The 56,177-nt window shown below is 72.3% G+C and carries 52 protein-coding genes and 1 tRNA gene (1 of these 53 only partly in view); 20 read left to right on the top strand and 33 right to left on the bottom strand.

From position 1 onward, the window contains the following. The 3 genes from ACFOYY_RS13165 to der all read left to right on the top strand — a co-directional run. A protein-coding gene (locus ACFOYY_RS13165; RefSeq protein ID WP_352009102.1) for a prephenate dehydrogenase crosses the window boundary here: on the top strand, positions 1-1,077 show its 3' portion. The gene continues 6 nt to the left of window position 1, outside the view; the window shows 1,077 of its 1,083 coding nt (coding positions 7-1,083); its start codon lies beyond the left edge, outside the window; the stop codon is at positions 1,075-1,077. Between the two features lie 135 nt (positions 1,078-1,212). Further along, positions 1,213-1,848, top strand: coding sequence for a (d)CMP kinase (cmk, locus tag ACFOYY_RS13160; RefSeq protein ID WP_352009465.1), 636 nt, complete (start codon positions 1,213-1,215; stop codon positions 1,846-1,848). Next, positions 1,845-3,269 carry a ribosome biogenesis GTPase Der gene (gene der / locus ACFOYY_RS13155; protein WP_386189938.1) on the top strand — a complete coding sequence of 475 codons (1,425 nt, stop codon included), beginning with the start codon at positions 1,845-1,847 and terminating at the stop codon, positions 3,267-3,269. Before cmk ends, der begins: the two co-directional genes overlap by 4 nt. 43 nt (positions 3,270-3,312) lie before the next feature. On the opposite strand, the gene ACFOYY_RS13150 is transcribed toward der, so the two are convergent. Both ACFOYY_RS13150 and ACFOYY_RS13145 read right to left on the bottom strand, forming a co-directional pair. Further along, entirely contained in the window at positions 3,313-3,867 is a 555-nt protein-coding gene (locus tag ACFOYY_RS13150) for a MarR family winged helix-turn-helix transcriptional regulator (RefSeq protein WP_352009104.1), read from the bottom strand. 15 nt (positions 3,868-3,882) lie between these two features. Then, entirely contained in the window at positions 3,883-4,473 is a 591-nt protein-coding gene (locus ACFOYY_RS13145) for a malonic semialdehyde reductase (RefSeq protein WP_352009105.1), read from the bottom strand. Between the two features lie 128 nt (positions 4,474-4,601). Between ACFOYY_RS13145 and ACFOYY_RS13140 the strand changes: the two genes are divergently transcribed. Continuing rightward, positions 4,602-5,567, top strand: a complete 966-nt coding sequence (locus ACFOYY_RS13140; RefSeq protein ID WP_352009106.1) for a cation diffusion facilitator family transporter — start codon at positions 4,602-4,604, stop codon at positions 5,565-5,567. Here the strand turns inward: ACFOYY_RS13140 and ACFOYY_RS13135 are convergent. Then, on the bottom strand, positions 5,484-6,161 hold the full coding sequence (locus ACFOYY_RS13135; protein ID WP_386189937.1) for a 4'-phosphopantetheinyl transferase superfamily protein: 678 nt from the start codon (positions 6,159-6,161) through the stop codon (positions 5,484-5,486). The two genes, ACFOYY_RS13140 and ACFOYY_RS13135, sit on opposite strands and share 84 nt — an antisense overlap. Positions 6,162-6,208: 47 nt before the next feature. Further along, the gene (locus tag ACFOYY_RS13130; RefSeq protein ID WP_386189936.1) at positions 6,209-7,627 is read right to left on the bottom strand and encodes an aminopeptidase P family protein; all 1,419 of its coding nucleotides are present in this window, start codon (positions 7,625-7,627) and stop codon (positions 6,209-6,211) included. A gap of 176 nt (positions 7,628-7,803) precedes the next feature. On the opposite strand from ACFOYY_RS13130, the gene ACFOYY_RS13125 reads away from it, so the two are divergent. Beyond that, a complete protein-coding gene (locus tag ACFOYY_RS13125) occupies positions 7,804-8,232 on the top strand; it encodes a CBS domain-containing protein (RefSeq protein WP_352009109.1) in 429 nt (142 codons plus the stop codon). A gap of 42 nt (positions 8,233-8,274) precedes the next feature. Here the strand turns inward: ACFOYY_RS13125 and ACFOYY_RS13120 are convergent, their stop codons facing one another. Next, positions 8,275-11,619, bottom strand: coding sequence for a S8 family serine peptidase (locus ACFOYY_RS13120; RefSeq protein WP_386189935.1), 3,345 nt, complete (start codon positions 11,617-11,619; stop codon positions 8,275-8,277). A gap of 269 nt (positions 11,620-11,888) precedes the next feature. On the opposite strand from ACFOYY_RS13120, the gene ACFOYY_RS13115 reads away from it, so the two are divergent. Next, positions 11,889-12,143: a Smr/MutS family protein gene (locus ACFOYY_RS13115; protein ID WP_184714345.1), complete on the top strand. Its 255-nt coding sequence runs from the start codon at positions 11,889-11,891 to the stop codon at positions 12,141-12,143. 322 nt (positions 12,144-12,465) lie between these two features. Here ACFOYY_RS13115 and ACFOYY_RS13110 read toward each other — a convergent pair whose 3' ends face one another. Next, a complete protein-coding gene (locus ACFOYY_RS13110; RefSeq protein ID WP_386189934.1) occupies positions 12,466-12,693 on the bottom strand; it encodes a hypothetical protein in 228 nt (75 codons plus the stop codon). Further along, positions 12,690-13,193 carry a carboxymuconolactone decarboxylase family protein gene (locus ACFOYY_RS13105; protein WP_386189933.1) on the bottom strand — a complete coding sequence of 168 codons (504 nt, stop codon included), beginning with the start codon at positions 13,191-13,193 and terminating at the stop codon, positions 12,690-12,692. The genes ACFOYY_RS13110 and ACFOYY_RS13105 overlap by 4 nt, the downstream gene beginning before the upstream one ends. A 41-nt stretch (positions 13,194-13,234) precedes the next feature. Between ACFOYY_RS13105 and pdxR the strand changes: the two genes are divergently transcribed. Further along, complete coding sequence (gene pdxR, locus ACFOYY_RS13100; protein WP_386190052.1) at positions 13,235-14,659, top strand: MocR-like pyridoxine biosynthesis transcription factor PdxR; 1,425 nt, start codon at positions 13,235-13,237, stop codon at positions 14,657-14,659. A 51-nt stretch (positions 14,660-14,710) separates the two neighbouring features. On the opposite strand, the gene ACFOYY_RS13095 is transcribed toward pdxR, so the two are convergent. From ACFOYY_RS13095 to ACFOYY_RS13020, 16 genes are all read right to left on the bottom strand, one after another. Continuing rightward, complete coding sequence (locus ACFOYY_RS13095) at positions 14,711-15,079, bottom strand: hypothetical protein (RefSeq protein ID WP_386189932.1); 369 nt, start codon at positions 15,077-15,079, stop codon at positions 14,711-14,713. 27 nt (positions 15,080-15,106) lie between these two features. Continuing rightward, positions 15,107-15,604: a cupin domain-containing protein gene (locus tag ACFOYY_RS13090; protein WP_386189931.1), complete on the bottom strand. Its 498-nt coding sequence runs from the start codon at positions 15,602-15,604 to the stop codon at positions 15,107-15,109. 541 nt (positions 15,605-16,145) lie between these two features. Beyond that, positions 16,146-17,402 carry a hypothetical protein gene (locus ACFOYY_RS13085; RefSeq protein ID WP_352009115.1) on the bottom strand — a complete coding sequence of 419 codons (1,257 nt, stop codon included), beginning with the start codon at positions 17,400-17,402 and terminating at the stop codon, positions 16,146-16,148. A 25-nt stretch (positions 17,403-17,427) separates the two neighbouring features. Beyond that, on the bottom strand, positions 17,428-18,777 hold the full coding sequence (locus ACFOYY_RS13080; protein WP_386189930.1) for an MFS transporter: 1,350 nt from the start codon (positions 18,775-18,777) through the stop codon (positions 17,428-17,430). Next, complete coding sequence (locus ACFOYY_RS13075; RefSeq protein ID WP_386189929.1) at positions 18,774-20,222, bottom strand: FAD-dependent oxidoreductase; 1,449 nt, start codon at positions 20,220-20,222, stop codon at positions 18,774-18,776. Before ACFOYY_RS13075 ends, ACFOYY_RS13080 begins: the two co-directional genes overlap by 4 nt. Then, positions 20,219-22,336, bottom strand: a complete 2,118-nt coding sequence (locus tag ACFOYY_RS13070; RefSeq protein WP_386189928.1) for a molybdopterin oxidoreductase family protein — start codon at positions 22,334-22,336, stop codon at positions 20,219-20,221. Before ACFOYY_RS13070 ends, ACFOYY_RS13075 begins: the two co-directional genes overlap by 4 nt. Next, positions 22,336-22,707, bottom strand: coding sequence for a hydroxyphenylacetyl-CoA thioesterase PaaI (gene paaI, locus ACFOYY_RS13065; protein WP_352009119.1), 372 nt, complete (start codon positions 22,705-22,707; stop codon positions 22,336-22,338). Before paaI ends, ACFOYY_RS13070 begins: the two co-directional genes overlap by 1 nt. A 50-nt stretch (positions 22,708-22,757) precedes the next feature. After that, positions 22,758-23,633: an SDR family NAD(P)-dependent oxidoreductase gene (locus ACFOYY_RS13060; protein ID WP_352009120.1), complete on the bottom strand. Its 876-nt coding sequence runs from the start codon at positions 23,631-23,633 to the stop codon at positions 22,758-22,760. Then, positions 23,630-24,904 carry an MFS transporter gene (locus ACFOYY_RS13055; protein WP_386189927.1) on the bottom strand — a complete coding sequence of 425 codons (1,275 nt, stop codon included), beginning with the start codon at positions 24,902-24,904 and terminating at the stop codon, positions 23,630-23,632. The genes ACFOYY_RS13060 and ACFOYY_RS13055 overlap by 4 nt, the downstream gene beginning before the upstream one ends. After that, positions 24,901-26,130, bottom strand: coding sequence for an AMP-binding protein (locus ACFOYY_RS13050; RefSeq protein ID WP_386189926.1), 1,230 nt, complete (start codon positions 26,128-26,130; stop codon positions 24,901-24,903). The genes ACFOYY_RS13055 and ACFOYY_RS13050 overlap by 4 nt, the downstream gene beginning before the upstream one ends. Before the next feature lie 4 nt (positions 26,131-26,134). Then, positions 26,135-27,148, bottom strand: a complete 1,014-nt coding sequence (locus ACFOYY_RS13045) for an ATP-grasp domain-containing protein (protein ID WP_386189925.1) — start codon at positions 27,146-27,148, stop codon at positions 26,135-26,137. Next, positions 27,145-28,512, bottom strand: coding sequence for a KamA family radical SAM protein (locus ACFOYY_RS13040; RefSeq protein WP_386189924.1), 1,368 nt, complete (start codon positions 28,510-28,512; stop codon positions 27,145-27,147). Before ACFOYY_RS13040 ends, ACFOYY_RS13045 begins: the two co-directional genes overlap by 4 nt. An 8-nt stretch (positions 28,513-28,520) precedes the next feature. After that, a complete protein-coding gene (locus ACFOYY_RS13035) occupies positions 28,521-30,221 on the bottom strand; it encodes a class I adenylate-forming enzyme family protein (RefSeq protein WP_386189923.1) in 1,701 nt (566 codons plus the stop codon). Beyond that, positions 30,214-31,560, bottom strand: a complete 1,347-nt coding sequence (locus ACFOYY_RS13030; protein WP_386189922.1) for a flavin monoamine oxidase family protein — start codon at positions 31,558-31,560, stop codon at positions 30,214-30,216. The genes ACFOYY_RS13035 and ACFOYY_RS13030 overlap by 8 nt, the downstream gene beginning before the upstream one ends. Continuing rightward, on the bottom strand, positions 31,557-31,775 hold the full coding sequence (locus ACFOYY_RS13025) for a phosphopantetheine-binding protein (protein WP_362916413.1): 219 nt from the start codon (positions 31,773-31,775) through the stop codon (positions 31,557-31,559). The genes ACFOYY_RS13030 and ACFOYY_RS13025 overlap by 4 nt, the downstream gene beginning before the upstream one ends. Positions 31,776-31,791: 16 nt before the next feature. Beyond that, positions 31,792-33,327 (bottom strand): amino acid adenylation domain-containing protein, encoded by a 1,536-nt coding sequence (locus ACFOYY_RS13020; RefSeq protein ID WP_386189921.1) that lies wholly within the window; start codon positions 33,325-33,327, stop codon positions 31,792-31,794. Positions 33,328-33,505: 178 nt separating this feature from the next. On the opposite strand from ACFOYY_RS13020, the gene ACFOYY_RS13015 reads away from it, so the two are divergent. After that, complete coding sequence (locus ACFOYY_RS13015) at positions 33,506-35,428, top strand: AfsR/SARP family transcriptional regulator (protein WP_386189920.1); 1,923 nt, start codon at positions 33,506-33,508, stop codon at positions 35,426-35,428. A 145-nt stretch (positions 35,429-35,573) separates the two neighbouring features. On the opposite strand, the gene ACFOYY_RS13010 is transcribed toward ACFOYY_RS13015, so the two are convergent. Beyond that, positions 35,574-36,761: an MFS transporter gene (locus ACFOYY_RS13010; protein WP_386189919.1), complete on the bottom strand. Its 1,188-nt coding sequence runs from the start codon at positions 36,759-36,761 to the stop codon at positions 35,574-35,576. Positions 36,762-36,834: 73 nt separating this feature from the next. Beyond that, the gene (locus tag ACFOYY_RS13005; protein ID WP_386189918.1) at positions 36,835-37,311 is read right to left on the bottom strand and encodes an RrF2 family transcriptional regulator; all 477 of its coding nucleotides are present in this window, start codon (positions 37,309-37,311) and stop codon (positions 36,835-36,837) included. Positions 37,312-37,418: 107 nt separating this feature from the next. Between ACFOYY_RS13005 and ACFOYY_RS13000 the strand changes: the two genes are divergently transcribed. Then, positions 37,419-37,495: transfer RNA gene (locus tag ACFOYY_RS13000), tRNA-Pro, on the top strand. A 410-nt stretch (positions 37,496-37,905) separates the two neighbouring features. Here ACFOYY_RS13000 and ACFOYY_RS12995 read toward each other — a convergent pair. Beyond that, a complete protein-coding gene (locus ACFOYY_RS12995) occupies positions 37,906-38,478 on the bottom strand; it encodes a TetR family transcriptional regulator (RefSeq protein WP_362916405.1) in 573 nt (190 codons plus the stop codon). Between the two features lie 96 nt (positions 38,479-38,574). Here ACFOYY_RS12995 and ACFOYY_RS12990 point away from each other — a divergent pair, with 96 nt between their 5' ends. From ACFOYY_RS12990 to ACFOYY_RS12975, 4 genes are all read left to right on the top strand, one after another. After that, entirely contained in the window at positions 38,575-38,817 is a 243-nt protein-coding gene (locus tag ACFOYY_RS12990) for a hypothetical protein (protein WP_362916403.1), read from the top strand. A gap of 77 nt (positions 38,818-38,894) precedes the next feature. Beyond that, on the top strand, positions 38,895-39,407 hold the full coding sequence (locus ACFOYY_RS12985; RefSeq protein WP_386189917.1) for a SigE family RNA polymerase sigma factor: 513 nt from the start codon (positions 38,895-38,897) through the stop codon (positions 39,405-39,407). Next, entirely contained in the window at positions 39,404-40,354 is a 951-nt protein-coding gene (gene mltG, locus ACFOYY_RS12980) for an endolytic transglycosylase MltG (protein ID WP_386189916.1), read from the top strand. The genes ACFOYY_RS12985 and mltG overlap by 4 nt, the downstream gene beginning before the upstream one ends. 127 nt (positions 40,355-40,481) lie before the next feature. Next, positions 40,482-40,973 (top strand): hypothetical protein, encoded by a 492-nt coding sequence (locus ACFOYY_RS12975; RefSeq protein WP_386189915.1) that lies wholly within the window; start codon positions 40,482-40,484, stop codon positions 40,971-40,973. Between the two features lie 107 nt (positions 40,974-41,080). Here ACFOYY_RS12975 and ACFOYY_RS12970 read toward each other — a convergent pair whose 3' ends face one another. The 3 genes from ACFOYY_RS12970 to dhaK are packed head-to-tail and all read right to left on the bottom strand — an operon-like array spanning position 41,081 to position 43,117. After that, a complete protein-coding gene (locus ACFOYY_RS12970; protein WP_386189914.1) occupies positions 41,081-41,452 on the bottom strand; it encodes a PTS-dependent dihydroxyacetone kinase phosphotransferase subunit DhaM in 372 nt (123 codons plus the stop codon). A 7-nt stretch (positions 41,453-41,459) separates the two neighbouring features. Beyond that, the gene (gene dhaL / locus ACFOYY_RS12965; RefSeq protein ID WP_352009138.1) at positions 41,460-42,125 is read right to left on the bottom strand and encodes a dihydroxyacetone kinase subunit DhaL; all 666 of its coding nucleotides are present in this window, start codon (positions 42,123-42,125) and stop codon (positions 41,460-41,462) included. Next, a complete protein-coding gene (dhaK, locus tag ACFOYY_RS12960) occupies positions 42,125-43,117 on the bottom strand; it encodes a dihydroxyacetone kinase subunit DhaK (RefSeq protein ID WP_352009139.1) in 993 nt (330 codons plus the stop codon). The genes dhaL and dhaK overlap by 1 nt, the downstream gene beginning before the upstream one ends. A 106-nt stretch (positions 43,118-43,223) precedes the next feature. Here dhaK and ACFOYY_RS12955 point away from each other — a divergent pair, with 106 nt between their 5' ends. The 4 genes from ACFOYY_RS12955 to ACFOYY_RS12940 all read left to right on the top strand — a co-directional run bounded on the left by ACFOYY_RS12955 (position 43,224) and on the right by ACFOYY_RS12940 (position 46,616). Beyond that, positions 43,224-43,976 (top strand): lysophospholipid acyltransferase family protein, encoded by a 753-nt coding sequence (locus tag ACFOYY_RS12955; RefSeq protein ID WP_386189913.1) that lies wholly within the window; start codon positions 43,224-43,226, stop codon positions 43,974-43,976. 69 nt (positions 43,977-44,045) lie between these two features. Next, complete coding sequence (locus ACFOYY_RS12950) at positions 44,046-44,597, top strand: hypothetical protein (protein WP_352009141.1); 552 nt, start codon at positions 44,046-44,048, stop codon at positions 44,595-44,597. Positions 44,598-45,058: 461 nt separating this feature from the next. Beyond that, the gene (locus tag ACFOYY_RS12945; RefSeq protein WP_352009142.1) at positions 45,059-45,712 is read left to right on the top strand and encodes a class I SAM-dependent methyltransferase; all 654 of its coding nucleotides are present in this window, start codon (positions 45,059-45,061) and stop codon (positions 45,710-45,712) included. 100 nt (positions 45,713-45,812) lie between these two features. Further along, a complete protein-coding gene (locus ACFOYY_RS12940) occupies positions 45,813-46,616 on the top strand; it encodes a DUF1028 domain-containing protein (RefSeq protein ID WP_386189912.1) in 804 nt (267 codons plus the stop codon). A 78-nt stretch (positions 46,617-46,694) separates the two neighbouring features. On the opposite strand, the gene ACFOYY_RS12935 is transcribed toward ACFOYY_RS12940, so the two are convergent. Genes ACFOYY_RS12935 through ACFOYY_RS12920 form a run of 4 tightly spaced genes read right to left on the bottom strand, consistent with a single transcriptional unit; the run spans position 46,695 to position 50,877 of the window. Then, a complete protein-coding gene (locus ACFOYY_RS12935; protein WP_386189911.1) occupies positions 46,695-47,354 on the bottom strand; it encodes an isochorismatase family protein in 660 nt (219 codons plus the stop codon). A 20-nt stretch (positions 47,355-47,374) separates the two neighbouring features. Beyond that, positions 47,375-48,946, bottom strand: coding sequence for a (2,3-dihydroxybenzoyl)adenylate synthase (locus ACFOYY_RS12930; RefSeq protein ID WP_386189910.1), 1,572 nt, complete (start codon positions 48,944-48,946; stop codon positions 47,375-47,377). Positions 48,947-48,957: 11 nt separating this feature from the next. After that, positions 48,958-50,106 carry an isochorismate synthase gene (locus tag ACFOYY_RS12925; RefSeq protein WP_362771656.1) on the bottom strand — a complete coding sequence of 383 codons (1,149 nt, stop codon included), beginning with the start codon at positions 50,104-50,106 and terminating at the stop codon, positions 48,958-48,960. Positions 50,107-50,127: 21 nt separating this feature from the next. Next, a complete protein-coding gene (locus ACFOYY_RS12920; protein WP_362916389.1) occupies positions 50,128-50,877 on the bottom strand; it encodes a 2,3-dihydro-2,3-dihydroxybenzoate dehydrogenase in 750 nt (249 codons plus the stop codon). Positions 50,878-51,133: 256 nt separating this feature from the next. On the opposite strand from ACFOYY_RS12920, the gene ACFOYY_RS12915 reads away from it, so the two are divergent. The 3 genes from ACFOYY_RS12915 to ACFOYY_RS12905 form a co-directional block, all read left to right on the top strand. Then, a complete protein-coding gene (locus ACFOYY_RS12915) occupies positions 51,134-52,474 on the top strand; it encodes a lysine N(6)-hydroxylase/L-ornithine N(5)-oxygenase family protein (RefSeq protein ID WP_386189909.1) in 1,341 nt (446 codons plus the stop codon). Positions 52,475-52,519: 45 nt separating this feature from the next. After that, on the top strand, positions 52,520-52,762 hold the full coding sequence (locus ACFOYY_RS12910; RefSeq protein ID WP_352009149.1) for a phosphopantetheine-binding protein: 243 nt from the start codon (positions 52,520-52,522) through the stop codon (positions 52,760-52,762). A 94-nt stretch (positions 52,763-52,856) separates the two neighbouring features. Next, the coding region (locus ACFOYY_RS12905; protein ID WP_386189908.1) for an amino acid adenylation domain-containing protein at positions 52,857-56,177 on the top strand (3,321 nt) is incomplete at its 3' end.

Raw genomic sequence — 56,177 nt, 5'->3', positions numbered from 1 at the left:
GGCCTTGAGAGCGTCCTCGTCGTCGGCACGGGCCTGATCGGTACCTCGGTCGCCCTCGCCCTGCGCGGCCACGACGTCCCCGTCCACCTGGCCGACCGCGACGCGGGAGCCGTACGGCTGGCGCGGGAACTCGGCGCGGGCGTCGAGTGGGACGGGCGGCGGGTCGGGCTCGCGGTCGTCGCGGTCCCGCCGCACCTCGTCGCCGACCAGATCGCCCGTCTGCAGCGGGAGGGCGCGGCGCGCTTCTACACCGACGTGGCCAGCGTCAAGCGGCTGCCGATCGAGGGAGCGGCGGCGCTCGGCTGCGACCTGAGCACCTACGCGCCGGGGCACCCCCTGGCGGGCAGGGAGCGCTCGGGCCCGGCGGCGGCCAGGGCCGACCTGTTCCTGGGCAGGCCGTGGGCGCTGTGCCCGACGGAGGAGACCTCGCCCGACGCGGTCGAGGCTCTGCGCGGCCTGATCAAGCTCTGCGGCGGCGAGGCCGTCGAGGTCGGCGCGGACGAGCACGACAGGGCCGTCGCGGTCGTCTCGCACGCCCCGCACGTGGCCGCCTCCGCGGTGGCCGCCAGGCTCGCCGAGGCCTCCGGGACCGCGCTCGGCCTGGCCGGTCAGGGGGTCCGTGACGTCACCCGCATCGCGGCGGGGGACCCGGCGCTGTGGACCGGCATCCTGTCGGGCAACGCGCTGCCGGTCGCCGACGTGCTCGAGGCGATCGCGGACGATCTGGCCACCGCCGCCGCCGCGCTGCGCGCCGCCGCAGCCCCGGCGGACGGGAACGCCGGCATGGACGGCGTCACCGGCCTGCTGCGCCGCGGTGTGGTGGGCACGACCAGGATTCCCGGCAAGCACGGCGGTCCCGCGCGTGCCTACGCGAGCGTCCAGGTCGTCATCGGCGACCGCCCCGGAGAGCTGGCCCGGCTGTTCCAGGTGGCCGAGGCGGCGGGTGTCAACATCGAGGACGTCCGCCTTGAGCACACCCCGGGGCTGCCCCTGGGCGCCGCCGAACTGCAGGTCCAGCCGGAGGCCGTACCGGCCCTGTCGGAGGCGTTGCGGGCGGGCGGCTGGCAGCTTCCCTAGAAGCGGTCCCCGCGGCCCGTTCACGGCGGCCGCGGGTCGTCCGATGCGCGATCGCCTCGCCGTTCCCGGTAGCCTCGTACGGACAACTGAAGCGGGCTGCAAGGGAGAGGCGTCGTGACCGGACTGGTCGTCGCGATGGACGGTCCTTCGGGGTCGGGCAAGTCGAGCGCGTCGCGCGGGGTCGCGCGGGCGCTCGGGCTGCGTTATCTCGACACCGGGGCGATGTACCGGGCGATCACATGGTGGATGCTCCAGCAGGGCGTCGATCTCTCCGACCAGGAGGCGATCGCCGCCAGGGCGCTCGGCCCGGTGCTGACGCTCGGCACCGACCCGGACGCCCCCTCGGTCGCCGTGGACGGCGCCGATGTGGCGGCTCCCATCCGCACCGCCGAGGTCACCGCGGCCGTCTCCGCGGTCAGCGCGGTGCCCGAGGTGCGGCGCAGGCTGGTGGCCGAGCAGCGTGAGATCATCGGCGAGGGTGGCATCGTCGTCGAGGGCCGCGACATCGGCACGGTCGTCGTCCCGGACGCCCCGGTCAAGATCTATCTGACCGCGAGCGCCGACGCCAGGGCGCTGCGCCGTACGGCGGAGCTGGCGGGCACCACGGTGCAGGCGCAGAAGGCCGCGATGGCCAGGCGCGACACCCTGGACTCCACACGCAAGGCGGACCCGCTCGCGATGGCGGCCGACGCCGTAGAACTCGACACAACGGCGCTCAACCTCGACGAGGTCGTCGCCGAGATCCTGCGTTTGATTAAGGAAAAGACGTGACAGGGGAATTCGAAGAAGACAGCGGCTGGATCGACGCGGGGCCGGTCGATTCAGGTACCGGGGAAGGCTCAGAGGAGGACTGGCGGGACGCCGGTCCTCAGCCGGTCGTCGCCGTGGTCGGGCGCCCCAATGTGGGCAAGTCCACGCTGGTCAACCGGATCATCGGCCGCCGTGAGGCGGTCGTTGAGGACGTACCGGGCGTGACCCGGGACCGGGTCACCTACGACGCCACCTGGCGTGGACGGCGCTTCACGGTCGTCGACACCGGAGGCTGGGACCCGGACGCGACCGGTATGGCGCTGAGGATCGCCGAGCAGGCGCAGGTGGCCGCGGAGCTGGCCGACGTGATCCTGTTCGTGGTCGACGCGACGGTCGGCGTGACCGACGCCGACGAGATCGTCGGGCACGTGCTGCGCTCCTCGGGCAAGCCGGTGATCCTCGCCGCGAACAAGGTCGACAACCAGCAGATGGAGCTTGAGGCCGCCGGGCTGTGGTCCCTCGGCCTGGGCGAGCCCCACCCGGTCTCGGCTCTGCACGGCCGGTCGAGCGGTGACCTGCTCGACGTGGTCCTCGACAGCCTGCCCGAGACGCCGCCGCAGCGCTTCGGCGAGGAGCGGGGACCGCGCAGGGTGGCCCTGCTCGGCAAGCCGAACGTGGGCAAGTCCTCGCTGCTGAACAAGCTGGCGGGGGAGGAGCGCGTCCTGGTCGACCCGATGGCGGGCACCACCCGCGATCCGGTCGACGAGCTGATCCAGCTGGGCGGCAAGACCTGGCGTTTCGTGGACACCGCGGGCATCCGCAGGCGTGACCGCGAGCTGAAGGGCGCCGACTTCTACGCCAGCATGCGCACCAGGTCGGCCCTGGAGCGCTCCGAGATCGCGGTCGTGCTCATCGACGCCAGTGAGACGCTGACCGAGCAGGACCTGCGGATCATCTCCCTGGTGATCGAGTCGGGGCGGGCCATGGTCGTGGCGTTCAACAAGTGGGACCTGCTCGACGAGGACCGCCGCTACTACCTGGAGAAGGAGATCGACCGTCAGCTCGTCCGCGTTCCGTGGGCGCTGCGGGTCAACATCTCCGCCAAGACCGGCTGGCACGTGGACAGGCTCGTCCCCGCTCTGGAGAAGGCGCTGGAGTCCTGGTCGACCCGGGTGCCGACCGCCCGCCTCAACGCCTTCCTCACCGAGCTGGTCGCGGCGACCCCGCCCCCCGTCAGGGGCGGCAAGCAGCCCAAGATCCTCTTCGCCACCCAGGCGACGACCGAGCCGCCCAGGTTCGTGCTGTTCACCTCAGGCTTCCTTGAGGAGACCTACCGCCGGTTCATCGAGCGCAGGATCCGTGAGGAGTTCGGCTTCGCGGGCTCCCCGATCGAGGTCACGATGAAGATCAGAGAGAAGCGGCAGGGCCAGAAGAAGAAGTGACCCGTTCACCGGGTACGGCGCGCGCCGTACCCGGTGAACGGACTCAGCGCAGGCTCTTGAGGTGGGTCACGACCGGGCTGTAGGCGGCTTCGAGCTCCCGCAGCTGGTCGTCGGTCAGCAGGTCGATGAAGTGCTGCCGTACGCTGGCCACGTGATGCGGGGCGACCTGCTGGATCGTGGCCCAGCCGTGCTCGGTGAGCACCGCGAAGGTGCCGCGCCTGTCGTCGACGCAGGTCTCCCTGGCGACCAGTCCGGCTGCCTCCATCCGGGAGATCTGGTGGGACAGGCGGCTGCGGGACTGGATCGTGGCGTCGGCGAGGTCGCTCATGCGCATCCGGTGGCCCGGGCTCTCCGAGAGGTTGACCAGGATCTCGTAGTCGTTCACCGAAAGCCCGAAGGTCTGCAGGTCACGATCGAGGCGGTGCTCAAGTAGTTTGTGCGCGGCCAGATGAGCACGCCAGGCCCGCTGCTCCATCGTGGAGAGCCAGCGGGGCTCCTCGTCGTTCACTGCTGCTATCACCCGTTCCTCGCTCGTCGTGCTGGAGGCCGCCACGGGTTGGCCGTTTCGCCCGCCGTGCCGTGATCGCTCCTGGCTCATAGAGCAGAACTTACCTCAGACGGTGGTTACGACCTCCTCGTAGGTCAGGCGGGGAAGGCGGTCGAACCAGGCGTCAGGGCCGGGCCTGCCGATGTTGACGACCGCCAGCACGGTGTGGGCCTCGTCGAGGAACTCCTTGTCGACGCCGGCGGCGTCGTAGCCCGCCATCGGGCCCGCGGCGAGACCCGCCGCGCGTACGCCCAGGATGAAGTAGCCGACCTGCAGCGCCGCGTTGAACGTCGCGGTGCGGGAGCGCAGCGCCTCGTCGGCGGCGAAGGCGTCCCTGGCCTGCGGCCGGTGCGGGAAGACCTTGGGCAGCTCCTCGTGGAAGTCGAGGTCGGCGGCGAGGATGGCGACCAGCGGGGCGGCCGCGGTCTTGGCCTGGTTGCCCGGCGCCATCAGGCGGACCAGGCGTTCCCGGGCCTGCGGCGAGCGCACCAGGACGACTCGCAGCGGCTGCTGGTTCATCGCGGTGGGGGCGTACTTGACCAGGTCGTAGATCGCTCGCACCTGTTCGTCGCTCACCGGTTCCGTGGTGAAGGTGTTGGCCGTACGGGCCTCACGGAAGAGCAGGTCCTGGGCCTCGGGAGAGAGCACGAGCGACATGTTTCACCCCTTGTGGGTTATATGCACGGTTTCTAGCGTTCTCTGCCGTCAACATAGGTGAAGATTCAACTATTCCACGGTGGGCAGGAGACGTGCGTCACGACCGGACGGCGGGGAGGAGGTGAAGAGTGGAGGACAAGCAGGAGAGCCTCGGCACGGTGATCGTCGCGGGGCTGGCCAACCTCGCCATCGCCGTGGCCAAGCTGGTGGCGGGACTGGTCAGCGGCTCCTCGGCGATGCTGTCCGAGGCCGCGCACTCGGCCGCGGACACGGTCACCGAGGTCCTGCTGTTCATCGCGGTGCGCAGGGCCGGACGCCCCGCGGACGCCCGCCACCCCTTCGGGTACGGCATGGCGGGCTTCTTCTGGGCGCTCATGGCCGCCTTCGCCACCCTCATCGGCGGAGCCGGGTTCTCGATCACCCATGGCGTGCACGAGATCGCCCACGGCGAGGAACTGGCCGACCTGAGGCTCTCCTACCTGGTCCTGGCGATCGCCTTCGTCGTCGAGGGGATCTCCCTCCTCAAGGCCCTGTCGCAGGTGCGCGGGCAGGCCAGGAGACTGCGGGTCAGCCCGGGGCGCTACGTCGCCAGGACCCCGGACACCGCGCTCAAGGCCGTCGTCTTCGAGGACGCCGCCGCGCTGGTCGGCCTGCTGATCGCCGCGGCCGGACTGCTCGGCTACCAGGTGACCGGATCCTCCCTGTGGGACGGCGCCGCCTCCGTGGTGATCGGCCTGCTGCTCCTGGGCGTGGCGCTCAACCTCATCCGCGCCAACGCCTCCCTGCTGATCGGCCAGTCGGCACCGGCACGGGTCGAGCGGGAGATCAGGGCCGAACTGCTCGCGATGCCCGAGGTCGAGGCGGTGGTCGAGCTGCTGACCATGATGCTGGGCCCCGATGAGATCATGGTCGCCGCCCGGGTGGACTTCGTCGACGAGAGCACGGCGGGCGCGCTCGAACGCGCCGCGGACCGGGTCGAGCGCACGCTCGCCGAACGCTTCCCGGCCATCTCACAGGTCTTCCTCGACCCGACTCCCGGGGAACAGGCCAAACGTGGCCGGGCGGTCGGTGACGACGCTGACCGTGACGCCTGAGGCGGTGCGCCACTCCAGCAGGTGCCTGCCCTCCCACTCCAGGCGCCGCCGTCCGTCCCCGGCGCCGTCGAGGGGAAGCGCGGACAGGTCGGCCGAGCGCAGGCCGTCGAGGGCGAGCTCCCCGCGCTTGATGAGGGCCTCCTTGCGGACCCACAGACGGATCAGCGACTCGTTGTCGGCGACCAGGGCCCTTTCTGCGGGGGACAGCGCCTGTGCCGCCAGGGACTCCTCAAACGGGCCCCCGGGCACCCGCTCGGCGTCGACGCCGATCCGCCCCGGGCCCGCCGCCGCGCACACGTACCCCCCGGTGTGGGAGAGGCTGACGCCGAGCTCGGGGAACTCCGCCAGGGACGGCCTGCCGTGCCCCGGGCCACAGCGGTCGCAGTGCTGCAGCAGCGTCAGCTCCTCCTCGGGCACTCCGGTCACCCGGGCGGCGCAGCGCCGTACCAGGAGGTGGGCGGCCACGAAGTCGCGGCGGTGGGCCTCCTTGAGGAAGCGCGCCGCCCGCTCCCGCTCCACCTCGGTGAGCAGGTCCAGCGCGGCGGGGGAGTAGATCTCGTCGGTCGGACCGGCCAGCACCAGGCAATCAGGCATCCGCCCAGACTAGGGCCCGTCCGGGCGGCGGGTCGTGGGTGCCTGGGTCAGGAGAGGAGCCCGGCCATCCACTCCTCGATCTCGTCCGGGCGGCGGGGCAGCCCGGAGGACATCAGGCGGGCGCCGTCGGCGGTGATGACGAGGTCGTCCTCGATGCGCACGCCGATGCCGCGCAGTTCGGGAGGAAGGGTCAGGTCGTCGGGCTGGAGGTAGAGGCCGGGTTCGACGGTGAGCACCTGCCCCTCCGCGAGCACGCCGTCCAGGTAGGTCTCGGCACGGGCCTTGGCGCAGTCGTGCAGATCGATACCGAGCATGTGGCCGCTGCTGCACAGCGTGTAGCGGCGGTACAGGCCGCTGCCGGGTTCCAGGGCCTCGTCGGCGCCGATCTTCAGCACTCCCCAGTCGTGCAGCCCCTCGGCGATGACCCGCATGGCCGCCATGTGGAAGTCACGGAACCTGGCGCCGGGGCGCAGGGTGGAGATCGCCGCGTCCTGCGCCTGCAGGACCAGCTCGTAGACCTGCCGCTGGACCGGGCTGAAGCGGCCGGAGAGCGGCAGGGTCCTGGTGATGTCGGCGGTGTAGAGGGCGTCGGTCTCGACGCCGGCGTCCAGCAGGAGCAGGTCGTCGCCGTTCAGGGCGCCGTCGTTGCGGATCCAGTGCAGGACGCACGCGTGCGCGCCGGAGGCCACGATGCTGTCGTAGCCGACGGCGTTGCCTTCGAGACGGGAGCGGAGCCCGAAGACCCCCTCCAGGTAGCGCTCGCCGCGCCGGTGCCGCATCGCCTGGGGGAGCGCCCTGACCACGTCCTCGAAGCCGCGGACGGTCGCCTCGACGGAGAACTGGAGCTCGGCGACCTCCCACTCGTCCTTGATCAGCCGCATCTCGGACAGGAACGTCTCAAGCTCCGCGTCGCCCTCGTGCGGGGAGACCAGGGCGTCGACGGAGGCATCGACCCCGCGCAGCACCCTGGCGGGCCCGGTGAGCGCTTCGCCGAGGCGATCGATCGGCGCGCAGTCGATCAGGTAGAGCGACTCGGCCTCCGCCAGGTCGGGGCGCCTGCCGACCCAGAACTCGCCGTAGCGGCGGTCGCGGTAGAACTCCTGCCCGGCCCGTCCCGGTGCCGAGCGCGGCGAACGAGGACGCAGGAACAGGGTCGCGGCCCCCGAGGGCTCGACGACCAGGACGTCGTCCGGCTCCTGGTCCCCGGTCAGGTAAGCGAAGGCGCTGTGCGCCCTGAACCGGTAGTCGGTGTCGTTGCTGCGGACCTTGAGCGTGCCGGACGGGATGACCAGCCGCTCGCCCGGAAAGCGCGCGGCCAGTGCGGCACGGCGCTTGGCGGTGTAGGCGGCCTGCGGCAGCGCGGCCAGGTCGTCCCGGTGGGTGTCGGCCCAGCCCGTGCCCATGAACGCGGCGAGGGCCTCGGAGACCGGTAGGTCGTGGCTGCCGGTGTTGAGCTTGTCGGTCATCGTTTCCCCGTGGTGAGATTGTGGTATTTCACACGTTACTAATCTGGGGCGGGACGCGCATCCCACCACCATGTGTGACATAACGGTCGCAGGGGCCGCCCTGCTCATGCTTAGGGCGCACCCGGCCAGGGCAAAACCCAGGGATACCCCAGCCACGCCGAACCGAGGTGGTTTCCATGCTGATTGGGAAGATTCTGCAGGCCAAGGGCTCCGTGGTGACGACCGTCCGCCCCGACGCGACGGTAACAGACCTGCTCGGGCTGCTCGCCGAGCACAACATCGGCGCCGCGGTGGTGTCCGAGGACGGTTTCTCGATCGTCGGCATCGTGTCCGAGCGTGACATCGTACGGCGGCTGCACGAGCACGGGCCCGGCGTGCTGGGAGCCCCGGTCTCCTCCATCATGACCACCGAGGTCCGTACCTGCTCGCCGGACGCCAACGCCGACGACCTGCGCCAGACCATGACGACACACCGCATCCGGCACGTCCCGGTGGTCACCGACGGGCGGCTCACCGGGATCGTCAGCATCGGCGACGTGGTCAAGAGCTCCATCGAGACGCTGGAGACCGAGCGGGCCCACCTCGTCGACTACCTCCACCGCTGACCCTCTCCGGGTGGGGTCCCGGTGCGGACCCCACCCGGACCGCTATCGCACGATCACCTTGCCGGTCTCGACGGTCAGGCCCTTGACCTGCGGTGTCGAGGTTCCCGTCGTCACCGTCCCGGTTCCCGGGCTGACCCCCCTGACCTTCAACGTGTAGGTCAGGCTCCCGCCCGGGGCCCCGGGCACACTGGTGACCCGCAGGTCCCCGGTGGGCGGCCCCGAGATCCGGCCGCCCGCCGTACCGTCGGCGTTCTCCGCGCCCACGGTCAGGCCCAGGTCCCCGGACGGGGCGCCGGGCGGTCTGTCCGGATCGTAGGTGTAGGTGATGTCCTCGGTGCCGTTGAGCCCGACCCACTGCTGGAACACCTTGGTGTCCGGGGTGCCGCGGACCTTGAGCCGCCATTCGATCACCAGCCACTTGCTGGGGCCGTCGGCCAGCGTGCCGACGTAGACGCCGGGCGCGTCGGTGCCGTCCAGATCGGTCCAGTAGGGGGCGATCACGTTGTTCGGCGCCGCCGGGTCGGGCAGCGACTGCGGGACGGGACTGATGTCGGCCGGATCCGAGGTGCCGCCCGCGACCGTGTAGCCGTTGGAGACGACGCCGATCCTGGTGTAGGTCCTTCCCGCGTAGGTGAACGCCGGGACGGTGAAGTTCAGCGCCTGCTCGTCGCCGATCGGCGTCGGCTTGACCCCGAAGGCGTCCAGCGGGAGGTACGGCGCGGGCCCGGTGCCGGGCGCGACGTCCGGCCTGTCGGGCTGCCTGGGGGCCAGGGTCGCCCTGGTCGTCGCCAGCTGCGAGCCGATCTTGACGGCGCCGGTCACGCCGTTCAGCCTGAGTTTGCCGTCCAGCGTGCTGACCGCCGTCACCTCGGTCTTGTCGAAGGTGTCGTTGCGCACGGTGACCGTGCAGGTCGCCTCCTCGGTGCCGCGCCGGATCACCGAGGGAGCGCAGTTCTGCTCGACCGGGACGGCCCCCTGCCTGCGGAGGAACGCCACGGGAAGGTGCAGGTCACGGCTACCGCCGATCTCCTTGAGGTCCACCCGGCCGAAGTACTGCCCGTCCGGCAGCTCGGGCGCGGCGATCACGACGCTGACCTTCGCGCTCCTGCCCGGCCCGACGCTGAGGATCGGCGGCAGCACCGTGACGCTCGCCCCGCTCACCGTCGTGCCGGTGGCCCGGTAGAGGAGGGTCCTGTTCGTGACGTTGGTGACCGTCCGCCTGACCGTGAGGACACCCGGCATGACCGGGGCGTTCACCGAGGGCAGGTTCAGGTCGACGCGGTTCAGCTCGTCGGCCGCCGAGGCGGCGAAGTTCCGCGCGCTCTCACTCAGGGTCAGGCCGGGATCGCCCGCCCTGGTCAGGTCGACACGGCCGCCGCCGACGTCGAAGGGGTCGGCCGGGGTGAGGCGGTCCTGCTTGGTGACCGTGGTCTTCGCCGTGGTCACCAGCGCCGACTTGACCTGCCCCGGCGTCCAGTCCGGGTGCAGCGCGAACAGCAGGGCCGCCGCGCCCGCCACGTGCGGCGCCGCCATCGAGGAGCCCGACATGACCTGGTACAGGTTGCCGGGCGGGCCGCCGGACGGGCTTTCCAGGACCGGCGTCTGCCCGGCCAGGATGTGCAGGCCGGGCGCGCCGACGTCGGGCTTGAGGAAGTCGCCGGCGGGGCCGCGCGAGGAGAAGAAGGTCATCACGTCGCCCTGCGCGGCGGCCTTGGCACCCTGGGTGAACGTCGCGGTCGCCCCCGGGTTCGCGGACAGGAAGGCCAGCATCGCGTCGGCCTCCGGCTTGCCGAGGTGGATCGCCGGGAGCCAGTGGTTGTCGGCCATCGGGTCAAGCGGCCTGGCGTCGTAGACGATCAGGCCCGCGGCGCCGCCCTGCCGTACGTTGTGGCCCTTGAGAATCCGGTCGCCCGCGCTGTCACAGGCGACGATCTTCCCGGTGAACAGGCCCGCGGGCGCGGGCGCCGAGCAGGAGGCGTTCGAGTACGGCGCCGCGGAGGCGAGCACCACCGGCAGCGGGGAGGCGACACCCGTCGTGACGGACAGGCCCTTCAGCGTCGCGCTCGCCCCGTCCGCGCCCGCCAGCGTGATCGCCGACTGGAACGTACGGCTCTGCGTCGAGGCCGCGACCGTGGTCACCCACGGGCCTGTGTGGTTGACGGTTCCCGCCTTCGGCCCCGTGTTGCCCGCGGAGGCCGCGACGAACACTCCCGCCGCGTAGGCGTCGAGGAAGGCCAGTTCGACCGGGTCGCTGTAGGGGGAGGCGCCGCCCGAGACGGAGTAGTTGATCACCTGGACGCCGTCGAGGATCGCCCGGCCGACGGCCTGCGCGGCGTCGGAGGGGAAGCAGCCCTGCTGCCCGCAGACCTTGTAGACCGACACGTGCGCGGCGGGGGCGACGCCGTGCAGCGGGCCCCGGTCGACACCGAGCAGGGTGGCGCCGGAGACCGGGCCGCCCGCGGCGGTGGTCGCGGTGTGCGTGCCGTGGCCGTTCGAGTCACGGGCACTGTCCGGGTACGTCTCCCCCGGATAGGCGGAGTTGTAGGTCTCCAGGAAGGGCGCACCGCCGATCAGCTTGCGGTTGCAGGTGAACGGGTCGGTCCGCGGGGTCAGCGGGTTGTCGCCGAAGGCGCAGGCACGCGGAGTCCCGTCCTTGGTAGGGGGCACCGCGGGCAGCGTGCCGGGGTCGGCGAACTGGGGGTGTTCCGGCCAGGCGCCGGAGTCGAGGACGCCGACGACGACGCCCTTGCCCGAGGAGGAGGCGCCGCCGAGCCTGCCGTAGACCGTGGGCGCCCCGATGAAGGAGGCGCTCGAGTCGGTCAGGAGTTGCTCCGGTTTGTCCTCCTGCACGGCGGCGACCCCGGGGAGCCGGGCGACCAGGGCCGCCTTACTGGCCGGGATGCGCAGCGCGATCCCGCCGTAGACGGTCCGCAGCCGCTGTCCGGCCTTGGCACCGGGGACCTCCCTGGCCAGCGCGGTCAGGAAGTCGTCCTCGACCCGCTCGATGTGCCCGGTGTACCTCCTGGCCTCGGCGCCGCGGACGTCGAGGGCCCTTCCCGTCTCGGCGGGGCTCGTCGCGGGCAGGCCGTCGAGCCCGCCCCGGTAGGCGGCGTAGGAGTCGTAGTCGAGTTTGACCATCACGTTGACGGTCGCGTCGGAGGTGGAGCGCAGCAGCGCCTGGTCGCTCCTGGCGATCCTGCCGGTCTCGGACCTGGCGCCCTGCATCGGCTCGCCGCCGGTCAGCGGGGTCACCGTCCACTTCCCCCGGCCGGGAGGAGAGGGAGCCGGGTCCGCGTGAGCCGGCGGGATCATGATCGCGACGAGCCCGGCGCCCGCGACGGCCGCGACCAGGCGCCGGGTCCGTGGCGAGGGGGACGTGCTTGACAACTGGGGACCTCCTTGGGGGACGCGTGAGCGTGTCACACCGCAAGGAGGCGCCCGGTCACCCGCCGCGTCCGGGCGCGGTTGAGGAGGCCTCGGCTCTCCCCGCTGGGTGACGAGGGAACGGCCGCCCGATATGGGCGGCTGATCATGAATGGGAGCCTAGCTAGAGCCCCTTTGTTTGCCTAGATACGGAAATTTCGGCAATCATCGAGATAGCTGGCCCGGTCCCGGGTGGGCTCGTCCGCGAGCACGTGCGATGAGAGGCTGGAACCGTGAAACTGAAGCTGGACCTCCACCCGATCTTCAACCGCGGCGGTGAGATCGACCGGGCACTGCGGGACATCATCGACGAGGCCATCAGGAAGCGGGCGACCGAGGTCGAGATCATCCCCGGCAAGGGGTCAGGTCAGCTCAAGAAGAAGGTCCTGCGTTTCCTCGAACAGAAGGAGATCAAGGCCCTCTACCACCGCATCGACAAGGACTCCAAGAACCACGGCCGCCTGTTCGTCTACTTCAGGCACAAGTAGACCCGCCGGCTGTGACGCCGCCTTCGGCGCGCTCACCCAAGCCTGGCCGGGCGCTGCGCCGGGCCAGGCAGGACGGCCTGCGCCACCCCGGGCTGGACGGCACCTGACCACATCGGCCGGATCACCGCCGACCGGCCGTACTTCTCCGGCAGGCGTCGCCGTGCCCGCCTACGCGGACTCGGCGAACACGCGGACGCCCGGCTGAAGAGCTGGAGGATTCTCAAGCTACGCCGCGGCCCCGGCAAGACCGGTCACCTCTGCGAGGCCGTCGCCGTCCTCCAGGGTCACGAAGGCGCGCGGACCACCCGAGGACGAAAAGGGTTCACCGTTGTGAGACCGTGCCGGGGCTCCAGGAGCGGGTGCTGAGGACGAGGCGGCAGCCGTCAGGGTCGGTGAGGGTGGCGCCGTGGGCGTCCCAGTAGGGGTTGTGGGCGGGAACGCGGACGCCTCCCGCGGACAGGAGCCGGTCGAGCAGGGCCTGGTCGACGGGGGCGGCCAGGTCGAGGAAGGGGCGCGCGACGCGGATCCGGATGGAGGCGTCGATCGTCATCGGCGCTCGTCCGTTCCGGCGATCTTGGCGGTGGTGACGGCGACGCGGTTCCAGGTGTTGACGGTGAGGATGACGGCGAGCACGTGGGCCAACTCGGCCTCTTCGAACCGGGCGGCGGCTTCGGCGTAGACCTCGTCGGGGACGTCGGCGTCGGCGATCAGGGTGACCGCTTCGGTCAGGGCCAGCGCGGCCTGTTCCCTGGAGGAGAAGAAGTGCTTCGCCTCGCGCCAGACCCCGATCATGTGGAGACGAAGGTCGTCCTCACCGGCCTTGCGGGCGTCGGTGACGTGCATGTGCAGGCAGTAGGCGCAGCCGTTGAGCTGGGAGGAACGGATGTGCAGGCAGTAGGCGCAGCCGTTGAGCTGGGAGGAACGGATCTGGATCAGCTCGGCCAGGGCGGGGTCGAGGCCGTCGCGGGCGGCGGCGTCGAAGCCGATCAGGGATCTGAACGCCTTCGGGGCGGCGGCGGCGAAGTTGAGGCGGGGCGCGGTGTCCGTCATGCGCACTAACCTAGGGAGTTGATAGACCGCTCAGGAGGTGCATTCCACTGTCGGAATCTTGGGTCAATTCGGCGGAGCGCATCGGTTCTGACCTGCATCTTGAGCTGGACGGAACCGGATCACGGCGAGCCGCTCTCGGGCGGGCGCTGCGGGCGGCGATCCAGGACGGGCGGCTCGCCCCGGGGGTGCGGCTGCCTCCTTATCGATCGCTCGCGGTCGACCTCGGAATCGCCAGGAACACGGTCGCCGACACCTACGCCGAACTGGTCGCCGAGGGCTGGCTGACCGCGAGGCAGGGCTCGGGAACCCGGGTCGCCGAACGCGCGGCTCCCGCGAAGACGGCGCGGGTGCCGAGGAGGCCGCGGGCCGTGCCCGCCGCCCCGGCGCACAACCTGTCGCAGGGGCAGCCGGACGCGTCGTCGTTCCCCAGGAACGCCTGGTCCGCCTCGACCCGCCGTGCTCTCGCCGCCGCGCCGAACGACGCGTTCGGGCCGGGTGATCCCCAGGGGCGGATCGAGTTGCGCACCGCGCTCGTCGACTATCTGGCCCGTGTCCGTGGGGTGCGGGCCGTTCCGGAACGCATCGTGATCTGCGCCGGTTTCGCCGACGCGCTACGCCTGCTGTTCGGCGGCGGCGTGCTGCGCGGCCCGCTGGCCGTCGAAGCGTACGGCCTGGCGTTCCACCGTTCCCTGCTGGCCGCCGACGGGGTCAGGACGGTGGCGCTCGGCCTGGACGACCACGGCACCAGAACCGAGGACCTGGCCGGGCGACGGGGTGTCCGCTCGGTGCTGCTCACCCCCGCCCACCAGTTCCCCATCGGCGGTCCGCTCACCCCGGCACGCCGCAACATCGCCGTCGACTGGGCACGCGAGCGCGGCGGCGTCGTGATCGAGGACGACTACGACGGCGAGTTCCGGTACGACCGGGAACCGGTGGGCGCGGTCCAGGCGCTCGATCCCGAGCACGTCCTGTACGTCGGTTCGACGAGCAAGAGCATCTCGCCCGCCCTCCGGCTCGGCTGGATGGTGCTCCCCGAACGTCTGGTCGACCCGGTCCTGGCAGTGAAGGGCCAGCGCGAACGCTGGACCGGCGTCGTGGACCAGCTCACCTTCGCCGACCTGATCGTCTCCGGCGCCTACGACCGGCACATCCGCCACATGCGCCAGCGCTACCGCGAACGCCGCAACCGGCTGGTGGAGGCCCTCGCCGGCCAGGCTCCGCATATCGAGGTGGCCGGCATCGCCGCGGGCCTGCACGCCGTCCTGCGCCTGCCGTACGGCACCGAGGCCGCCACCTTGAGGGCCGCCGCCTGGCGCGGTGTGTCCCTGGACGGCCTGGCCGGATTCCGGCACCCCGACACCCCCGCCGACCTTGAGGGCCTCGTCGTCGGCTACGCGACCCCGTCCGACCACTCCTACGCCGCCGCCCTCGCCGCCCTCTGCGAGATCCTTCCACCCGCCCCGTGAACCGCAGGGACGGCGAAAGCCCCGTCCGGGGACGGGGCGGTGACCGGGCTCTCAGCGAGGGCCGCGGAGCCGGAGGGCGACGAGGGCGGTGAGGGCGATGCCCGCGACGGCGATGGTGGTCTGGAGGCCGCCGGTGACGGCGGTGGGGGAGGGGGCGGCGGAAAGGCCCGAGTTGGCGACGGCGACGATCGCGGCGCCCCCGCCGGCGAGCAGGAGGAAGCCGCCGAAGGCCACCGCGTAGGCGCTGATCACCCACTGCAGGCTCTGGGCGGAGAAGCCGAGATCCGAGCCGATCTCGGGCGGCGCCACGTACACGATGTTGTAGTCGATCGAGACGATCAGCTGTGCGAACGCCAGCAGCGCCAGGGTGAGGCCCGGCCGTCGGCGGGCCGCGATACCGGGTGCGGTCAGAGCGGTCATGATGGAGTCCCTCTTCGCGGAGGGGCTTCAGCGCCGGGCGAGTTCCCGCTGCCAGACGGGGCTGTCGAAGTAGTGGTTGTCGAAGCGCTCGGAGCTGTCGCGGATCTCCTGGACGGAGGCTTCGCCGTGGTGGACGCGCTCAAGCAGCCGGTAGTAGTCGAACCGGTCCATCCCGGGCGTGAAGACGACGAGCATCTCGGCCTCGGACCCCGCCGACGGGGCGAACGCGTGCGGAACGGTCGGCGGAACGGTGAGGAAGTCGCCCTGGCCGAGGGTCACGACCGTGTCGTTCAGCAGGATCCGCATCGAACCGCGCAGGACGTAGAACATCTCCGTGGCCCGGGTGTGGAAATGCGCGGGCGCACCCGGCGACCCCTTCAGGAACGCCGCCTTGTTGGCGGTCAGCGCACCGCCGGTTTCCCCGGAGTCGGCGAGCAGGGTGATCAGGCTGCTCGCGCCGTCCCGCAGGGCCTCGGCTTCGAGGGACCGGACGAGAACGGGCTGGTCAGCGGTGGCGAAGTTCATGATCTCTCCATGTTCGGTGATACCGCAGGAACGTTTCTCCGTGGCGGCACAACCGAATCTAGGGCCCGAAAAGACCCACCACATGGTTCATTTTGGCTATGAGAACATGGGTCAATCTACGTCCGGTCCCCTCTGTGCGGACCCTGCGGAGGGGGAGCGCGGCGGAGCCGTCCCGGGCGCAGGCCGAGCACGAACACGCCGGGACCGCCCCCGTACGGGGACGGTCCTTCTCGGACGCCGGGCCGTTTGCGGGCCGTTCGGGGCGGGCCGGTGATGACGGTCGAACAGCGGGTCCGGCGTGCGTGGGTAGAGATGGTCGAAGAGGGGTGCCACCTCGGGCACAAGCGGGCCCGGCCCGCCTCGCGGGGGTGCCGTGTGGCGGGGGCCGAGGCGTCCACGGCCAGGGCCGGGAAGGTTCCGTGCCGGATGCTCGTACGGTGGTCCTTTCCCGGCCTGTGCGGTCCACGGGTCCTTGATTTTGATCTACATTGTAAAGGGGAGGGCCCCGGCGCCGGAGACACCGGGGCTCGATCAAAGATCGTCAGGCGTGGGGGCGTTCGTCGACCAGGGGGATCAGTTTGCCGGTTCTGGGGTTGGTGGCCAGGTCCGCGGGCCGTACCCACTCGATGCTCAGGGGGTGGACGAACCCCTTGGCCGCGTACTCGGGGTACATCGGGCGGGCCTCGTGCACGGCCTCGATGAAGTGCCTGGTCAGGGCCTCGGACGGTTCCTCGGTGTAGGCGAGACGGAGCACCAGGCCGTCCTTGTTGTCCCAGCGGCGCTGTACCAGCTGCATCCCGGCCAGCACCCGGTCGGTGTCGGCCGCGACGATCACCTCGCGGACGTCCTCGGTGCGCATCGTCACCATCGCCACCCTGGCGCCCTCCGTCGTCCTGCCGACCAGACGGAACCGGCGGCACTCGTCGTCGATCCACTCGGCCCGGTCGCCGACCGGGTAGCGGATGATCGGCATCAGGGTCCGGAACAGGTTGGTGACGAGCACCCGGCCGGGCACGCCGGGGGTGGTGATCGGTTCGCCGGTCACCTCGTCGACCAGCTCGACCAGCGTCCTGTTGGGAAAGGCCTCGTGCACCCGCACGTCGTCACCGACGACCGGGGCGCCGACCAGCCCGGCGTCGACGGAGGCGTACCCGAGCGAGGCGATCACCGCCCGGGGGAAGGCCTTGGCCAGGTGCGGGCGCAGGTCGTCGAAGAGGAGGTCGCCGCCGAACAGCAGCAGTTCGACCGACTCGGCCGTCAGCCCCCTGGCGTTCATCGCGTCGGCGACCCCGCTGAGCTTCATCGGCGGTCCCGCCAGCACCTCGACGTCGAAGGCCGCGATCAGGTCGGCGATGTAGTCGTCCGGCGCGGAGCCCGCGACGGGCAGCCGGACGTTCTCGACAGGGGCGTGGTAGAGGGCGTTGTCGATGTAGAGGAACCCTCCGTACAGTTCGCCGGCGAAGAACAGGTTCGCCACCCGGTGACCGGGTCTCAGGCCCGACCTGACCATGCCCGCCCCGAAGGCGCTGACCGAGTCGGTGTGCTCGGTACGGGTCCACGGGGAGAACTTCGGCGCGCCGGTCGTGCCGCCGGAGGTGTAGACCCCGGCGTCGGTCAGCGGCCCGGTCAGCAGCCGGTTGTCCGGCCAGGTGTTCGCGGCCCAGAAGGCCGTCTGGTCGATGATCGGCAGCAGGGTGAGGTCCTCGGTGCCGTGCGGTACGTCACGGTAGAGGTCGGCGTAGAAGGGGGAGTTGCGCCGGGCGAAGTCGATCAGGTCGCGCAGCGGTTTGGCGGGCATGTGCCGCTCCTTCCGGGAGAGGGGTTCAGATCAGGGCGTGGGCCAGGCTGGGGATTCGGGCCAGCACCCGGCGGCGGTAGAACCACCAGTTCGTGGCCAGGAACACGCCGTAGGCGGCCAGGAACAGGTAGAGCGCGACGTCCACGGAGCCGGTCCGCGAGAGGGAGACGGCGAAACCGCGCGGGATGAGGAAGCCGCCGAAGGCGCCGACCGCGGAGGCGATGCCGATGGCGGCCGCGGCCTCCCGCCTGGCGCGCAGCAGGGCCTGCTCGCGTTCCACGCCGTCGGCGACGTCACGTTCCGCCTGGGCGGTGAAGATCGCCGGGATCATGCGGTAGGTGGAACCGTTGCCCGTCCCCGAGGCGACGAACAGCACCATGAACGCGCCGAGGAAGAGCGGGAAGCTGCGCGTGCCGAGTCCGGCGAGGGCACCGGCGGCGCCGGCGGCCATGGCGGTGAAGGACCACGCGGTGACCCTGGCCCCGCCGTGACGGTCGGCCAGCCAGCCGCCGAGGGGGCGGGCCAGTGAGCCGACCAGGGCGCCGAGGAAGGCGGAGTAGGTGGTCGCGGCCTCGGGGAAGGTCGCCTTGACCAGCAGCGGGAACGCCGCCGAGTAGCCGATGAAGGAGCCGAAGGTGCCGATGTAGAGGAAGGACATGACCCATGTGTGTCCACGGCGGAAGGCACTGCTCTGTGAGGCGAAGTCGGCCCTCACCACGGCCAGGTTGTCCATGAACAGGTAGGCGCACAGGGCCGCCGCCAGGATCGGCACCACCCACACCGCACCGGCGTTGGCCAGGCCGAAGGCCGCGACGAGCGGGACCGTCAGCTGCACCACGGACACTCCGAGGTTGCCGCCCGCCGCGTTCACGCCCAGCGCGAAGCCCTTACTCCGTTCCGGGTAGAAGTAGGAGATGTTGGCCATGGAGGAGGCGAAGTTCCCGCCGCCGAGCCCGGCCGTGGCCGCGGCCACGAGGAACATCCAGTACGGCGTGCGCGGGTCGGAGACCATCCAGGTCAGCAGCCCGGCGGGGACGAGCAGCAGGAGCGCGCTGGCCACGTTCCAGTTGCGCCCGCCGAAGGCCGAGACCGCGAAGGTGTACGGCAGCCGCAGTGCGGCGCCCACCAGGTTGGGCACCGCGACCAGCCAGAAGAGCTGGTCGACGTCGAAGGGGAAGCCCGCGGCGGGCAGCAGGACGACGACGGCGCTCCACAGCAGCCACACCGTGAAGCCGAGGTGCTCGACGACGATGGAGAACAGGAGGTTCCTGGTGGCGACGCGGCGTCCGGTCGCCGCCCAGAAGCCGGGGTCCTCCGGTTCCCAGTGGTCGATCCAGCGTCCGGTTCTGCGGGACTTGGGGCGTCTGTCGTTCATGTCGGGGTTCCTGTCGTCTCGTGTGGATCGGCGAGGCGTCGTACTTTTGGCAGGCAGTCACCGCACCCCGTGCTCGCCCTGGTCGCGCGGACCAGCGCGGTCACGCCGCCGCCTGTGGCGCGGGCCGCGCGGGTCAGGTCGTCCTTGGTCACCGAGTTGCACCGGCAGATCACCGTGGAGCCGGGCAGGCGGGCGGGGTCGTCGTCGACGGCCGGTGGCGGCGTTCGTCCGAGCAGCAGGGCGAGCCGGTCGGCGGGTGCGGGCCACCCGGTGTCGTACAGCTGGGTCAGCGTCGCCCCGACGCCGGGCAGCCCGAGCACGATCGCCCCGGTCACCCGGTCGCCGTCGAGCGTCAGCTTGGCGTAGGTCCCCCTGGCGGGGTCGGCGTAGCCGAGCACCTCGGCCTCCCGGCTGTCCAGCCCGAGGTGCGAGGCGCCGAACACGGTGAGGTCGACGTCCCCGGCGCGCAGCCGGGTGACCGGAGGGCTCGCGCGGTAGCGTGCCGTGGGGCCGGCGCCGGTGAGCAGGTCGGCCAGCACCGCCGCCTGATCCCAGGCGGGCCGCAGCAGGCCGGACGGCGCGTCACCGGTCCGGGCGCAGTCGCCGACGGCGTGGACGTACGGGTCGGCGGTGCGCAGCCGGTCGTCGACCGGAACGCCCTCCGCCGAGCCCAGCCCGGCGGCGACGGCCAGGTCCGTCTCGGGGCGCACCCCGGTGGTCACCACCGTCAGCGCGGCCGGGACGAACGCGCCGTCCTCCAGCTTGACGCCCTCGTCCGGGTAGTGCCTGACCGCGGTCAGGCCGGTCACGACCCGTACTCCCGCCGTATGGCACAGCCGGGCCAGGATCATCCCGGCTGTCGGGTCCAGGTGGCGTTCCATCAGGTGGGGCGCGGGATGGATCAGCGTGACCCCGGCGCCGCGCCTGCCCAGCGCGAGCGCGGTCTCCACGCCGAGCACCCCGCCGCCGAGCACGGCGACCGGGACTCCGGGGCCGGTCACGGCCGCGATCCGCGCGCAGTCGTCCAGGCCGCGCAGGGTGGCCACGCCCCGCGCGGGCTCACCTCGCTCGCCGGTCAGCCCGCCGACCGGCGGCAGCCACGGCCTGCTGCCGGTCGCCAGCACCAGGGCGTCGTAGCCGATCGGAGGGCCGTCCGCGAGGTGGACCACGCGCGCCGCCCGGTCCAGCCGTACGGCGACGGCCCCGAGCAGCAGCCGGACCCGGTTGTCCCGTGCCCACTCCCGTCCGTGCAGGGCGATGCCGTCGGCGGTCATCGTGCCGTCCAGCACGCCGGGCAGCAGCACCCGGTTGTAGGCGGGACGGGACTCGGCACCCACGACGGTCAGCTCGACCAGCTCGCCCCGTGGGTCGCGTTCCCTGACCAGCTCGGCCAGGCGGGCTCCGGCCATGCCGTAACCGACGACCACCACCCTGCGGGGACTCACGACCCCTCCTCGTGGGCGGGGATCTCACGGGCGGAGGATTCACGGGCGGGGGTGAGCCGTACCGCGCACGCCTTGAACTCCGGCATCCCGCTGACGGGGTCGAGCGCCGGGTTGCTGATCAGGTTGGCCCGGCCCGCACCGGGGAAGTGGAACGGCACGAACACCGTGTCCGGCCTGATCCCCGGCGCGCAGCGCACCTCGGCCTCGACCGCGCCCCGCCGTGAGACGACACGGGCCAGGTCGCCGTCGGCCAGCCCGGCCCGCCGGGCCGTGTCGGGATGCACCTCCACGTACGGCGCGGGCGCCGCTCTGACCAGTTCGGCGACCCGGCGGGTCTGCGCGCCGGACTGGTAGTGCGCGAGCGTCCGCCCGGTCGTGGCGACCAGCGGGTAGACGGCGTCGGGGGACTCGGCGGGTCCCCGGTGCTCGACGGGTGTGAAGCGCGCCCGGCGGTCGGGGTGGGCGAAGCCGTCCAGGAACAGGCGGGGCGTTCCCGGATGGCCGGGTTCCGGGCAGGGCCAGTGCGGTGTCTCGCCGGCTCGCAGCCGCCGGTGGCTGAGCCCCGAGTAGTCCGCCGCGCCGCCGCGGGAGGCCAGGGCGAGTTCCGCGAACACCTCCTCGGGATCGTCGGGGAAGCGCTCGGCGGGCTGCCCGAGCCGTACGGCGAGCTCCCGCAGGACGGTCAGGTCTCCGCGGACCCCCTCGGGGGGAGGTACGGCCCTGCGCCGCAGCAGCACCCTCCCCTCCAGGTTCGTCATCGTGCCCTCCTCCTCGGCCCACTGGGTGACCGGCAGCACCACGTCGGCCAGCAGCGCGGTCTCCGACGGGACGACGTCGGCGACGACCAGCAGGTCGAGGGCGGCGAGCCTGCGTGTCACGTGCGCGGCGTGGGGCGCCGAGACCACGGGGTTGCTGCCGAACAGCAGCAGAGCCCTCGGCCCGGTCGAGGTGCCCAGCGCGTCCAGCAGCTCGTAGGCGGAGCGGCCGGGACCGGGAAGCTCCTCGGGGGCGACGCCCCACACGGAGGCCACGTGCCGGCGCGCCGCCTCGTCGTCGAGGCGCCGGTAACCCGGCAGCTGGTCGGCCTTCTGCCCGTGCTCACGGCCACCCTGCCCGTTGCCCTGCCCGGTCAGGCAGCCGTAGCCGGAGCCCGTACGCCCCGGCAGCCCGAGGGCGAGTGCCAGGTTGATCCAGCCGGAGACGGTGTCCACGCCGTTGGAGTGCTGTTCGGTTCCCCGGCCGGTCAGGACGTAGGCGTTACGCGCCCCGGCGAGCAGTTCGACGGCGGCCCGCTGGCCGGCGCCCGCGACCCCGGTGACCCGTTCGGCCTCCTCGGGACGCCAGCGCGCGGCGACGCGCCACGCCTCGGCGAACCCGCCGGTCCGCGCGCCGACGTAGTCGTGCCGCAGGTGCCCCCCGGCGACCGCCGCGTGCAGCATGCCGAGCGCCAGCGCCAGGTCCGTGCCCGGCCTGGGCGCCAGGTGCAGCGAGGCCAGTTCGGCCGTCGCGGTGCGCCGGGGGTCGACCACGACGAGACCGCCGTGGTCCCTGGCCCGGCGCAGATGCCGGACGAACGGCGGCATCGTCTCGGCGACGTTGGCCCCGACCAGCATGACCGTCTCCGCCTCCCGCAGGTCGGTGACCGGGAACGGCAGCCCCCGGTCGAGGCCGAAGGCCCGGATGCCCGCCGCCGCGGCCGACGACATGCAGAACCGGCCGTTGTAGTCGATCTGCGAGGTGCGCAGGGCGACCCTGGCGAACTTGCCGAGCAGGTAGGCCTTCTCGTTGGTGAGGCCGCCACCGCCGAAGACGGCGACCGCGTCCGGCCCGTGCCGTTCACGCAGTTCCCGCAGCCGCCCGGCGATCAGGTCGAGGGCCTCCGGCCAGGTCGCGGGCCGGAGCGGCTCGTCCCTGCGGCGGCGGACGAGCGGGTGGGTGAGCCGGTCGGGGGTGTCGAGCAGCGCCGCCGCCGTCCACCCCTTCTGGCACAGGGCGCCCTCGTTCACCGGGAAGTCCCTGGGGCCGACCCGCGCGCCCGCCGGTGGGAGCGGAGTCAGGGTCATCCCGCACTGCAACGCGCAGTAGGGGCAGTGCGTCCCGGTGCTCGTGCTCATCACGACACTCCACCGGGCCTGCCGGAGACCGTCACGCTCTGGCCGCGGAACTCCGCGACGATCTCGCCGCAGGGGCGCCGCACGGTCACGTCGTAGACGCCCTGCCTGCCGTACCTGGTGCGTTCGACGGCCTCGGCGAGCAGTTCCTCACCGGCCTCGGCCGGGCGCAGGAACGTGATCTGCGCGCTCTGCGCCAGCGTGACCGGGCCGCGGGCGTTGCCGGCGTAGGCGAAGGCGGCGTCGGCCAGCAGGAACAGGTAGCCGCCGTGGGCCAGGCCGTGTCCGTTCAGCATGTCCTCGGAGATCCGCATCCGCAGCCGGGCCCTTCCCACGGAGACCTCCTCGACGGTGATGCCCAGGGAGCGGCACACGGCGTCTCCGGCGCCGCCCCCACAGCTGCCCCCACCGTTGGCCGCGCCGTTCACCGGGCCGCCCCGTCGGAGCCGGAGACCCAGGTCCCGGCCAGTTTCTGCACGGCGGAGCCGTCCGGGTCGGCGAGTTTGTGCGACAGGTAGGCGGTGACCCAGTCGCTGGTGGGGATGCGGAACGGCGGCGCCTCGGCGGTCAGCGCACGCACCACGACCTCGGCCACCTCCCAGCGGGACTGGCCCGCCCCCTCCCACCCCTGGCCGGTCACCCAGGCCAGGTAGTCGGAGAAGGTCTCCGCGTACGGTCCCGAGGCGGCGCGGACGGTCTCCCTGTTGACGCCGGGGAAGATCCCGAACCGGGTGCCGGGCACGAAGCCGGGCACGACCACGCCGACGCGGACCCCGTGCCGGGCGGCGACCGGGGCCAGGCTCTCCATGAAGCCCTCGACGGCCGCCTTGGCCGCCGCGTAGGCCTCGTTGAAGGGCTGTCCGACGACGCCGTGCACGCTGCCGACGGTCAGCAGGCGGCCCCGGCTGGCGCGCAGCAGCGGCATCGCGACCCGGCTGACGGCGACGACGCCGAAGAAGTTCACCTCCAGGTTGGCCCGCAGGGCCTCCAGGGTGGACATCTCCATGGTGGGGTCGAAGTTGGAGATCCCGGCGTTGTTGACCAGGGCGTCGAGGCGTCCGTGGGTCAGCCGTACCTCCCGCAGGCAGGTGTCGACGGAGCCGGCGTCGGTGACGTCGAGGCGTCGCACGTCCAGGGTGACCCCGGCCTGGCCGGCCGCCTCGCGCAACTCGTCCGCCCGGCCTGGGTCGCGCATCGTGGCGACCACGGTGAACCCGGCCCGCGCCGCGCTCACCGCGGTCGCGAGGCCGATGCCTGAGGAGGTTCCCGTGACCAGCAGGACTCCGCGCCGGGGCGTCACGACGCGCTCCCGGACAGCTGAGGCTCCTCCTGCTGTTCGGCGGCGGCCCGGTCGAGCAGCGCCTGGACGCCGGAGGCGGGCACGAAGGAGAGCGCGGCCAGCAGCGTGCCGCCGACCATGACGGTCTTGGCGGCGTTGAGCACGCCCAGGTCGCCGGTGAGCAGGGTGACCGCCAGTCCGCCCACGAGCGCGGCCAGCGGGATGACCCCCCACGTCGCGGTGCGGAAGGCCGCGTGTGTGACGCCCTGGTTGTCGGCCGTCATCCGCGACTGGCGGATCGGGGCGCTGCAGACGTTGATGCACGACATGAAGAAGCCGTAGCAGCCGAACGTCACCCCGATGACGGGCGCGGCGGGCAGCGCGGGTGCGGCGAGGATGCCCAGGCCGACCAGGCAGTGCAGCAGGAGCGCCCAGGCCAGCGTACGGCCGAGGCCGAGCCGGGCGCCGATCCTGGGCGCGACGAGCGCGCCGAGGACCGCGCCCACCGCCGCGGCCGACATCGCCGCCCCGAACACGCCGACCGGGACGCCGAGGCCCTGGTAGGCCAGCACCGGCAGCACCGTGACGAAGATGGGGCCGCCCGAGTTCAGCGTCACCGCGGCGATCACCACCCGGCGCAGCACCGGGTCGGTCCAGTTGAGCCGGAATCCCAGGACCAGCCGTGACCAGATGGAGCCGTGCTGGACGGTTCCGGCCCCCCAGGGCCGCATGGTGCGGAAGCAGGCGGCCGAGACCAGGTAGCTGGCGGCGTCCACGAGCAACGCGGCCACCCCGAGCGCGTGGTACAGGCCGGCGGCGATCGACGGGCCCGCGACCTCGGAGACGGTCCTGCTGCCCTCAAGCCGGGAGTAGGCCCTGACCAGCTTGTCCTCGGGGACGGTGGTGGGCACCGCGACGAGGTAGCCGACGTTGAAGAAGATCGTCGCCCCGCTGACCAGCGCCACGCAGACGAACAGCACCGGGGTGGACAGCACGCCGAGCCAGTACGTGACGGGCATGGCCGCCACGGCGGCCAGCCGTACGAGGTCACAGGCGACCAGGGTCCTGCGCCGGTCCCAGCGGTCGACGAGCACGCCCGCGACCGGCCCGAGCAGGGGGATGCCGAGGTACTGCGCCATGGCGACCACGCCGACCTCGAACGGCGAGGCGTGCAACGCGAAGATCATCAGGGTGGGCACGACGAACACCGTGATGCGGTCACCGACGAGGCTGATCGTCTGGCCGCCCCAGAACAGGTTGAACTCCCGGCCGAGGGAGGTCCTCGGCCTCACGGCTCCTCCCGCACCACGAAGGAGGCGGTCTTGCCGGTGCGTTCGTTGCCGACCAGCGCGTCGGCGACCGTGACCCGGAAGGACCCCGGGTCGTGCTGGAAGGCGGTGCTGATGGTGAAGGTCGAGGACATGAGGTCCTCTCGCAGCCGTACGGCCAGGCCCTCGGAAGCGTTCGGGGCGGTGAGCAGCAGCACCTCGACGGAGGAGACCCGGCCCCGCCGCTCGTTGACCAGGACCTGCGCCCGCAGGACGCCGGGCTCCCGTTCCGCCCGCGCGACGATGTCGTCCACGTGGAGCCCGAGTCCGCGCACCTGGACCACCGAGTCACGGCGGCCCAGGACACGCAGCGCCCGGTCGGGCCTGCCGCACTCGCACGTCGTGAACCGTCCGGCGTCGCCGGTCCGGTAGCGAAGCACCGGGTTGAGCATGTCCGGGTTGAGGGTGGTGAAGTCCAGCAGTTCGTCCTGGTCCACGTGGACGAGCTGTTCGGGCAGCAGGTGGAAGACGTCCGCCGGGCAGTCGGGGGTGTTGGTGCCCGCGACCCAGGTCTCGGTGCTGCCGAACATGCCCCAGCGGCGCGCGTCCGGCGCGACCTCGGCGAGGTCCTCGTCGAGCTGCGGGTGCCAGGCCTCGCCGAGCCAGAGCACCTTGCGCAGCGCGGGCAGGCGGATTCCGGCCTGCCTGGCGTGCGCGAACCACAGCCGCAGCACGCTCGGGGTGCCGCCGAACGCGCTCACGCCCCTGGTGGCGAAGAACGACAGCCAGTCGCCGTACTCCGGCGCGGAGACCGAGCCGAGCGCGATGACCTCGCAGCCGGACAGGTCGGCGAAGGCGGCGGCCAGGAAGTGGGCGCCCCACATCCGGCCCGCGCCCCAGCCGTTGACGAAGACGTCGTCGCGCCCGAGCGGTCGCCACTGCTCGTGGACGCCGCGCATGTAGAACCCGGTCGGAGCGTGGCCGACCTTGGGCTCTCCGGTGCTGCCGCCGCTCTGGAAGAGCCAGGTCGCGCCGTGCTCCGCCCGGGGCCTCAGGTGCGCCAGGGCCACGTTGAGGTCGTCCTTGACCAGCGGGGGCAGCGCGGCGAGGTCGTCGAGGGTGAGCACCTTGCCGTGGCCGGCGTAGCGCGGCGCCAGCGCGGGCACGTCCCTGAGCCGTTCCAGGGAGCGCCGTGCGACGTCGAGGCGGGGCTCGGCGGCCTCCGGCGGCAGGGAGAACGATTCGGTCATGTCGTCACCGGCTTTCGTGGGTCGTCGAGGAGTCCCGCGTCATCCAGCGGGCGTGGGCGTCCCGGTAGGCCGTCCAGCGCGCCCGGGTGACGTCCCGCTGCACCGCCCGGCCCGGGTCGCCGAAGTCGGGGGCGATCACCCCGTCGGGTTCGAGCTCGGAGAACCAGAACCGTTCGCCGTCGTGGAGGAAGTCGACGCAGAAGAACGGGATGGGCAGTTTGCGGTGGAAGTAGGCCGTCGCCTCCGCCAGTTCGGGCGGGACGGGCGCGAACTCCATCGCGCCGCCCCGGCTGGCGTTGGCGACCGGCGACCCGGCCTCCGGGGTCCGCTTCAACACCGCGTACGGCCTGCCGTCCACGACGTAGACCCGGTAGTCGACCGTGCCGTCGCCGAGGTAGGGCTGGAGCACGAGGGTGGTGTCGCCGCCCTGCGCCAGGCTGGCCAGGCCTCTGACGTCCTCGGGGCCGCGGGCCAGGTTGACCCCGCCGCCGCCGCACCACCCGGCGGGCTTGACGATGGCCGGGTAGGTGAGGCCGTCCAGCGCCACCTCGTACAGGTGTTTGCCCACGTCCCGTCCGCTGCCGACGCGGATCGTGGGGATCGGCGGGATGGGGGAGTCGTGCAGGTGCAGGACGGTGGCGAGCTTGTCGTTGGCGATCGGGGACAGCCACGGCGGGAACGGCAGGTAGAAGCCGGCCTGTTCGAGCACGGCGTACAGGCCGTACTGGTTGAACACGTCCATGTCCTGGTAGGGCAGCGAGTACAGCGCGGTGATGAAGAGCGTGTCCTGCGGGGTGACGAGCTCGTCGTCCACGTAGACGCGTGGCTTGCCGGGTTCGAGGCCGTCCACGGTCACCGCCTCGGGGGCGTGCCTGGTCCAGGTCAGGCCGAGCTCCTCGGCCACCTCGGCGTACATGTCCCAGAAGTAGTGGCGCCACATGGCGCCGGTCCTGGACGACTCCCGGTCGGGGAAGATCCAGCACATACGACGCAGTGTGCTCTCGGGGGGCAGGGTCATCGTCGTCCCTCTCCTCGGGTCCACCAGAGGCGGCCCGGCTCGGGCAAGGTGTCGATCGGGTCGTAGAAGGGGAAGCGGTCTCCCGGGGCGGAGGGCCCGTCCCGGCCGGGGCCGACCCCGTGGTTGCCGGTCCAGTGGGAGACGCCGCGTTCCCGGTCGTACTCGGCGACCTGATGCACCCAGCGTTTGCCGACGTACGGCACGTCGCACACGATCCGTGGCGTCGCGTAGCCGGGCAGGTAGCCCATGAGGGCCTCCTGGAGGCGCTGCGCCTGGTGCAGCGGCGTCCGCCAGTGCTCGGCGTTGGGGATCATGTCGCAGAGGTAGAAGTAGTACGGCAGGATGCCCGCCTCGCCCTGCAGGGCGAAGCACAGGTCGAGCAGGTCGGCCTGGGTGGCGTTCACCCCGCGCAGCAGCACGCCCTGGTTGCGCACGTCCCGCACACCCGCGTCGAGCAGGGCACGGGCCGCCTCGGCCACCAGCGGTGTCACCGAGCGCACGTGGTTGGCGTGGGTGTGCACGGCCAGGTTCACCCCGCGGGCACGGGCGACGGCGGACACCCGGCCGACTCCCTCGACCACGTCCGGCCGCAGCCAGTGCTGTGGCAGGCCGACCAGCGCCTTGGTCGCCAGCCGGATGTCCCGTACGGACTCCAGTTCGAGCAGCCGCAGCAGGAACGCCTCAAGCCGGGGCCAGGGCACGTTGGCCACGTCACCGCCGGAGACCACCACGTCCCGCACGCCGGGGGTGCGCTTGAGGTAGTCCAGCATCAGCTCCTGCCGGTCGACCGGCCTGAGGGCGAGGCCGGCCTTGACGACCTGCGGGGTCGAGGTGCCGACCAGGTCCATCCGGGTGCAGTGCCCGCAGTACTGCGGGCAGGTGGACAGCAGCTCGGCCAGCACCTTGGTCGGGTAGCGGTGGGTCAGGCCCTCCACGGCCCACATCTCCGCCTCGTGCAGTGAGTCGCGCCGCGCGAGCGGGTGGCTCGGCCACTCGGGGTGGCGGTCGGAGCAGACCGGCAGCATGTAGCGGCGGACCGGGTCGGCCAGGAACGCCTCGGTGAAGGAGGCGGGGCCGGTCACGGCGTCCGGCGCCATCACGTTGAGCAGCTGCGGGGTGAGCAGCGTCGGCATGGTCGCGAACCGTTGCGCGTCGGCGGCCAGGTCGGCGTAGAAGGACTCCTGGAGCAGGTCGCCGACGACCGCGCGCAGCTGCGCGGCGTTCTTCACGCAGTGGGCACGCTGCCACTGGGCGTCGCGCCACAGGTCGTCGCCGACGCCGCGCCAGCCGGGCAGCCGCCGCCAGTCGGGTTCCACGAGGGGCCGCCGCGTGTAGACGTACGGCCGGGAGGCCTCGCCGTTCATGCGGAGGATCACCCGGCCAGCAGCGTCGCGTGCCGGGTGCGCAGTTCGCGCTTGAGCACCTTGCCGGTCGGGCCGAGCGGTACGTCCGCCTCGTCCCGCGCGACGACCACCGCGGCGAGCGTGGCCAGGCCCGCCTCCGCGAGGGCCTTGTTGGCGCGTTCCCGCACCTCGTCGGCGGTGACGTCGCCTGCCTCCGCCTGGGGGACGACCACGGCGATCGGGCGCTGTCCCTCGCCGGGCCGTCCCGGCACGCCGATGACCGAGCAGTCCTGGACGAGGTCGGCGCAGTCGGCGATGAGGACCTCCTCGACCGGCAGGCTGTAGACGGGGCCGTCCACGGTGTCGATGACGTCCATGGTCCGGTCGAGGTGGTAGAAGTTGCCCTCGCCGTCCCTGCGGGCCACGTCCCCGGTCAGCCAGTAGCCGTTGAGCTCGAAGCTTCCGGTCAGCTTCGGGTCGTTCCAGTAGCCGGGGGTCCTGGAGGGGGTGATGACCGCCAGCAGGCCGACGGTGCCGTCGGGCACCTCCTCACCGTCCTCGTCCAGCACCGCCGCGCGGGTCACGGCCTCCTGCGCCTTGCCGACGCAGCGGTCGTTCCTCGGCGTCTCCGGCGTGGTGACCTGGCCGAACAGCGCCATCCCCATCTCCGAGGAGCCGAGGCCGTCGACGAACTGGGAGCCGGGCAGCGGCCCGTCGGAGGCGGCCCCGCCGGGCAGCAGCCACGGCTTGATCAGGCCCGCGGGCCGTTCGCCGAGCCGTACCAGGCGCCTGATGTGCCCGTGGTGCGCGCTGTCGCCGGTGTTGAACCAGGAGTGCACCTTGGCGGCGCCCTTGACGGGCAGGTCGCCGGTGGCCAGTTCGACGAACGTCCTGGGGAAGGAGGCCAGCATCGTCGGCTGGAAGGCCTCCATGACCGGTTCGACGGCCACGCGCCGCCAGTCCGACATGACGACGGTCGGCAGCCCGAGCAACACCGCGGTGAGGAAGTAGCTCAGCCCGCCCGCGTGGGTGTGCGGCATGAGCGACATCAGCCTGTCGTACGGCTCGGCGGGGAAACGCACCATCCTCGGCTGTTTGCCGTCCCAGAACTGCAGGTGGCCCAGGATCGTCGACTTGGGGACGCCGGTGGTGCCGGAGGAGTGGATCAGCCCGACGACGTCGTCGGGGGCGTGCCGGTAGGGCTCGCCGTCAGGCGTGCCGGAGCCCGTGTCGTGGGCCCGCACCTCGGAGGACGGCGCGACGAACCGGGGCCGCTCCCGCGGGTTGTTCCGGTAGGCGGCCTGCAGCCGGGTCGTGTCGTCGGCGACGACGCCGACGGCCCCCACGTGAGCGAGGTAGCCGGCCATGATGTCGGGCCGCATGGCGTCGTTGACCATCGCCGGGACGGCGCCGAGGGAGGTGAGCGCCAGGAAGTGGATGAGGGGTTGGAGCCCCTCGCCGACCACGACGCCGACCGGCTCGCCGGGCCGTACGCCGTTGGCCCGGTACCACCCGGCGTAGCGGTCCCGCAGCGCCGCCAGGTCGGTCAGGCTGTGGCCGCGTAACACGACCCGGCCGAGGTGGTCGTCGTGGTGGCTGTAGACGAAGGGGACGTCCCGGTTGGGGTTGGCGGCCAGGGCGTGGTCCAGGAAGTTGCCCGCGCCGAGTCCCGGCTCGGTCATCAGCCTCCGCCGGACCTCCAGGGGGGCGATCGAGGTGGTCTCAGACATGCTCGTCTCTCCTGTCGTAAGTCGTGATCACTTCTGCGGCGACGCGGTGACCCGACCGGATGGCACCCTCCATCAGGCCGAAGAACTCCGTGCTCGTCTCGGTGCCGGCCCAGTGCACCCGTCCGTGCGGGGTGACCAGGTGCGGGCCGAGCCGTGTCCAGTCCCCGGGGCCGAACAGGGCCGCGTAGCACCCCCGGCTGTAGTCCTCGTTGACCCAGTCGGTCACGTGGAAGCCGGTCGGCTCCGGCAGCCCGGGGAACAGCCGCGCGGCCTGCTCGAACGCCCGCGCGCGTTGCTCGCCGGGGGACAGCCGGGCGAAGTCGTGCGCCTGCCTGCCGGTCACGAAACCGGTCAGCACGCCGATCGCGCCGTCGGGCGGCGAGTCGTCGACCGTGGACAGCAGCGGCCCGCGCGCGTTGACCGACCAGCCGGACAGGCCCCGTTCGCGCCAGGCCGGGCTCGGATAGACCAGGTGCACCTTGACCGCGCAGCCGGGCGCCGTACGCCCGCCGGAGCGGGGGACCGGCAGCGCGGGGTGGTGGTCGACGGCGTCGGCGAGCGACGGCGGCACCGCGACCACCACGGCGCGGGCCCGCAGCGAACCGGCCGTGGTCGTCACCGTCACGCCCTCGTCGTCCTGGTGGACGGCGCGCACCGGCTCGCCGAGCCGTACCCGGTCGCCGAGCCGTCCGGCCAGCAGTTCGCACAGCCGGTGCGCGCCACCGGCGACGCGGTCCTCCTGCGCGCCGCCGGCGAAGGCGTTGAGATAGCGGACCCCGCCGCCCGAGCGCAGGTAGAACCCCATGTGCAGGACCGAGACGTCCCGGGGGTCGGCGGCCATCATCTCCCCGAGGAACAGCGGGAAGAACAGCCGCGCGTCGGGGTGGCGCAGGTGCTCACGCGCCCACTCGTCCGCGGTCGTCGCGTCCAGCCGTACGGCGTCCGCCGACAGCCAGGGCGCGTCGGCGCGCACCGCGCGGGTCAGCTCGTCCAGCGCGTCGAACAGCTCGCCGAGCGCGACCGCCGACAACGGAGGGAACCGTCCGGGCCTGGTACGGCCGTCGCCGTCGTCGCCGAGCGCGAAACGGCTGTCGCCGGTCATGGCGGTCGGCGTGGTCCGCAGGCCCACCTGCGCCATCAGGGCGGTCAGCGCGGTGTGCCGTTCCCCCAGGTAGGCGGCGCCCGCGTCGACCCAGCTGCCGGGGGCGGCCTCGACGCCGTGGACACGGCCGCCGACCCGTTCGCGTGCCTCGACGACGGTGACCTCGACGCCCCGCGCGGCCAGGTCGGTCGCGGCGGTGAGCCCGGCCAGGCCCGCCCCGACCACGACGACGCTCATGCCATGCTCGCGATCTTCTTGGCCAGGGCGTCCGGCGTCGGGGCGGTCATGAAGTCGTCGAAGTCCAGCTCGACCCCCCAGGACCGGGCGACCGCGCTCAGCACACGGGTGGCGAGTAGCGAGTCTCCACCCATGACGAAAAAGTCAGAATCGGCCCTTACATCGTCATTTTCCAGCACACGCCGGAATATGTCGGAGATGGCGTCTACGTTCATGGAATGCATTGCTCCTTCAATTGGCTGAGGACGCGTATCGCCGGTGCGAACCCGCCCGATCGACCTTTCCGCTGGCCGTATAGGCGAGTTCGGGAACGACGGTGATCCGGCTGGGCACCAGATGACCGGGCACCCGGTCGCGCAGATAGTCCAGGACGTCTCCGGCGAGCGTCGGGGCGTCGGCGGGCGAGCGGGGCACGACGTAGGCGGCGAGCGTCGTGTGGTCGGCGACGGTCGCGCCCGCGACCGCCACCGCGCCCACCCTCGGGTGGCCGGAGATCTGGGCCTCCACCTCGCCCGGATCGACCCGGACACCACGGACCTTGAGCTCGTGGTCGAGTCGTCCCTCGTGGACGAGCGTCCCGTCTTCGGTCCGGCTCACCCGGTCGCCGGTGTGGAAGCAGCGCTCGGGACCCTCGCCCAGGTCCGCCTCGGCGAACCGTTCCGCGGTCGCCTCGGGCAGGTCGCGGTAGCCGAGCGCCAGCGAGGGGCCGCCGACGAGCAGTTCGCCGTCCCCGGTGACGTGCTGGCGGACATGGGGCAGGGGGCGCCCGATCGGGACCCGTTCCCCCGCCGTCCACGGCCGGTCCCTGCGGGGCGCGAGCGGGCCGTGCAGGTCGACGGCGTGGGTGATGAGCGTGGTCTCCGTGCACCCGTAGGTGTTGACCAGCCGGATCCCGTCGGTGCCGAGCGCGCACCAGTCGGCGAGCCGTACGGGGCTGACGGCCTCCCCGCCGATGACGACCGTCCGCACGCAGGCCGGCAGCACGGCCCCCTCCTCGGTCAGGTGGCGCACCAGCTCGTGCCAGAACGCCGAGGGGAGGTCGAGCAGGGTGATCCGCTCGGTCTCGATCATCCGTAGCAGCCGGGGGAAGGAGCCCGAGTGGGCCCGCTCGTCGAAGACCAGCGCCGCCCCCGTGGTGAGCGCGGGCAGGATCTCCTCCAGGCAGGTGTCCCAGTTCGGCGACGCGAACTGCAGCACCCGGTCCTCGGGGGTCAGCCCGAACAGGGTCCGCAGCTCACCGGTCACGGTGGAGACGGCCCCGCGCGGGGTCACCACGGGCTTCGGCGCCCCCGTTGAGCCGGAGGTGAACAGGACGTACGCCGGGTCGTCGGCGTCCGCGGTGCCCCCCGTCCCGGGCACGGCCCCCGGTAGGGCCTCCCCCGGTACGGCCTCCCCGGGGGAGGGAAGGGCGAGCGCGCGCACTCCCGGCGGTGCGGGCGCGTCCGGGTCGGGGGTGAGCAGCAGGCGGCACCCGCTCGCCGCCAGCAGCGCCCGCCGCCTGGGCTCCGGGTGCGCCGGGTCGACGGGGCAGTACGTGCCGCCCGCGGCCAGGACGCCGAGCAGGGCGGCCACGGTCGCCGCCGAGTGCGAGGCGACCACCCCGACCGTCCCGGGGCGGGGGCCGAGCCGCCCGGCCGTCGCGCGGACCCACGCGGCGAGCTCGGCGTAGGTGAGGGGGTGACCGTTGTCCGCCGTCGCGAGCCGTTCCGGATACCGTTCGGCCGCGTCCGCGAACGCCCTTATCACGTCGGGATGCGAATAAGGCACTCTTGCCTCTTTCTGAGTTAACACGCCAAATGGTGTTTTGCAGTGAATTCGGGGGATCGCGTTCATGCTGTCGAGGAGCGCTGGATGTGGACTTGGTGCGGCCTGGATTTCGGCTGGACTACATCTCGTGTTTCTCGCATGGCTGCCTGTGACAACGATGTGACAGACGGAGAGCGAAATGTCAGAAAGGTGCCTGGGGCACGTTCTGAAAATCGGGCTGCTCGGAGCGGTCCAGGCGCGTTGCGAATGCCGGGAGGTCCCCCTCGGCCCGCCGCGGCAGCGAGCGGTGCTGGCCCTGCTCGCGCTGGAGGCGGGTCGTACGGTCCCGATGGAACGGCTGATCAGAGGTTTATGGGGGGAGCGGGCACCGGCGGGGGCGCGGGGCCTGGTCCAGGGATACGTCTCGCGGCTGCGGCCGGCCCTCGCCGGGATGGGCGTCACGATCGCCTACGCGCCGCAGGGCTACCTCCTCGAACTCGCGGCCGAACAGGTGGACGTCCACGAGTTCCGGATTTCGGTCACCAGGGCACGCTCTCTCGACACCGACGAGGCGCAGGCCGTCGCCCTGCGGCGCGCCATCGCGCTGTGGCGGGGGGAACCCCTGACCGGAGTCTCCGGAGGTGAGCTGCTCGACGGGCTGCGCGAGACCCTCACCGAGGAACGGCTGGCCGCCACCGAGGAGTGCCTGAACGCCGAGGCGCGCGCGGGCCACGCCACGGTGCTGATCCCCGAACTGATCGCGCTCGTGGCCGAGCACCCCTTCAGGGAGGGACTGGTCGGCCTGCTCATGCTGGCCCTGTGCCGGGCGGGCCGCAGGGCCGACGCCTTGGAGCGATACGAACGCACCCGGCGCCGTCTCGTCGAGGAACTCGGCCTCGACCCCGGCCCTGAGCTGCGGCAACTGCACCAGACGATCCTGCGCGGCACCGTCCGCGGGACCGGGACCGTTCTTCTGCCGTCCGCCGAGGCGGACGCGGTCCCCGCCCAGCTGCCCGCGGAACCCGGCCAGTTCACCGGCCGCGCCGCCGAACTGACCCTGCTGGACTCGGTCGTGACCGGTGACGACACGGTGGCGATCTCGCTGGTGACCGGCACGAGCGGCGTCGGCAAGACCGCCCTGGCCGTCCACTGGGCGCACCGGACCCGCTCCCGCTTCCCCGACGGGCAGCTCTACGTCGACCTGCACGGTCACTCACCGCGACGGCCACTGCGCCCGATCGAGGTCCTCGGACGGTTCCTGCGCGCGCTGGGCGTCCCCGCCGAGCGCGTGCCCGGCACCGTGGAGGAGGCGGGCGCGGTCTACCGCAGCCTGCTCGCCGACCGCAGGGTGCTGGTCGTGCTGGACAACGCGGGCAGTGTGGAGCAGGTCCGTCCCCTCCTGCCCGGCGGCAGGCGCTGCGCCACGGTGGTCACCAGCAGGGAACACCTGGCGGGCCTCGTCGCCAGGGACGGCGCGGTCCCGGTCCCGCTCGGCGTGCTCGCCTCGGACGAGGCGGTCACCCTGTTCGGCAAACTCCCGGGCGGCGAACGGTTGTCGGCGGAGCCCGAGGCGGCCGGGGAACTGGCCAGGGCCTGCGGTTACCTGCCGCTGGCGCTGCGCGTCGCCGCGGCCGACGTCGCGGGCGGGCCCGTGGGGGAGACGGCGGGCCGGGCCCGCAGGCTCGCCGGCGCCAGGCTTTCCGTGCCCGCCGCCGGGGAGGCGCGTGAGATCGCGCGCGGCGCGCTCGACAGCTCCTACCGCCACCTCGACCCGCCCGCCCGGCGCCTGTTCCGGCTGCTCGGCATGGTCCCGGGGCCCGTCTTCACCGCCGAGGCGGCCGCCGCGCTCGCGGGCACGCCCCCGGGCGAGGCCGACCGCCTGCTGTACGGTCTCGCCGCCGCGGGGCTCGTCGAGGAGACCGAACCGGGCCGCTACGCCCTCCACGACCTGGTCCGCGAGTACGCCCTCGAATGCGCCTGGGCCGAGGACCCAGAACCCGAGCGCGCCCGAGCCCTGGACGCCCTGCTGGCCTGGTACCTGCGCGCCGTCCGTGAGGCGGGCGAGGAGGCCTGTCTCGCGGAGGCCGCCACCGTACCGGCGCACATGACCGCCGTCCTCTGAGCGGGCGTTTGCTCTCGTGGGCTCTGTCCGGTTCATGTTCGGGTGCCGCGCCAGGCCGGGGGTGCTCGACGGCGAGGCGGCGGGACACGGACCGAGGTGAGGAGCGGGCGCCCGAAGCCGGCAGATCCGGATCGGCTCGCGTTCCTCACCGACGGGTGACCCCGGCGGTCACGGACAGCCAGGCGAGCGCGGCCAGCGCCAGCGCCGTCGCGACGGCGAACGTCGTCCCCGTCCCGGCCGACATCGTCAGCCCGCCGACCGCCGTGCCCGTGCTGATGCCGAGATAGATCGCCGATGAGTTCAGCGCCACCAGCAGCGGCGCCTGAGCCGTCGCGGCCTCGATCAGCCGGTACTGCTGCGGCGGGGTCTGGCACCAGCTCGCCGCGCCCCACGTGACGGCCAGCAGGGCGACCGCGGCGGGCGCCCGCACGCCCGTCACGGCCAGCAGCGCGAAGGCGGCCATGGTCACGGCCATCAGCGTGTAGCCGGTGGCCAGCGTCCTGACCGGGCCGATCCGGTCGGCGGCGAAACCGGCGGCCAGGTTCCCCGCGACGGCGCCGAGGCCGTAGGCGGACAGTGCCCACACGGCGCCGGAGCCGGTGACGCCCAGGGCGCCCAGTGCCGGGACGGCGAAGGCGTAGACGGTGTAGGCGGCGGCCATGCCCAGGGCCGTCAGCGGCAGCACCACGGCGACCCCGGGCCGACGCAGCACCGCCAGCCTGGTCCGCAGTGGCACCGGGACGCCTCCGGGAAGGGGCGGTGTCAACGCGCCCGCGGCCAGCGCGGTCACCAGGCACAACGCCGCCACCAGGCCCAGGGCGGCCCGCCAGCCCATCACCGCGCCGATCGCGCCGCCGAGCGGCACGCCCAGCGCGGTCGCCACCGTCAGGCCGCCGACGACCACGGCCAGCGCCCTGGCCCGCAGCTCGGGACGGACCAACGCCGCCGAGACCGCCCCGGCGGTCGGGGTGTAGGCCGCCGCGCCGACCGCCGCGAGCACCCGGGTGACCAGCAGCGACGGCAGATCCGGCGCCAGTGCGGAGCCCGCGTTCGCCACCGCCAGCAGCACCAGCGCCGCCACCAGCAGCGCCCGGCGCGGCAGCCGCGCGGTCACGGTCGCGACCACCGGCGCCGAGAGCGCGTAGGCCGCGGCGAACACCGTCACCGCCTGCCCCGCGCCCGCCGTCGAGGAGCGCAGCGAGGCGGCGACGTCCGGCAGGAACCCGGCCAGGACGAACGCGTCCGTGCCCACCGCGAACGTTCCCAGAGCCAGCACCCACGTCCGGCCCAGGCCGCCGAGGGCGGCCGGTCGCGATATCGAGACATTTGACATCCCGATTTACCTTTCAATGAGGCCCGGCCGACCGGCCGGGCGCGATGGATCTCCTCGTGCCGGAGGACCGGGGTCAGGAAAGGGTCCGGCAGAACCGGCGCACCCGCGCCGGGGCCGCCGCGGGACTCACCGCGATGAGATCCGCCAGGGTCTGCGCGGCCAGTTCCCGCCGCCACGCGAGCTCCGCCCTGCGCATCGCCTGCGCGACCCCGCACGGACGGGCGAACTCGGAGCCCGCGGCCTCGGCTCCGGCGCCGCGCTGCCGGATCTCGGTGCAGCGGAACGCGTCCTGCCGTCCCTCGATCGCGGCCACCACGTCCATGAGGCTGATCTCCTCAGGCGTCCGCGCCAGCGAGTAGCCGCCGCGCGGCCCCGGCGAGGAGGACAGGATTCCCGCACGCACCAGTGGCTGGAGACGCTTCTTCAGGTACTCGGGCGGCAGCTCGAACACCTCGGCCAGCCGTCCCGTCGACACCGGCGCCTGATCTCCCAGCCACGCCAGGGCCAGACAGCAGTGCAGACCCCACTCGACGCCCTCACCCATCAACATAACCGGGATATTACACATCCCGGTTATCCCGTCGACGTCGGCCACCGGCTCGCTCGTGTGCACACGCTGCTGATCTACGCTAAGGTTCACGGTGTCCGAAGGACAACCGGGACGTAGCGCAGCTTGGTAGCGCACTTGACTGGGGGTCAAGGGGTCGCAGGTTCAAATCCTGTCGTCCCGACCAGGTTTTCGCTGGTCAGCGAGGGTGTCTCTCACATGAGAGGCACCTTTTTCGCATTCTGAGGCACCAACTGAGGCACCGGCGTCCCACAAGAGGGCCGTACTCCCGCGCACGCAGGGCGCGGCTCCCTGAGAGGGGTGCCGAAGAACGGACTCCTCGTCGCGCGGCGGGTCACGCACATCCCTGCCGTCCTCATCGGCTTCGAACCAGGGCCGCCCCTGCTTGAGCGCCACGGTCGCCCCGCCGCGCCGGGTGCCCTCGGCGCGGCGTCGAGATTCGGGATGTCCGGTGAATCGGCTCTCTGTGGGTGGCAGGCCTCTCGCCTGAGGAGACCGACGGGGCAGATCCACGGCGGGCCGCCAAGCGCGGCGAGACCCGCGAACGACTCGGAGATCGGGAGGACGACGTCCGCCTCAGCCGGCCAGCCTGGCGACCAGGCGGACGAGGGTGTCCCGGGCGGTCTCCGTGCCCTCCGCCATGATCATGCGGGCGAGCTGCGGGGTGGCGTACCACCATCCGGCCAGGGCGACCACAGCGTAGAGCAGTTCCCTGGCCGCGAGGTCCGGGTTCAGGGTGCCCGCCTTCTGGGCGGCGGTCAGCGTGGCCAGCTTCGCGGCGTAGTGGGCACCGCGCCGCTCCTCGGCCGCGATGGGCCCGTCGCCGCGGTGCAGGCCCTCCCAGTGCAGCAGGCGGATGAGCTGTGGATGCTCACGGTGGTAGTCGTAGACGCGCCCGGCGTACTCCGGCAGGTCGCCGGCCAGGTGCTCGTCCAGTGGCACGGCCTCGGCCAGCCGTTCCAGCGCCGAGGTCAGCACGGCGGCGAACAGCTGCTCCTTGTTGCCGAAGTACTGGTAGATGCGTTCCTTGTTGACGCCCGCGGCGGCGGCGACTCGATCCAGCCGGGCGGCCTCGGGGCCGTGCTGGGCGAACTCCTGTACGGCCGCGTCCAGCAGGAGCTGCCGTGTCCTCTCCGTGTTCCACGCCATGGCGGCCAGCATAGCCGAAATTCCAACTGGACAGTTGGAGTCTGTCGTGACAATATCCAACCAGCGAGTTGGAAATGTGTAGCGAAAGGCACTGACATGTCCGCTGTCCCCTCCGTGCACCACCGCGCCGTGATCACCTGGCTGTCGGTCTACGTGATGATCATGCTGGTCCAGGTCGTGATCGGGCCCGTCCTCGCGCCGCTGCCGCTGCCGTTGCGCACCCTGGCGCTCACCGCGATCGTGGTCCCCGCCGTGGTGTACGCCCTCGTCCCCAGCCTCCTGCGCGTCCACGCCCACCTTCGCCGGAGCCGCCGCCTGACCACCTCGGACGACGCCTAGACCGGGCGATCCGGTCCCACCGGCATAGATCGGCGCCCCGTCCGCGTCCTTGTCCGGTGACATCGAGAGGAGGACGGGTGGATCCAGGATTTGAGGCGGACCTCAGGGAGTTCGTCATCGATCGATCGGGGGCGCTGTTCCGCACCGCCTACCTGCTGACCGGCGACCGGCACGCCGCTGAGGACCTGGTGCAGTCGGCGCTGGCGAAAACGGCGGCGAAATGGCGGGGTCTGCGGGACACCGCGGCCATCGAGGGTTATGTCCGCCGCGTCATGTACCACGAGCAGGTGAGCCGGTGGCGGCGCCGTTCCCGCATCGCGGAGGTGCCCATCGGATGGCTGCCCGAACGGATCGGCGACGGGCACGCCGAGGCGGCGGATCTCCGCCTGGTGATGCGCGAGGCCCTCGCCCGGCTGACCCCCCGGCAGCGGACCATCCTCGTGCTGCGCTACTTCGAGGACCTGTCCGAGACCGAGATCGCACGACTGCTCGGCGTCAGGGTGGGGTCGGTGCGCAGCCAGATCCACCGGTCGCTGGAACGTCTGAGGGCGGCCGCGCCCGAACTGAGCACGGTGAGGGAGTTCGGATGAACATCGAGGATCTGCTGCGCGAGACCCTTTCCGACATGGCCCACGAGGAGCAGCCGCCCCCACCGGACCGGTTCGTCCAGGTCAGGCGGGGGCGCCCCCGCGGGCGCGGACTCGCCCTGGTCGCGGCGGCGGCCGTGACCGCGATGGCGGTCGGGTCCACGCTCGTGTCCCAGGGCCTGTCCTCATCCCGGGACGTCGCCGGGCAGGGTCCGGGCACGGCGTCTGTGGAGACCGGGCGGGGACGGATCACCCTGACCGTGCGGGAGGGGCTACGGCTCTCACAGGTCCTGGAGCGGCTGTCGGCCGCCACCGGAAGACCGCAGGCGGAGTTCTGGCGGGCCGCCAAGGACGGCGGGGCGCTCGGCCTGCCGTCCTACGCCAGGGGCGCGCTGGAGGGATTCGCCTTCCCCGGAACCTACGAGGTCCCGTCCACGTCGAGCCCCGGCGAGATCCTCGCCGCGATGGTGACGCGCTTCAACCGCGTGGCCGGGGACGGCGATCTGGTGGCCGGCGCCAGGCGCGCCGGCCGTACGCCGCTGGAGATCCTGATCATCGCCAGCATCGTCCAGGCCGAGTCGGCCGACAAACGCGACATGCCGAAGATCGCGCGGGTCGTCCACAACCGGCTGGACCACACGCCCGGACTGAGACTGCAACTGGACAGCACCGTCCTGTACGGCCTGGGCAAGTACGGCGCCAAGGCCTCGCAGGAGGATCTCAGGAGCCGCTCGCCGTACAACACCTACGCGCGCCGGGGCCTGCCGCCCGGGCCCATCTGCAACCCGGGCGCCGACGCCATCGCGGCCGCCCTGAAGCCGGCCGTCGGGCCCTGGCTCCACTTCGTGACGACCGACCCGAAGAGGGGTGTCACGAAGTTCGCCGCCTCCGAAGCCGAGTTCCTCGAACTGACCAAGGAGTACCGCAGGAACCTCGGGAAGGCCGGGTGAGCCACGAGCCGGGGGAGCGCTCTCCCGGACGGCCCCGGGACGGGGCTCTCTCCCGCGGAAGGACACGGTATGGAACCGATGATGTCGTTCGTGTAATGAGGAGAGCGCTCCAAACGAAGAAAGGGGTATGTTCAAAACCCCCCAGAAGCGACGAACGGGCACGGCGGTTGCCGCCGGGTTGCTGATCTTCACCCTCGCGGGTTGCGCGAGCGCTCCGACCACCACCATGAACGCCACCCAGATGGTCGAGGCGCTGGCCAAACAGGGACTGCCCGTGTCCCTCACGGTGACCTACACCGCCTCCAACGACCCGAACAAGTTGCTCGGGAAGCCGAACGGTTACACCTCCAAGGCCTCCTTCACCGACCAGCGGGTCGACGCCGCCAAGGTCCCCGGGGCCAAGCAGGGTGACGTGGGCCTCGGCGGCAGCGTCGAGGTCTTCGCCACGGCCGGAGACGCGGAGGTGCGCGCCAACCTCCTGAAGGAGAGCGCGCAGAAGGTCCCGACACTCGCCGAGTACAGCTACGTGAAGGGCCCGGTCGTGGTGCGGGTCTCGAAGGAGCTGATGCCGATGGACGCCCAGGAGTACGAAGGGGCACTCGGCAAGCTCGTCAAGTAGTCCGGCGGACCCGCGAGGCGCGTCCGGTGAGGTCCCGACCCCCCACCTGGGTCCTCACCGGACGGCCGGGCCCGACGCCTCGGCCGGCCGCCGCCCGGAGCCCGGCCTCAGAGTTTGCGGAAGGTCCTGGACTCCTCCGCCGAGGCCAGTACGGCCCGCAGGGACGCCCCCGTGCTCGCTGAGACGACCGCCGCGACGGCGCCCTCGACGAACGGCACGTCGGCGACCACGACCCCGGGGGCCTCGAAGAGGCGGGCCGTCAGGACCGAGCCGCCGAGGTCGGGGATCAGGATCACCCCGTCCCCCTGGTCGACCCGGGAGATCGCCGCGGCCACCAGGTCGGCGCTGTTGCCCAGGCCGCCGTCGGACGCGCCCCCCGCGGGAGCCAGGGGTACGGCGACGCCGCAGATCTGGGCGGCCAGCGTCGCGACCTCCGAGGCGAGCGGCCCGCTGTGGGAGATGAGGACGATGCCGACCATCGGCGCCCTACCCCTGCCCGGGATCGTTCACGGCCGAGAGCAGGGCGGCGAACACGAGCGCGCAGGAGGCGGCGCCGGGGTCCTCGTGACCCGCGCTGCGAGGGCCGAGATAGCTGGCCCTGCCCTTACGGGCCACCATCGGGATCGTGGCCTCCGCTCCCGCGAGGGCGGCCGAGGCCGCCGCCTCGAACGCCTCCCGCTCTTCGGCGACGGCTCGGGCGGCGGCGGGTGACGCGGTGGCCGACTCAAGCGCCCTGACGGCCGGGGCGAGCGCGTCCACCATGGTCTTGTCACCCTCCGCCGCCGACCCCAGCCGCGTGACGCCGTCGAGGCCGGCCCTGAGCGCGCGGGCCAGTTCGGCGGGGGACACCTCGGGAGAGTCGCCGAGAGAGCCGAGGTGCCTGCCCGCCTCCCGGAACGCCGTGCCGTACAGGGGGCCGGAGGCGCCGCCGACCCTGCGGATCAGCGTGCCGCCCACCAGACGGAGCAGGGCGCCGGGGCTGACCGGTGGCTCCTCGGCCAGCGCCTGTACGGCGGCGCCGAAGCCCCGGTCGAGGTTGACGCCGTGGTCGGCGTCGCCGATCGCGGCGTCCAGTTCGGTGAGCCGTTCCCGGTTCGCGCGCACCGTCTCGGCGATCCCGGTGATCCACCGGGTGAGGAGGGCGGTGTCCATCAGCGGCCCCAGCGCAGGGCGGGGGTCTGGACCGGGGCGTCCCACAGGCGGGCGAGGTCCTCGCTCAGCAGACAGGCCGTGACGGAGAAGCCCCGCATGTCGAGGCTGGTGACGTAGTCGCCGACCAGGCTGCGCGCCACCCGCGCGCCCCTGCCGGACAACCGCTCGGCGATCTCGGCGAAGACGATGTGGAGTTCGATGAGCGGCGTGCCGCCCAGGCCGTTCACCATGACCAGGACGTCGCCGGAGAGCGGCATGTCCTCATTGACGGCGTCGAGCGCGACGGCGGCCAGTTCCCGGGCGTCGCGCATGGCGGCGCGTGACCGTCCGGGCTCGCCGTGGATGCCGACGCCCAGCTCGATCTCGGTCTCGCCCAGTTCGAAGGTCGGCCTGCCCGAGACGGGAGTCGTGCAGGCCTCCAGCGCGATGCCGAAGGAGCGGCTCCTGGCGTTGACCTCCCGGGCCACCCGCGCGACCTCGGCCAGCGGCGCGCCGCCCTCCGCGGCGGCTCCGGCGATCTTCTCCACGAAGACGGTCGCGCCGGTGCCCCTGCGGCCCGCGGTGTCCGGGGAGTCGCGCACGGCCACGTCGTCGTCGACGAGCACACGGGCGATCTCGACGCCCTCCTCGGCGCACAGGTCGGCGGCCAGTTCGAAGTTCAGGACGTCGCCGGTGTAGTTCTTCACGACGTGGAGCACGCCCGCGCCGCCGTTCGCGGCGGCGGTCGCGGTGACCATCTGGTCGGGCACCGGGGAGGTGAAGATCTCGCCGGGACAGGCCGCGTCGAGCATGCCGTACCCGACGAAGCCCGCGTGCAGCGGCTCGTGGCCGGAGCCGCCGCCGGAGACCAGCCCGACCTTGCCCGGGGTGGGACCGCAGGCACGGGAGACGATCCGGCCGCCGGGGTCGACCCTCAGGTCGGGGTGGGCGGCCGCCAGCCCGCGCAGCGCGTCCGTGACGACCGTTTCGGCGCTGTTGATGAGCTTCTTCACATTCCTTAGCTCTTCCCGTTCCCGTGTCGTGGCAAGCACGGCGGTGCGGAACTCTCGGCGGGGCGGGGGTACCGGGGGAGGGGGAGGACTGAGGTACGGTTCAGCCATGGCTGAGATCGTGTACCCCCCGGTCATCGCGCTGGCGAAGACCCTGTTCCGCGCGCTGGACCTCAAGATCCATGTCGAGGGCGCGGAGCGGATTCCGCGGACCGGCGGCGCGGTGCTCGCCAGCAACCACATCAGCTATCTGGACTTCATCTTCGCGGGCCTGGCGGCCCTGCCCGCCGAGCGTCTGGTCCGCTTCATGGCGAAGAAGGATGTCTTCGACCACCGGATCTCGGGTCCGCTGATGCGCGGCATGCACCACATCCCGGTGGACAGGGCCGCGGGTGCCGCCGCGTTCGGCGCGTCGCTGAAGGCGCTCAAGTCGGGTGAGGTCGTCGGGGTGTTCGCCGAGGCCACGATCAGCCGGTCCTTCACGGTCAAGGAGATCAAGAACGGCGCGGTCAGGATGGCCGTCGGCGCGAAGGTGCCGCTGATCCCGATGGCCCTGTGGGGCACCCAGCGGCTGTGGACCAAGGGGCGGCCCAGGAGGCTGCTGCAGCGGCACGTGCCGATCACGGTCCTGGTCGGCGAACCGCTGGAGCCCAAGCGCGGTGACGACTACGACGCGGTCACCGCCGAGTTGCGCAGGAGGATGGCCGAGCTGCTCGACCGGGCGCAGCGGACCTATCCGGAGATCCCGCCGGGCGCGTGGTGGCAGCCCAGCCACTTCGGTGGCGGCGCCCCGACTCCGGAGGAGGCCGCCAAGCTGGACGCCGCGGAGGCGCAGGCGAGACAGGGCGACGACCTGTCCTGAAGGCCCGCCCCGGGAGGTCCGCAAGCCGGTGTCAGGTGGGCCACAAGCGGTGTGGTCCACGCTGATCCCATGAATGACGTGTTCGACAACCTCGCCGAGGCCTTCCAGCCCGCCCCGTCGCCGGGGCCGGGGCGTACTCCCGGGCCGGTGGGGATGGCCGTGCTGATGATCCTCTGGGCGGCGCTCGGCCTGGCGCCCTTCGTCTTCGCGGTCGAGGATCTCAAGCTCGCCACGGGGAGGACCGGCTCCCCGGGAACCCTGACGGTCGTCTCGTGCGCGCCTCTGGGGCAGGGGCGTTACGACTGCCGGGGCAGCTTCGTCCTGGACCGCACCGGTGAGACGGTGCAGGTCGCCGCCTCACCCGACTCGACGGTCGGCGACGTCAGGCGCGCCCGGCTCACCCCGGAGGGCGACCGCGCGGTCCCGGCCGGCACCTCGGGTGTGCTGGCCGCCCTCACCCTGCCCTTCCTCGGGGTCGGGGTGCTGGGCTTCCTGCCGTACGCGCTGCTGTACGTCCTGCGGGTACGGCGTGGCCGGCGCCCGGCCGTGGCCGTCGGATGCCTGCTCACGGCCGTCTCTCTGGCCGGTCTCGTCGTCGGCGTGGTCGCTGCCTATTCGTGATGCTTAGAGGTATTAAGAGGGGCGTGATCCGTATGGCATTGGTCATGGTTTTTGGACCGTTCCTGGTTTCTCATTAAGAACCGGCCGAATAGTCGTAAATTTTGCGAATTGAGAGAGGGGGTGGCGCCCGGAAGGAAGTTTCTGTTCGGGATGGCAAGGAGGGGACGATTGGTATTTTTGGGCGAGATGTCCAGCAGGTAAATCCGGTCAAATGTGATATTTCGCTATATGCCTCATGAGTCGCGCGTGTCACCTGATCGCGCACTATAACGATGCACTAACGACGGATATCCCCTCTATGGAAAACTTCCTGAAGTTCATGAGAATCAAGGGGTATCTCCCTGCTGTCTCGCGAACGGGGAATCGGGGGCCGTCGGCTGACGACGGTGAGGCATCGCGAACGTTCAGGAAATCTGACCCTGCTGTCCGGTGTATTGCTCGACTCCGAGAATGGATGCCCGATGAGCCGTTTGACCGCCCTGCGTAGCAGGTTCGTGGACGCTCCTGACTCCCTGGGTGCCAAGGCCCGCGCGCGCCGCTGGCAGTGGCTGGCGCGGGTCTTCCCCGACGTGGGCGACATGACGGTCATCGACCTGGGCGGTACGGCCAGCGCCTGGCTCCGTTCGCCGGTCAAGCCCGCGCGTGTGCACATCGTCAACCTCTCCACCCCGCCCGCCGAGCTGCCCCCGTGGGTGACCGTGGAGAACGGCGACGCCTGTGATCTGCGCGCCGCCACCCACGGCCGCTACGACCTGGTCTTCTCGAACGCGGTCATCGAGCACGTCGGCGGCCACGCCAGACGGGAGAGCTTCGCCGAGGCCGTCTACGACCTGGCCGACCGGCACTGGGTGCAGACGCCCTACCGCTACTTCCCCGTCGAGCCGCACTACGTCTTCCCCGGGTTGCAGTTCATGCCGATGGCGGTGCGGGCGGCGACCGTGCGGCGCTGGCCCCTGGTGCACACCCGCCCGGCGGACCGGGCGAGCGCGGTGCGCTCGGTGGCCGAGATCGAACTGCTCAGCAAGACCGAGATGCGGCACTACTTCCCGGACTCGGAGCTCCACTACGAGTGGATGGCCGGTCTGGTGAAGGCCCTGATCGCGATCAAGCGTTGAGTTCGCGGATGGACCGTGCCAGGACGACGGCCCTCCAGCGGAGACGGGGCCGTGCAGGGGTGATATGGACCTCGCCGTTTTGTCCGGGTACGGTCGGCGCGTGACGTTTTCGATCGTGGCAAGGGCCGGTGACGCCTACGGGGTCGCCGTGGCGAGCAAGTTCCTGGCGGCCGGGGCGATCGTGCCCGCCGCGGAGGCGGGCGCCGGAGCGCTGGCGACCCAGGCGTGGGCCAACGTCGCCTTCCGGCCGCAGGGACTGGCGCTGCTGCGTACCGGGACGCGGGCCGAGGACGCGGTGGCCGGGCTGATCGCCTCCGACCCCGGGCGGGACCAGCGTCAGCTCGGCGTGGTCGGAGCCGACGGCGCGGGCGCCACCTTCACCGGGCAGGAGTGCCCCGCCTGGGCGGGCGGGGTCAGCGGTGACGGCTACGCCATCCAGGGCAACATCCTCACCGGCCCCGAGGTGGTCCGGGAGATGGAGGCGGCCTGGCTGGCCGCCGCGGAACTGCCCCTCGCCGAACGGCTGGTGGCCGCGCTGGCCGCGGGCGACGCCGCCGGCGGCGACAGCAGGGGCAGGCAGAGCGCGGCGGTCTACGTGGTCGAGGCGGGCGCGGGCTACGCGGGCGCGGGCGACGTCGCCTGTGACCTGCGCGTCGACGACCACCCCGACCCGGTGACCGAACTGCGCAGGCTGCTGGACGTCCACGAGCTGCTGTTCGGCAGGCCCGACCCGGAGAGCCTGCTGGAGATCCGGGGAGAGCTGGCCGAGGAGATCGAGGCCCGCCTGAAGGAGCTGGGACACGACACACTCGACCAGTGGGCCGGGGTCGAGAACCTGGAGGGCAGGCTGGTCGAGGGCAGGATCGACCCGATCGTCCTGGCCCGCCTCAGGGGAGACGCCTGAGGCGGCCGGGTCCCGGCGAGGACGGGGTCACCAGGGCGTCCCCACGCCGGGACACCCTGGTGACGACGCCGTACGGGATCAGCGGGCCACCACGGTGGCCGCGGTGGTGAGCCGCTCGTTCAGACGCCGGGTGGTCAGGACCATCGCGCACCGCTCGGCGGCGTAGGTCAGGGCCATCCCGTGGTGCTCGGCGGAGAAGTCGGCGACGGCGTCGGCGACGAAGAAGACCTGCGTGTCACTCATGAACGCGTCGCAGGCGGTCATCAGGCAGCCGATGTGGGCGTAGATCCCGGTGACGACCAGCTGGTCCCTGCCGGTCTCCGTCATCAGCTCGCGCAGGCGGGTGCGGTGGAAGGCGCTGTAGCGCCACTTCACGAGGTGGACGTCGCCGGGACCCGGGGCCAGGGCCGGGATGATCTCCTGGGCGCCGGGCTCGGGGCCGATCCCCGCCCCCCAGAAGTCCTGCAGCAGGCCGCGCTGCGTGCGGGTCTGCCCGCCGGGCTGGGCCGAGTAGACGACGGGGACACCGAGCCGCCCGGCGGTCTCGCGGAGCGCGGAGACGTTCGCCACCAGGTCGGACATCGGCGACGCCCCCTGGGTGAACGCGCTGACGAAGTAGTTCTGCATGTCGTGCACGAGCAGCAGCGCACGCCGTGGGTCCGGCGTCCACTCCACCCGGTTCTCGGGCAGCCCCTCCTCTCCCGGCATGGGATAGGGGGCGATGGCGGGAATGGCCACGTCGTTCCTTTCTTCGGTCGTCAACGGGTTCTGAGCCTGACCTTGCTGACCTTGCCGACGGCGGTCGTCGGCAGCGTCTCGGTGAACTCGATCCGGTCGGGGATCTTGTAGTCGGCGAGGCCCCGCTCCCGCAGGAAGGCCTTCAGCTCGGGCACGCCGACGGGGGATCGGGTCACGACGTGGGCGCAGGACCGTTCGCCGAGATAGGCGTCGGGGATCGCCACGACCGACACGTCGTGCACGGCCGGGTGGGCGAGCAGGTGGTTCTCGACCTCCTCGGCCGCGATCTTCTCGCCGCCCCGGTTGATCTGGTCCTTCGCCCGTCCCTCGACGACGAGGTGGCCGGTCGGCGTCCGCCGTACGATGTCGCCGGTCCGGTAGAAGCCGTCGGGGGTGAAGGCGGTCGCGTTGTGCTCCTCGGCGCGGTAGTAGCCGCGGATCGTGTACGGCCCGCGGGTGAGCAGGTGACCGGTCTCCCCGGGGGCGACCGGGGAGCCGGAGTCGTCAACGATCAGGATCTCGTCGTCGGGTGAGATCGGCCTGCCCTGCGTGGTGACGACGATCTCCTCGGGGTCGTCGAAGCGGGTGTAGTTGACCAGTCCCTCGGCCATCCCGAAGACCTGCTGCAGGGCGCAGCCGAGGGCGGGGCTCACCCTGCGCGCCGCCTCCTCGCTCAGCTTCGCCCCGCCGACCTGCAGCACGCGCAGGCTCGACAGGTCGTGCTCGGCGCGGCGGGCGGCCTCGACCCACAGCAGCGCCAGCGGCGGCACCAGCCCGGTGATCGTCACACCCTCCGCCTCGATCAGCGGGAAGCAGGTGTCCGGCCCAGGGTGGGGGGCCAGCACCGCGCGTCCCCCGGCGTACAGGGTGCCGAAGACCCCGGGGGAGCTCATCGGGAAGTTGTGCCCGGCGGGCAGCGCGCACAGGTAGACGCTCGTCTCGTCGAGCCCGCAGATCTCGGCGCTGGCGCGGAAGCTGTAGATGTAGTCGTCGTGGGTGCGGGGAATGAGCTTGGGCAGCCCGGTGCTGCCGCCGGACAGCTGCAGGAAGGCCACGTCGGAGGGGACCGGGCCGGGGATGTCCGTGGGGCCCGCGCCGTCCGCGCGCAGGGAGTCCAGGGCGACGTGCCCACCGGGGTCGCCGTCCACGATCACGTGCGGCACCTTCAGCCCCTCGGCGAGCCGCCGGTGGTCGAAGCCGTCGTGGACGTCGGGGATGACGTACGCCGCGGCCTCGGTGAACTCACAGAAGTAGGAGATCTCCGAGGACCGGTGGGCAGGGAGCGCGAACACCGGCAGCGCCCCGATCCGGAACAACGCGAAGCAGACCTCGTAGAAGGAGATCCGGTTGGGGAGCTGGACGACGACCCGGTCACCGGGGCCGATCCCGAGCCCGAGCATGCCGGTCGCCAGCCCGTCGGCGCGTTCGTCCAGCTCGCGGTAGGTCACCCGCTCGCCGCCGCCGACCAGGGCGACGCGGTCGCCGTGCGCCGCGGCCCGTTCGCGGAGCAGACCGCCGAATGTCTCGCCGCGCCAGTATCCGGCGGCGCGGTACCGCTCGGCGAACTCCGGCGGGTACGGCACAACGCTCATCGTGGTTCCCGTCAATCGTGGGTTGAGGCCTGCGCGCCGAGACCGAGGGCGTGCAGGAGGGTGCGGAACTTCGCGGAGGTCTCGTCGAGTTCGGCCTCGGGGACCGAGCCCGCGACGATGCCGCCGCCCGCGAACAGGCGGACCCCGGTCCGCGACACCTCGGCGCAGCGGATGGTGACGGCCCACTCGCCGTCGCCCGAGGCGTCGCACCAGCCGACCATGCCGGTGTAGAAGCCGCGGTCGAACGGCTCGATGTCGGCGATGGCGGCGCGGGCCGCCCCGGTGGGCGTGCCGCAGACGGCCGGGGTCGGGTGCAGCGCGACGGCCAGGTCGAGTGAGGTCGTCGCCGGGTCGTTCAGGCGGCCGGTGACCCTGGTCGACAGGTGCCACATGGTGGCCGTGCAGACGAGTGAGGGCTCGGCGGGCACGCTGAGCGCGCGGCAGTGCGGGGCGAGCGCGTCGGCGACCGCCTCGACGACGACGGCGTGCTCCCGCTGGTCCTTGGCGGAGCAGAGCAGGGCCGCCGCGCGGCGGCGGTCCTCCTGCGGGTCGGCGCTGCGCGGCGCCGACCCCGCCAGGGGGTTGGCCACCACGGCCGGTCCGGTACGGGAGACCAGCAGCTCGGGACTCGCGCCGACCAGGGTCCTGTCACCGGGCAGCGGCACCGCGAAGATGTGGCCGTGCGGGTCGCGGCCCGCCAGGCGGCGCACCATCGTCACGACGTCCACCGGTTCGGGTCGGGTCAGCTCCAGGGACCGGGCCAGGACGATCTTGTCCAGGGCGCCCCGTTCCAGCAGGTCCAGGGCGCGCCGTACCCCCTTGCGGTGGTCGGCCGGGCTGGGGACCGCGACGATCCGCCACGGCTGCCCCGGTTCGGCCTCCGGCGGGTCGCAGGGGACGAAGGGGTCGGCCCACCGGGCCCGCTCCGGCGCGACGAGGTGCGCCGCACCCGGCTCGTCGAACGGGATGGCGCCCATGACGAGACCCGCCCGCTCCCGCACGCGGCCCGCCAGCTCGCGCAGCGTCGCCGCGGGGGGCACCACGTCGGCGCACCCCTGGCCCAGCAGCGTGTGCTGGGGGGAGGAGAAGAGGGAGGAGAGCCCGGGACGGTACCCGTGCAGCAGCTCGGAGGCGGTGACCGCCTCGTATGCGATGCTCAAAACTAGCCTTTCCTACAGAAGTCAGGCTCGCAGCGTGGCGCCGCCGTCCACGTACAGGTCCTGCATGGTGATGTGCCGCGCACGGTCGGAGGCGAGGAAGGTCACGGCGTCCGCGATGTCGGCGGGGTCGGCGACCCGGCCGAGCGGGATGCCGACCCTGAAGGTCGCGGGATCGCCCTCAAGCACGGAGCGCCGGTCGAGCCCGGCCTGCATCACGGTCTCCGTGGAACCGGGGGAGACCACGTTGCAGCGGATGCCGTGCTCGGCGAGTTCGAGCCCGAGGCAGCGGGTGAACATGGCGGAGGCGGCCTTGGAGGCGGCGTAGGCCGCCATCCCCATCCGGGGCACGCCGCCCGCGTTCGACGCCACGGTGATGATCGTCCCGGAACGGCGGGGAACCATCCTGCGCGCGACGGCCCTTGAGACGTGGAAGACGCCCGAGGCGTTCACCGCGAACACCCGGTTCCAGTCGTCCTCGCCGAAGTCCGTCACCGCGCCGGTGCGCAGGATGCCCGCCACGTTGACCAGGACGCCGATCGGGCCGAGGAGGTCCTCGACCTCCGCGACGACCGTCTCCATCCGTGCGGGGTCGGTGACGTCGGCGACCAGCCGGGTCACCTTCTCGTCCCGGTCCTCCCAGGGTTCGGGAAGGAGGTCGACCCCGGCGACGGCGGCTCCCGCGCGGGCGAGCGCGGTCGTCACGGCCGCTCCGATACCTCGTGCGGCACCCGTCACGAGTGCCACGGCACCCGAGAGGCCGGGCTCGTTCATCGCTCTGCCCTCACTGGTCAACTTAGGTAAGCCTAAACTTAGGTAAGCCTAAATTTACCTTCCACGTCTCGACAAGGTCTGTCAAGAGATCGACTGTTGTGATCTGGTTCACACTGGATTGCCCCTTGACGTCCGTCTTGACGGGATAGATCTTAGGTAAGACTTACCTAAGTGCTTTAGGTGGATTTTGGGCCCTTCCATTACGCATGCCCTTTTTCTGAGGGGGGCTCAGCCATGCCCAGACACGAGGAGCGGAATGTCGGAACCCCCCGCGGAGAGACCACGGTCTCGGCGGCCACTCGACCTGGTCGGCGTCGGATTCGGTCCGGCCAACCTCGCCCTGGCCGTGGCGTTGCGAGAGCACGGCACGACGGGAACGGCTCTGGAGGCGGCGTTCTTCGAGCGCCGTGAGCGATTCGGCTGGCACCCGGGAATGCTCATCGAAGGGGCGACGCTGCAGGTCTCCTTCCTCAAGGACCTCGCGACCCTCCGCAACCCCGCCAGCGAGTACGGCTTCCTGTTCTACCTGCACGCCAAGGGCAGGCTCGCCGACTTCGTCAACCACAAGACGCTGTTCCCGACCCGCGTCGAGTTCAACGACTACCTGGAGTGGGTCGCCGCGCTGTTCGCCCACCAGGTCACCTACGGCACCACGGTGCGCGGCGCCCGGCCCGTGTGGGACGCCCACGGCGACGCCGGGCGGATCGAGGTCCTCGGCGACGACGGCCAGGTCCTCGGCCGCACCCGCAACCTGGTGCTCGCCCCCGGCCTGCGGCCCCGGCTGCCCAAGGGCGTGCGCCTGTCCGAGCGCGTCTGGCACAACGCCGACCTGCTGACCCGGCTGGCCGGGCTGCCCCCGCTCACCCGGCGGCGCTTCGCCGTCGTCGGCGCGGGACAGAGCGCCGCGGAGGTCACCGACCACCTGCACCGGACCTACCCGGAGGCCGAGGTCTGCTCGATCTTCACCCGGTACGGCTACAGCCCCGCGGACGACAGCCCGTTCGCCAACCGGATCTTCGACGCCGAGGCCGTGGACGAGTTCCACGCCGCCCCCGAGGACGTCCGGCGATCCCTGCTGGACTACCACGCCAACACCAACTACTCGGTCGTCGACCTCGAACTCATCGAGGAGCTCTACCGGCGCGCCTACCAGGAGAAGGTCGTCGGCCGGGAACGGCTGCGCATCCTCAACGTCTCCCGCGTCGCGGGCCTGGACGAGGTCACCGACGGCGTGCGCGTGCACGTCGACCACCTGGCGACCGGCACGAGCACCGTCCTCGACTGCGACGCCGTGGTCTTCGCCACCGGCTACCGCCCCGTCGACCCGGCCGAACTGCTCGGTGACCTGGCCGGGCACTGCCGCCTCGACGACGAGGGACGGCTGCTGGTCGGCGCCGACTACCGCGTGCTCACCGACCCGTCCGTCAAGGCCGGGATCTACCTGCAGGGCGGCACCGAGTACGCCCACGGCCTGTCGTCCTCCCTGCTGTCCAACGTGGCCGTCAGGGCGGGGGACATCGTCCGCTCGATCGCGGGCGGCCCCCGCGCGAGCGGCCTGCCCGGCGTGGACTCCGCGTCCGTGGCCGCCCTCGGCTAGACAGCCCGCCCCCCGACCACCCGACGAGAAAGCAACGGTCACCCCATGTCGCTGAGCCACGAGCGCGTCCGGGAGGACGTCGCCGACGTCCTGTCCGAGCAGCCGGCCGAGATCTCCGACGACGAGAACCTCCTCGACCGCGGACTCGACTCGATCCGCGTGATGAGCCTCGTCGAACGCTGGCGCGCGGCGGGCGTCAGCACCACCTTCATCGAACTGGCCGAGCAGCCGACCGTCGCCGCCTGGTGGCGGCTCATCAGCGACCGCATGGAGGACGGCGGCCGGTGAGCCGGGCCGACGGCGCCTGAACCACGTTCGGCGGGCCGGGCCGCAGGCGCCCGGGATCCGCCATGGAAGACGAGATCCGAGAAAGAGGTTCCCCTTGCCCGCGGACGTGCTCGCGCTGACCGGCGCGCAGCTGGGCGTCTGGTACGCCCAGCGCCTCGACCCCGCCGACCCGAGCTTCAACGTCGGCCAGTACGTCGAGCTGTGCGGACCCCTCGACCTGGACCTGTTCGGCGAGGCCGTACGGATCGGGGTCGGTGAGACGCAGGCCCTGAACGTGCGGATCGTGGACGGCCCCGACGGGCCGTGGCAGGTGATCGGCGAGGCCGCGGACTGGGACTTCGGCGTCGTCCGCTGCGACCCCGAGGAGGCGCTGCGCGCCATGCGGGCCGACCTCGCGACCCCGGTCGACATCCTGACCGGGCCGCTGGTCGCCGAGACCCTCTACGAGGTCGGCCCCCAGCGCTATCTCTGGTACCAGCGTTTCCACCACATCCTCATGGACGGCTACAGCTTCGCCCTGCTGGCCGGGCGGGTCGCGCAGATCTACACGGCGCTGGCCGCGGGCAGGCCGTACGGGGACAGCCCGTTCGGGCGGCTGGGGGCGGTCGTCGGCCAGGAGGTCGACTACCGGACCTCCGGCGGGCGCGAGCAGGACCGCGACTGGTGGCGCGAGCACCTCGCCGACCGGCCGGAGGTCGCGGAGATCACCTCGGGGACCTCCACGTACGGCTTCCTGCGCGAGCGGGCCGAGTTCCCCGGCCAAGCACTGCTCGCCGTCGCCAAGGAGGCGGGCGGGACCTGGGCCGACGCGGTGACCGCCGTCACCGCCGCCTACACCTGGCGGATGACCGGCGCCGCGGACGTCGTCCTGGGCATGCCGTTCGCCGGACGGTTCGGCGTGGCGTCGATGCGCGTGCCGGGCATGACGGTCAACGTCCTGCCGGTCAGGCTCCTCCACGAGGCGGAGACGACGCTCACCGGCCTCGTCCGCCAGGCCGCCGCCGAGATCGTCGCCGTCCGGGCCCACCAGCACTACCGGGGCGAGGACCTGCAGCGCGACCTCGACCTGGTCGGCTCGGGACGCAGGCTGTACGGCCCCTCGGTCAACGTCAAGGCCTTCGACTACGAGCTCTCCTTCGCCGGGGTCGACGGCGTCACCCGCAACCTCGCCGCGGGCCCCGTCGACGACCTGGAGTTCTCCTTCTACAAGACCCCCGACGACGTCCTGGTCGTCGAACTCGACGGCAACCCCGGCAGGTGCACGCCCGAGACCCTCAGGGCGCACCTGCGGCGCTTCCTCGCCTTCGCCGACGCCATGACCGCGGCGCCGGGAACGCCGGTCGCGGAACTGCCGCTGATCACCCCGGCGGAACGCGACCTCGTCGTCGACGGCTGGAACGCCACCGGGACGCCCGTCACCGGCGCGACCCTCGCCGAGGCGTTCCGCGCCCAGGCCCGCAGGACGCCGGAGGCGGTCGCGGTCCGCGACCTGTCCGGCACCGGGAGCGGTCTCAGCTTCGCCGAGCTCGACGCCCGCTCCGACCGGCTGGCCGCGCTGCTGCTCGGCAGGGGAGCGGCCCCCGAGCGGACCGTCGCCCTCGAACTGCCCCGCGGCACCGGCATGATCGTCGCCCAGCTCGCCGCCCTCAAGTCCGGCGCCGCCCACCTGGTGCTCCCCACCGACCTGCCGGAGGAACGGCGCGCCTTCCTGCTGGCCGACGCCGGCCCGGTGCTCGTGGTCACCCCGGAGACGCTCGCCGAAGCCGAAGCGGGGGCGGAGACCCTCCCCGAGGTGACCGTACGGCCCGCCTCGCTGGCGTACGTGCTCTACACCTCCGGCTCGACCGGCCTGCCCAAGGCCGTCGCCGTCACCCACGCCACCCTCGCCAACCTGTGGGAGCACCACCGCGTCACCCTGCACGCCGGACCCCGCAGGAAGGTCGCGCACTCCTACGCATTCTCCTTCGACTCGGCGTGGGGGCCGTTCCTGTGGATGGTCTCCGGGCACGAACTGGTCGTCCTCGACGAGCACGAACGGCGTGACCCCGCCTCCTTCACCGGGCTCGACGTCATCGACGTCTCCCCGTCGTTCTGCCTGCAACTGGCCGACGCCGACATGCTCGACCGGCCGGGACACCCCGGGCTCGTGCTGCTCGGCGGGGAGGCCGTGCCGCCCGCGCTGTGGCGGCGGCTGCGCGAGACCCCCGGTGTGCGCGCACACAACCTGTACGGCCCGACCGAGTTCACCGTGGACGCCCTGTGGGCCTGGCTCGACGACAGTGAGGAACCGGTCGTCGGCCGTCCCGTCGGCGGGGCCAGGGCCTACGTGCTCGACGCCCGCCTGGCCCCGGTGCCGCCCGGCGTGACCGGGGAGCTGTACGTCGCGGGCGGCGGCCTGGCCCGCGGCTACCTGAACCGGCCCGGCCTGACCGCGGAACGGTTCGTCGCCGACCCCTTCCAGCCGGGCGGGCGGATGTACCGCACCGGCGACATGGCCCGCTGGCGCCCCGACGGGACCCTGGAGTTCCACGGCCGCACCGACGACCAGATCAAGATCCGCGGCCACCGGGTCGAGCTGGGCGAGGTCGAGGCCGCGCTGACGGCCGTGCCCGGCGTCACCCAGGCCGCGGCCGCCGTGCGCGGCGGGCTGCTGACCGGCTACGTCGTCGGCGACGGCCTGGAGGCCGCCCGGGTGCGGGGCACGCTGGCCGCCCGGCTGCCCGGCTACATGGTGCCCGCCGCCGTCGTCGTGCTCGCCGCCCTGCCGCTGACCGGGCACGGCAAGCTCGACCGGCGCGCCCTGCCCGCCCCCGAGTTCACCGCCACGGGCCGCCCGCCGCGCGACGCGACGGAGGAGACGCTCTGCGGGATCTTCGCCGAGGTCCTCGGTCTGCCCGAGATCGGCATCGACGACAACTTCTTCGAGCTGGGCGGCGACAGCATCACCTCCATCCAGGTCTGCGGGCGCGCCCGCAAGGCCGGGCTCGCGGTGACGCCCCGCCAGGTCTTCGAACTGAGGACCGTCGCCGGTCTGGCCGCCGTCGCGGGAGCCGTACGGCAGGCCCGCCCCGACGACGGCGTGGGGACCGTCCCGCTCACGCCCATCGTCGCCTGGCTGCGCGACCTCGGCGGCTCGGTCACGGCGTTCCGGCACACCGCCTCCGTGGACCTTCCCGAGGGGGTCACCGGCGAGCGGGTGCTTCAGGCGGTGCAGACCCTGCTCGACCACCACGACGCGCTGCGCGCCCGCCTCAACCCCGACTGGACCCTCGACGTCCGGCCCCCCGGCGCGGTCGCCGCCGCCGACGTCGTCGGTACGACCGCCGGCCCCGGGGAGGACCTCGACCCGGCGGCGGGCCGCATGGTCGCCTTCACCCACGAACCGGGACGGCTCACCGTCGCCGTCCACCACCTC

This window comes from Streptosporangium jomthongense (assembly GCF_042650425.1).
In the GTDB taxonomy this organism is placed as follows: domain Bacteria; phylum Actinomycetota; class Actinomycetes; order Streptosporangiales; family Streptosporangiaceae; genus Streptosporangium.
Note: the sequence above shows the minus strand (reverse complement) of the source record. Positions and strands in the feature narration are given on the sequence as shown.

Coding starts and splice junctions, on each gene's coding strand:
- ACFOYY_RS13005 (WP_386189918.1), bottom strand. CDS start 37,311: ATGTTGATGGGTGAGGGCGTCGAGTGGGGTCTGCACTGCTGTCTGGCC.
- ACFOYY_RS13050 (WP_386189926.1), bottom strand. CDS start 26,130: ATGACCGAATCGTTCTCCCTGCCGCCGGAGGCCGCCGAGCCCCGCCTC.
- dhaL (WP_352009138.1), bottom strand. CDS start 42,125: ATGGACACCGCCCTCCTCACCCGGTGGATCACCGGGATCGCCGAGACG.
- ACFOYY_RS13125 (WP_352009109.1), top strand. CDS start 7,804: ATGCTGATTGGGAAGATTCTGCAGGCCAAGGGCTCCGTGGTGACGACC.
- ACFOYY_RS12950 (WP_352009141.1), top strand. CDS start 44,046: ATGAATGACGTGTTCGACAACCTCGCCGAGGCCTTCCAGCCCGCCCCG.
- ACFOYY_RS13035 (WP_386189923.1), bottom strand. CDS start 30,221: ATGTCTGAGACCACCTCGATCGCCCCCCTGGAGGTCCGGCGGAGGCTG.
- ACFOYY_RS13040 (WP_386189924.1), bottom strand. CDS start 28,512: ATGAACGGCGAGGCCTCCCGGCCGTACGTCTACACGCGGCGGCCCCTC.
- ACFOYY_RS13070 (WP_386189928.1), bottom strand. CDS start 22,336: ATGAGCACGAGCACCGGGACGCACTGCCCCTACTGCGCGTTGCAGTGC.
- ACFOYY_RS13110 (WP_386189934.1), bottom strand. CDS start 12,693: ATGACGATCGACGCCTCCATCCGGATCCGCGTCGCGCGCCCCTTCCTC.
- cmk (WP_352009465.1), top strand. CDS start 1,213: ATGGACGGTCCTTCGGGGTCGGGCAAGTCGAGCGCGTCGCGCGGGGTC.
- ACFOYY_RS12990 (WP_362916403.1), top strand. CDS start 38,575: ATGTCCGCTGTCCCCTCCGTGCACCACCGCGCCGTGATCACCTGGCTG.
- ACFOYY_RS13095 (WP_386189932.1), bottom strand. CDS start 15,079: ATGACCGCTCTGACCGCACCCGGTATCGCGGCCCGCCGACGGCCGGGC.
- ACFOYY_RS12920 (WP_362916389.1), bottom strand. CDS start 50,877: ATGAACGAGCCCGGCCTCTCGGGTGCCGTGGCACTCGTGACGGGTGCC.
- ACFOYY_RS12995 (WP_362916405.1), bottom strand. CDS start 38,478: ATGGCGTGGAACACGGAGAGGACACGGCAGCTCCTGCTGGACGCGGCC.
- ACFOYY_RS12930 (WP_386189910.1), bottom strand. CDS start 48,946: ATGAGCGTTGTGCCGTACCCGCCGGAGTTCGCCGAGCGGTACCGCGCC.
- ACFOYY_RS12975 (WP_386189915.1), top strand. CDS start 40,482: ATGTTCAAAACCCCCCAGAAGCGACGAACGGGCACGGCGGTTGCCGCC.
- ACFOYY_RS13105 (WP_386189933.1), bottom strand. CDS start 13,193: ATGACGGACACCGCGCCCCGCCTCAACTTCGCCGCCGCCGCCCCGAAG.
- ACFOYY_RS12945 (WP_352009142.1), top strand. CDS start 45,059: ATGAGCCGTTTGACCGCCCTGCGTAGCAGGTTCGTGGACGCTCCTGAC.
- ACFOYY_RS12970 (WP_386189914.1), bottom strand. CDS start 41,452: ATGGTCGGCATCGTCCTCATCTCCCACAGCGGGCCGCTCGCCTCGGAG.
- ACFOYY_RS13080 (WP_386189930.1), bottom strand. CDS start 18,777: ATGAACGACAGACGCCCCAAGTCCCGCAGAACCGGACGCTGGATCGAC.
- ACFOYY_RS12915 (WP_386189909.1), top strand. CDS start 51,134: ATGTCGGAACCCCCCGCGGAGAGACCACGGTCTCGGCGGCCACTCGAC.
- ACFOYY_RS13090 (WP_386189931.1), bottom strand. CDS start 15,604: ATGAACTTCGCCACCGCTGACCAGCCCGTTCTCGTCCGGTCCCTCGAA.
- ACFOYY_RS13045 (WP_386189925.1), bottom strand. CDS start 27,148: ATGACCCTGCCCCCCGAGAGCACACTGCGTCGTATGTGCTGGATCTTC.
- ACFOYY_RS13010 (WP_386189919.1), bottom strand. CDS start 36,761: ATGTCAAATGTCTCGATATCGCGACCGGCCGCCCTCGGCGGCCTGGGC.
- ACFOYY_RS13130 (WP_386189936.1), bottom strand. CDS start 7,627: ATGACCGACAAGCTCAACACCGGCAGCCACGACCTACCGGTCTCCGAG.
- ACFOYY_RS13085 (WP_352009115.1), bottom strand. CDS start 17,402: ATGCCCGCCAAACCGCTGCGCGACCTGATCGACTTCGCCCGGCGCAAC.
- ACFOYY_RS13015 (WP_386189920.1), top strand. CDS start 33,506: ATGTCAGAAAGGTGCCTGGGGCACGTTCTGAAAATCGGGCTGCTCGGA.
- ACFOYY_RS13030 (WP_386189922.1), bottom strand. CDS start 31,560: ATGAGCGTCGTCGTGGTCGGGGCGGGCCTGGCCGGGCTCACCGCCGCG.
- ACFOYY_RS13150 (WP_352009104.1), bottom strand. CDS start 3,867: ATGAGCCAGGAGCGATCACGGCACGGCGGGCGAAACGGCCAACCCGTG.
- ACFOYY_RS12955 (WP_386189913.1), top strand. CDS start 43,224: ATGGCTGAGATCGTGTACCCCCCGGTCATCGCGCTGGCGAAGACCCTG.
- ACFOYY_RS13145 (WP_352009105.1), bottom strand. CDS start 4,473: ATGTCGCTCGTGCTCTCTCCCGAGGCCCAGGACCTGCTCTTCCGTGAG.
- ACFOYY_RS12910 (WP_352009149.1), top strand. CDS start 52,520: ATGTCGCTGAGCCACGAGCGCGTCCGGGAGGACGTCGCCGACGTCCTG.
- mltG (WP_386189916.1), top strand. CDS start 39,404: ATGAACATCGAGGATCTGCTGCGCGAGACCCTTTCCGACATGGCCCAC.
- ACFOYY_RS13135 (WP_386189937.1), bottom strand. CDS start 6,161: ATGCCTGATTGCCTGGTGCTGGCCGGTCCGACCGACGAGATCTACTCC.
- ACFOYY_RS13025 (WP_362916413.1), bottom strand. CDS start 31,775: ATGAACGTAGACGCCATCTCCGACATATTCCGGCGTGTGCTGGAAAAT.